Annotated in this window: 46 protein-coding genes and 1 riboswitch; of the genes, 28 read left to right on the plus strand and 18 right to left on the minus strand. The window is 54.7% G+C overall.

Annotated features, from left to right (window positions below; genetic code table 11):
• Window positions 1-6 precede the first annotated feature (6 nt).
• Together E0L15_RS05520 and E0L15_RS05525 are read right to left on the minus strand one after the other, a co-directional pair.
• On the minus strand, window positions 7-966 hold the full coding sequence (locus E0L15_RS05520) for an Ig-like domain-containing protein (RefSeq protein WP_168124839.1): 960 nt from the start codon (window positions 964-966) through the stop codon (window positions 7-9).
• 66 nt (window positions 967-1,032) lie between these two features.
• Window positions 1,033-2,202 (minus strand): FtsW/RodA/SpoVE family cell cycle protein, encoded by a 1,170-nt coding sequence (locus tag E0L15_RS05525; protein WP_168124840.1) that lies wholly within the window; start codon window positions 2,200-2,202, stop codon window positions 1,033-1,035.
• 115 nt (window positions 2,203-2,317) lie between these two features.
• Between E0L15_RS05525 and tsaE the strand changes: the two genes are divergently transcribed.
• From tsaE to upp, 3 genes are read left to right on the plus strand one after another with little or no spacing between them, the layout of a single operon-like run.
• Window positions 2,318-2,743, plus strand: a complete 426-nt coding sequence (gene tsaE, locus E0L15_RS05530) for a tRNA (adenosine(37)-N6)-threonylcarbamoyltransferase complex ATPase subunit type 1 TsaE (RefSeq protein WP_168124841.1) — start codon at window positions 2,318-2,320, stop codon at window positions 2,741-2,743.
• On the plus strand, window positions 2,740-3,450 hold the full coding sequence (gene tsaB / locus E0L15_RS05535) for a tRNA (adenosine(37)-N6)-threonylcarbamoyltransferase complex dimerization subunit type 1 TsaB (RefSeq protein WP_168124842.1): 711 nt from the start codon (window positions 2,740-2,742) through the stop codon (window positions 3,448-3,450). Before tsaE ends, tsaB begins: the two co-directional genes overlap by 4 nt.
• 28 nt (window positions 3,451-3,478) lie before the next feature.
• Window positions 3,479-4,108, plus strand: a complete 630-nt coding sequence (upp, locus tag E0L15_RS05540; RefSeq protein WP_087228874.1) for a uracil phosphoribosyltransferase — start codon at window positions 3,479-3,481, stop codon at window positions 4,106-4,108.
• Window positions 4,109-4,158: 50 nt separating this feature from the next.
• Here upp and nrdR read toward each other — a convergent pair whose 3' ends face one another.
• Entirely contained in the window at window positions 4,159-4,614 is a 456-nt protein-coding gene (gene nrdR, locus E0L15_RS05545; protein ID WP_087228871.1) for a transcriptional regulator NrdR, read from the minus strand.
• 148 nt (window positions 4,615-4,762) lie between these two features.
• Between nrdR and E0L15_RS05550 the strand changes: the two genes are divergently transcribed.
• On the plus strand, window positions 4,763-4,909 hold the full coding sequence (locus tag E0L15_RS05550; protein ID WP_158096579.1) for a hypothetical protein: 147 nt from the start codon (window positions 4,763-4,765) through the stop codon (window positions 4,907-4,909).
• Between the two features lie 99 nt (window positions 4,910-5,008).
• Here E0L15_RS05550 and E0L15_RS05555 read toward each other — a convergent pair whose 3' ends face one another.
• Both E0L15_RS05555 and E0L15_RS05560 read right to left on the minus strand, forming a co-directional pair.
• Complete coding sequence (locus E0L15_RS05555) at window positions 5,009-5,392, minus strand: DUF4363 family protein (RefSeq protein ID WP_168124843.1); 384 nt, start codon at window positions 5,390-5,392, stop codon at window positions 5,009-5,011.
• Complete coding sequence (locus tag E0L15_RS05560; RefSeq protein WP_168124844.1) at window positions 5,389-6,069, minus strand: DUF421 domain-containing protein; 681 nt, start codon at window positions 6,067-6,069, stop codon at window positions 5,389-5,391. Before E0L15_RS05560 ends, E0L15_RS05555 begins: the two co-directional genes overlap by 4 nt.
• Before the next feature lie 179 nt (window positions 6,070-6,248).
• Here E0L15_RS05560 and E0L15_RS05565 point away from each other — a divergent pair, with 179 nt between their 5' ends.
• The 3 genes from E0L15_RS05565 to guaA are packed head-to-tail and all read left to right on the plus strand — an operon-like array spanning window position 6,249 to window position 12,102.
• A complete protein-coding gene (locus tag E0L15_RS05565; RefSeq protein ID WP_087228862.1) occupies window positions 6,249-7,334 on the plus strand; it encodes a carbamoyl phosphate synthase small subunit in 1,086 nt (361 codons plus the stop codon).
• Complete coding sequence (gene carB / locus E0L15_RS05570; RefSeq protein ID WP_087228859.1) at window positions 7,334-10,543, plus strand: carbamoyl-phosphate synthase large subunit; 3,210 nt, start codon at window positions 7,334-7,336, stop codon at window positions 10,541-10,543. Before E0L15_RS05565 ends, carB begins: the two co-directional genes overlap by 1 nt.
• A gap of 17 nt (window positions 10,544-10,560) precedes the next feature.
• Window positions 10,561-12,102: a glutamine-hydrolyzing GMP synthase gene (gene guaA / locus E0L15_RS05575; protein ID WP_168124845.1), complete on the plus strand. Its 1,542-nt coding sequence runs from the start codon at window positions 10,561-10,563 to the stop codon at window positions 12,100-12,102.
• A gap of 160 nt (window positions 12,103-12,262) precedes the next feature.
• On the opposite strand, the gene E0L15_RS05580 is transcribed toward guaA, so the two are convergent.
• Window positions 12,263-12,823: a helix-turn-helix transcriptional regulator gene (locus E0L15_RS05580; RefSeq protein ID WP_168124846.1), complete on the minus strand. Its 561-nt coding sequence runs from the start codon at window positions 12,821-12,823 to the stop codon at window positions 12,263-12,265.
• A 156-nt stretch (window positions 12,824-12,979) separates the two neighbouring features.
• Between E0L15_RS05580 and E0L15_RS05585 the strand changes: the two genes are divergently transcribed.
• From E0L15_RS05585 to E0L15_RS12640, 12 genes are all read left to right on the plus strand, one after another.
• Window positions 12,980-13,168 (plus strand): Rrf2 family transcriptional regulator, encoded by a 189-nt coding sequence (locus E0L15_RS05585; RefSeq protein WP_168124847.1) that lies wholly within the window; start codon window positions 12,980-12,982, stop codon window positions 13,166-13,168.
• Between the two features lie 11 nt (window positions 13,169-13,179).
• Window positions 13,180-14,256 (plus strand): site-specific integrase, encoded by a 1,077-nt coding sequence (locus E0L15_RS05590; protein ID WP_168124848.1) that lies wholly within the window; start codon window positions 13,180-13,182, stop codon window positions 14,254-14,256.
• Window positions 14,256-14,591: a hypothetical protein gene (locus E0L15_RS05595; RefSeq protein WP_168124849.1), complete on the plus strand. Its 336-nt coding sequence runs from the start codon at window positions 14,256-14,258 to the stop codon at window positions 14,589-14,591. The genes E0L15_RS05590 and E0L15_RS05595 overlap by 1 nt, the downstream gene beginning before the upstream one ends.
• Window positions 14,582-15,724 (plus strand): AAA family ATPase, encoded by a 1,143-nt coding sequence (locus E0L15_RS05600; RefSeq protein WP_168124850.1) that lies wholly within the window; start codon window positions 14,582-14,584, stop codon window positions 15,722-15,724. The genes E0L15_RS05595 and E0L15_RS05600 overlap by 10 nt, the downstream gene beginning before the upstream one ends.
• A gap of 388 nt (window positions 15,725-16,112) precedes the next feature.
• A complete protein-coding gene (locus tag E0L15_RS05605; RefSeq protein WP_168124851.1) occupies window positions 16,113-17,348 on the plus strand; it encodes a plasmid recombination protein in 1,236 nt (411 codons plus the stop codon).
• A 213-nt stretch (window positions 17,349-17,561) separates the two neighbouring features.
• Window positions 17,562-19,544, plus strand: coding sequence for a class I SAM-dependent DNA methyltransferase (locus E0L15_RS05610; RefSeq protein WP_168124852.1), 1,983 nt, complete (start codon window positions 17,562-17,564; stop codon window positions 19,542-19,544).
• A complete protein-coding gene (locus E0L15_RS05615; RefSeq protein ID WP_168124853.1) occupies window positions 19,541-20,806 on the plus strand; it encodes a restriction endonuclease subunit S in 1,266 nt (421 codons plus the stop codon). Before E0L15_RS05610 ends, E0L15_RS05615 begins: the two co-directional genes overlap by 4 nt.
• A 2-nt stretch (window positions 20,807-20,808) precedes the next feature.
• A complete protein-coding gene (locus E0L15_RS05620; protein ID WP_206020577.1) occupies window positions 20,809-21,396 on the plus strand; it encodes a hypothetical protein in 588 nt (195 codons plus the stop codon).
• A 2-nt stretch (window positions 21,397-21,398) separates the two neighbouring features.
• The gene (locus E0L15_RS05625; RefSeq protein ID WP_168124854.1) at window positions 21,399-24,392 is read left to right on the plus strand and encodes a type I restriction endonuclease; all 2,994 of its coding nucleotides are present in this window, start codon (window positions 21,399-21,401) and stop codon (window positions 24,390-24,392) included.
• A 293-nt stretch (window positions 24,393-24,685) separates the two neighbouring features.
• Window positions 24,686-25,459, plus strand: a complete 774-nt coding sequence (locus tag E0L15_RS05630; RefSeq protein ID WP_168124855.1) for a nucleotidyltransferase domain-containing protein — start codon at window positions 24,686-24,688, stop codon at window positions 25,457-25,459.
• A gap of 5 nt (window positions 25,460-25,464) precedes the next feature.
• Window positions 25,465-26,241, plus strand: a complete 777-nt coding sequence (locus E0L15_RS05635; protein WP_168124856.1) for a hypothetical protein — start codon at window positions 25,465-25,467, stop codon at window positions 26,239-26,241.
• A gap of 470 nt (window positions 26,242-26,711) precedes the next feature.
• On the plus strand, window positions 26,712-27,122 hold the full coding sequence (locus tag E0L15_RS12640; RefSeq protein ID WP_347565975.1) for a PDDEXK nuclease domain-containing protein: 411 nt from the start codon (window positions 26,712-26,714) through the stop codon (window positions 27,120-27,122).
• 395 nt (window positions 27,123-27,517) lie between these two features.
• Here the strand turns inward: E0L15_RS12640 and E0L15_RS05645 are convergent, their stop codons facing one another.
• Window positions 27,518-28,135 (minus strand): hypothetical protein, encoded by a 618-nt coding sequence (locus E0L15_RS05645; RefSeq protein WP_168124857.1) that lies wholly within the window; start codon window positions 28,133-28,135, stop codon window positions 27,518-27,520.
• A 328-nt stretch (window positions 28,136-28,463) separates the two neighbouring features.
• Between E0L15_RS05645 and E0L15_RS05650 the strand changes: the two genes are divergently transcribed.
• The gene (locus E0L15_RS05650) at window positions 28,464-28,787 is read left to right on the plus strand and encodes a PadR family transcriptional regulator (protein WP_168124858.1); all 324 of its coding nucleotides are present in this window, start codon (window positions 28,464-28,466) and stop codon (window positions 28,785-28,787) included.
• Window positions 28,784-30,133: a DUF2812 domain-containing protein gene (locus E0L15_RS05655; protein WP_168124859.1), complete on the plus strand. Its 1,350-nt coding sequence runs from the start codon at window positions 28,784-28,786 to the stop codon at window positions 30,131-30,133. The genes E0L15_RS05650 and E0L15_RS05655 overlap by 4 nt, the downstream gene beginning before the upstream one ends.
• A gap of 38 nt (window positions 30,134-30,171) precedes the next feature.
• Here E0L15_RS05655 and thiD read toward each other — a convergent pair whose 3' ends face one another.
• Genes thiD through thiM form a run of 4 tightly spaced genes read right to left on the minus strand, consistent with a single transcriptional unit; the run spans window position 30,172 to window position 33,069 of the window.
• Window positions 30,172-30,966: a bifunctional hydroxymethylpyrimidine kinase/phosphomethylpyrimidine kinase gene (gene thiD, locus E0L15_RS05660; protein ID WP_168124860.1), complete on the minus strand. Its 795-nt coding sequence runs from the start codon at window positions 30,964-30,966 to the stop codon at window positions 30,172-30,174.
• A gap of 1 nt (window position 30,967) precedes the next feature.
• The gene (locus tag E0L15_RS05665; protein ID WP_168124861.1) at window positions 30,968-31,606 is read right to left on the minus strand and encodes an HAD family phosphatase; all 639 of its coding nucleotides are present in this window, start codon (window positions 31,604-31,606) and stop codon (window positions 30,968-30,970) included.
• On the minus strand, window positions 31,599-32,258 hold the full coding sequence (gene thiE / locus E0L15_RS05670) for a thiamine phosphate synthase (RefSeq protein ID WP_168124862.1): 660 nt from the start codon (window positions 32,256-32,258) through the stop codon (window positions 31,599-31,601). Before thiE ends, E0L15_RS05665 begins: the two co-directional genes overlap by 8 nt.
• The gene (thiM, locus tag E0L15_RS05675; protein ID WP_168124863.1) at window positions 32,239-33,069 is read right to left on the minus strand and encodes a hydroxyethylthiazole kinase; all 831 of its coding nucleotides are present in this window, start codon (window positions 33,067-33,069) and stop codon (window positions 32,239-32,241) included. Before thiM ends, thiE begins: the two co-directional genes overlap by 20 nt.
• A 56-nt stretch (window positions 33,070-33,125) precedes the next feature.
• Window positions 33,126-33,231: riboswitch (TPP riboswitch) on the minus strand.
• 188 nt (window positions 33,232-33,419) lie between these two features.
• Between thiM and E0L15_RS05680 the strand changes: the two genes are divergently transcribed.
• The 3 genes from E0L15_RS05680 (at window position 33,420) to E0L15_RS05690 (ending at window position 34,660) form a co-directional block, all read left to right on the plus strand.
• Window positions 33,420-34,037: a TetR/AcrR family transcriptional regulator gene (locus E0L15_RS05680; protein ID WP_168124864.1), complete on the plus strand. Its 618-nt coding sequence runs from the start codon at window positions 33,420-33,422 to the stop codon at window positions 34,035-34,037.
• The gene (locus E0L15_RS12545) at window positions 34,024-34,155 is read left to right on the plus strand and encodes a hypothetical protein (protein WP_275532683.1); all 132 of its coding nucleotides are present in this window, start codon (window positions 34,024-34,026) and stop codon (window positions 34,153-34,155) included. The genes E0L15_RS05680 and E0L15_RS12545 overlap by 14 nt, the downstream gene beginning before the upstream one ends.
• Window positions 34,156-34,342: 187 nt before the next feature.
• Complete coding sequence (locus tag E0L15_RS05690; RefSeq protein ID WP_168124865.1) at window positions 34,343-34,660, plus strand: hypothetical protein; 318 nt, start codon at window positions 34,343-34,345, stop codon at window positions 34,658-34,660.
• A 67-nt stretch (window positions 34,661-34,727) separates the two neighbouring features.
• Here the strand turns inward: E0L15_RS05690 and E0L15_RS05695 are convergent, their stop codons facing one another.
• From E0L15_RS05695 to E0L15_RS05725, 7 genes are all read right to left on the minus strand, one after another.
• Complete coding sequence (locus tag E0L15_RS05695; RefSeq protein WP_168124866.1) at window positions 34,728-36,383, minus strand: galactoside ABC transporter permease; 1,656 nt, start codon at window positions 36,381-36,383, stop codon at window positions 34,728-34,730.
• A gap of 15 nt (window positions 36,384-36,398) precedes the next feature.
• A complete protein-coding gene (locus E0L15_RS05700) occupies window positions 36,399-37,904 on the minus strand; it encodes a sugar ABC transporter ATP-binding protein (protein ID WP_168124867.1) in 1,506 nt (501 codons plus the stop codon).
• Window positions 37,905-38,085: 181 nt separating this feature from the next.
• On the minus strand, window positions 38,086-39,342 hold the full coding sequence (locus E0L15_RS05705; protein ID WP_168124868.1) for a substrate-binding domain-containing protein: 1,257 nt from the start codon (window positions 39,340-39,342) through the stop codon (window positions 38,086-38,088).
• Window positions 39,343-39,516: 174 nt separating this feature from the next.
• Window positions 39,517-40,503 (minus strand): substrate-binding domain-containing protein, encoded by a 987-nt coding sequence (locus E0L15_RS05710; RefSeq protein ID WP_168124869.1) that lies wholly within the window; start codon window positions 40,501-40,503, stop codon window positions 39,517-39,519.
• Complete coding sequence (locus E0L15_RS05715; protein ID WP_347565973.1) at window positions 40,490-42,208, minus strand: sensor histidine kinase; 1,719 nt, start codon at window positions 42,206-42,208, stop codon at window positions 40,490-40,492. The genes E0L15_RS05710 and E0L15_RS05715 overlap by 14 nt, the downstream gene beginning before the upstream one ends.
• Entirely contained in the window at window positions 42,205-43,488 is a 1,284-nt protein-coding gene (locus E0L15_RS05720; RefSeq protein ID WP_087228811.1) for a response regulator, read from the minus strand. Before E0L15_RS05720 ends, E0L15_RS05715 begins: the two co-directional genes overlap by 4 nt.
• Window positions 43,489-43,639: 151 nt before the next feature.
• Window positions 43,640-44,182, minus strand: coding sequence for a spore surface glycoprotein BclB (locus E0L15_RS05725; RefSeq protein ID WP_168124870.1), 543 nt, complete (start codon window positions 44,180-44,182; stop codon window positions 43,640-43,642).
• A gap of 299 nt (window positions 44,183-44,481) precedes the next feature.
• Between E0L15_RS05725 and udp the strand changes: the two genes are divergently transcribed.
• The 4 genes from udp (at window position 44,482) to E0L15_RS05745 (ending at window position 47,266) form a co-directional block, all read left to right on the plus strand.
• The gene (gene udp / locus E0L15_RS05730; protein WP_168124871.1) at window positions 44,482-45,237 is read left to right on the plus strand and encodes a uridine phosphorylase; all 756 of its coding nucleotides are present in this window, start codon (window positions 44,482-44,484) and stop codon (window positions 45,235-45,237) included.
• Window positions 45,238-45,408: 171 nt separating this feature from the next.
• The gene (locus E0L15_RS05735; protein ID WP_347565974.1) at window positions 45,409-46,173 is read left to right on the plus strand and encodes a M15 family metallopeptidase; all 765 of its coding nucleotides are present in this window, start codon (window positions 45,409-45,411) and stop codon (window positions 46,171-46,173) included.
• Between the two features lie 182 nt (window positions 46,174-46,355).
• Complete coding sequence (locus E0L15_RS05740; RefSeq protein ID WP_243155400.1) at window positions 46,356-46,790, plus strand: helix-turn-helix transcriptional regulator; 435 nt, start codon at window positions 46,356-46,358, stop codon at window positions 46,788-46,790.
• 101 nt (window positions 46,791-46,891) lie between these two features.
• Window positions 46,892-47,266, plus strand: coding sequence for a PH domain-containing protein (locus E0L15_RS05745; protein ID WP_087372849.1), 375 nt, complete (start codon window positions 46,892-46,894; stop codon window positions 47,264-47,266).
• The last annotated feature ends 58 nt before the right edge of the window (window positions 47,267-47,324 follow it).

Consider the following 47,324-nt stretch of genomic DNA (forward strand, 5'->3'; position numbering starts at 1 on the left):
TTCTACTTATTGAAACCAGCTGGTCTCCCGGCTGTCCGCCACATCCAGGGCGGCGGAGAGCATCTGGGCGGCTTCCCCCCGGGTGAGGGTGTCGGAGAGCGTGGCCCCAGGGGCCACCACGTCCAGCGCCTCCAGATTGGCCACCGACTGGCTGGCCCAGGCGGGAATCTCTTGGCTCACCGAGGTGGTGTGGATGGGGATGTCGGTGGTGCACAGAAGCTCTTCCAGCATCACCGCTGCCTCCAGCTGGGTAATGGAGTCCGAGGGGGAGAACACCACTTGGCCGTCCTCATTTTGTTCTCCCAGCCCAGCCCCCTGCATCACAGCTGCGGAGACATATCCTTTGGCCCAGGCGGAGATGTCTCCGTCGTCATAAAATCCGGTGGTGGAAACCCCGTCCAGGGGCTGGGTCTGGGTCACGTCCATGGCCAGCACCAGAAATTCCTCCCGGGTGAGGGGCTGATCGGGGTCAAAGTAGGCCACCCCTGCCATTTGACGGCCCACGTAGATGCCTTCCTCAGCCAGGCGCAGGGCGGCATAGTGGTAGGGACTGCCGTCCAGATCGGCATAGGTCACTCCACAGGTGGGCACGGTGATGGAGATTTCCACGGTGGCGGGCTCGGAGACGTTGCCCATGCTGTCAATGGCCACGTAGGAGAACACGTCGGAGCCTTTCTTGTTCTCGTAGGGGGTGTACCAGAAGGTGGAGGTGTCCTTCTCATCCAGAGTCACCTGGCCCCGGGCGGGGCTGTCCACCACCTGGTAGGTGATGAGATCTCCCTCGGGGTCCACGGCGGAGAAGGTGCTGGTGATGGCAATGTCCTGATAGGTGGTCAGGGTAAGGTTTTTCGCCACCGGCGGGGTGTTCTCCCCGCTGGTGCTGACGGTGGTGACCACGGCGGCGGACACCGGCATGGTCAGGGCCCCCGCCAGCAGCAGGCAGAATAGGGGAAGACGGTATTTCACAAGAGGGTGCCTCCTTGCTCTGAGTTGATACCTCTAGCATGGCACATGGTGGTGAAAAATATACGATCAAGTTCGGTCTTTGAGCCAGCTGGGCAGGGGCCTCATTTTAATGCCCGACACCATGCCCATGGCCACAAAGAGGGTGAGGGTGGAGGAGCCGCCGTAGCTGAAGAAGGGGAGGGTCAGGCCAATGACCGGGGCCACATACAGGCACATGCCCACGTTGAGAATGGTCTGAATCATGAGCATGGCGGCGATGCCCATGGCGATATAGGCGGACATGCGGCTCTTGGCCTGCCGGGACACCCACACACAGCGCAGGATGATGGCGAAGAGGAGCAGCAGCACCACGCAGCACCCCAACAGCCCCAACTCTTCTCCACACACCGAGAAGATGAAGTCGGTGTGGCGGGCAGGCAGGTTCTGAGATAGAGCGGACTGGGTCTGTTTGCCGTGGAGGTAGCCCATGCCGGTGATCTGCCCGGAACCAATGGCCAGCAGGGAGCGGCTCTGCTGCCATCCGCGGCCCAGGGGGTCCAGGGAGTGGTCAAAGACCACCCGGAAGCGCATGATGCGGTAGTCCGTCCAGAACTTGGTGTGGGGAAGCACGAAATTCCATAGCAGGATGACACCGCCCACCAGGGGAATGCCGACCCCTAGGAACCACCGCTTCTGGACGCCGCCCACCCAGGCCATGATGACAAAGATGAACAGATACACCAGCACCATGCCGTAGTCGCCGGAGAGGGCGGCCAGCATTCCGGCAAAGAGCATGGTCAGCCCGGCGTACTTCAACAGGGAGGTGAATCGGCTCACCCCAAAGGAGCGCTGGTGGTTGATGAGCCAGGCCAGCACGCAGATGTAGGCCAGCTTGGCCATCTCGCCGGGCTGGAAGCCGGTGGACAGGCCGGGGAGAAAGACCCAGCTACGGTTTCCGGTGCCGTCGTCCCGGCCGAAGGGGAGCAGCAGCAGGATGATGGCCAGGCCCAACACCAGAAATACCTTCCACCACTTTTCCAGCAAAAATTCCAGGTCTACAAAGGTGATGACAATGTAGATCACAATGCCCAGGCAGAGAAAGATGGCCTGCTTGAGGGGATAGCTGTGGAGGGCGGGGTCATACCGGGTGGCGCTGTACACCAGAGCGATGCCGAAGAGGTTGGCACACACGCACAGGGTCAGGAGCAGCACGTCCCCTTTTTTAAAGAAATCACGAAGGTTATCCATGAAGACCATGGGAGTTCTCCTCTCATAATATGGGAAAGATCACAATGATAAAGATTAGTATAGCACATATGGCTGGGGTGTGCTATACTGTCTTGAAAGAGTTTACAAGTTGAGGTGAACGGCTATGCAGTATATCACCCACAGCCCGGACGAGACCAGGGCGTTGGGCCGTACATTGGCACAGGCGCTCCAGGGGGGCGCCGTGGTGGCATTTACCGGGGACCTGGGGGCGGGGAAGACCGCCTTTGTCTCTGGAATGGCAGAGGGATTGGGAATTGAAGAGCGGGTGACCAGCCCCACCTTTACCATCGTCAATGAATATGAAGGGGGCCGTCTGCCCCTGTTCCACTTTGACATGTACCGCTTGGGCAGCGCCGACGAGCTGTTCCACATCGGCTGGGAGGACTACCTGGCCCGGAATGGTGTGTGTGCCGTGGAGTGGAGCGAGAATGTGGACGAGGCCCTGGACGGGGACACCATTCGGGTGGATATCTCCCGGGGCGAGGACGACAACACCCGCATCATCACCATAGAGGGGGTAGCGCTATGAAAATTTTGGCCTTGGAGACCTCGGCAGTCACCGCCTCTGTGGCTATCACCGAGGACGAGAAGCTGCTGGGGCAGTCCTTCCAGAACAGCGGCCTGACCCACTCGGTGACCCTCATGCCCATGGTGACCCAGCTGCTGGACAACGTGGGGCTCACCCTCCACGACATTGACGTGGTAGCGGTAGCCGCCGGACCTGGCTCCTTCACCGGGGTGCGCATCGGCGTGGCCGCGGCCAAGGGCCTGGCTTGGCCCGACGGGAAGCCCTGCGCTCCCTGTTCTACCCTGGAGTCCATGGCATGGCAGTGCGCCCACATGGAGGGGGAAATCTGCGCGGTGATGGACGCCCGGCGCAATCAGGTGTACGCCGCCCGGTTCTTAGCCCAGAACGGGACTCTCACCCGGCTGAGCGAAGATGCCGCCATTGGCCTGGATCAGCTGGCGGAGGAACTTGAAAAATCCTCCAATGCGAAATTTCTCGTTGGAGATGGCGCATCCTTGTGTTATAATTTCCTCAAAGAGCGGGGAATATCCGCCACTATGATGCCGCCCCACCTGGTCTATCAGACCGCTTGGGGTGTGGCCCGGGCAGGGCTGGAGCTGGCCCGTCGGGACCAGCTGGTGAGTGGGGCTGCCATGGCGCCCCAGTACCACCGCCTGAGCCAGGCCGAACGGGAGCGTTTGGCCCAGGGCAAATCTTTGACCAAATGACCGATATAAGAAAAGGGGTTTGACGATTATGGAAAAAGTACACGTTTTGGACCATCCGCTCCTGCAGCACAAGCTGTCCATCCTGCGGGACAAGAACACCGGCGTGAAGGACTTTCGCAGCATCGTCTCTGAGATTGCAGGGCTGATGTGCTACGAGGCCACCCGGGATCTGCCTTTGGAGGATGTGACCATTGAGACTCCCGTGGCCACCGGCACCTTCAAGATGCTGGCCGGTAAGAAGCTGGCCGTGGTGCCCATTCTCCGGGCTGGCCTGGGCATGGTGGACGGTATTTTGAACCTGATTCCCTCCGCCAAGGTGGGCCACATCGGCCTGTACCGGGACCCTGAGACTCTGGCTCCCGTGGAGTACTACTGCAAGATGCCCAGCGACATTGCCGAGCGTGATGTCATCGTGCTGGACCCCATGCTGGCCACCGGCGGCTCCGCTGCCGCTGCCATCACCTTCCTCAAGGGCTACGGCTGCAAGCACATCAAGCTGATGAACGTGCTGGCCGCTCCCGAGGGCATTGCCTGCATCCAGAAGGAGCACCCCGACGTGGACATCTATGTGGCTGGGCTGGATGAGAAGCTCAACGACCACGGCTATATCGTGCCCGGTCTGGGCGACGCCGGCGACCGCATCTTCGGCACCAAGTAAAGGATAAAAAATAATCCCGGATTTTCCACTCGAAAATCCGGGATTATTTTTTATCTCTCTTTCAGCAGCTTGTCCAGCTCTTCCATAAAGGTGTTGATGTCTTTGAACTGGCGGTACACCGAGGCAAAGCGCACATAGGACACCTCGTCCACGTTCCGCAGCTTCTCCATCACCAGCTCGCCGATCTGGGTGGAGGGGATCTCCCGCATCAACTCATTTTGCAGGGTCTGCTCGATCTCGTCGGCGATGCGCTCCAGGGTGTCGGTGGGCACCGAGCGCTTCTCGCAGGCCTTGAGCATGCTGCCCATGAGCTTGGTCTTGTCGAAGGACTGGCGGCGACCATCCCGTTTGATGACCACCAGGGGGAGGCTCTCCATGGTCTCGTAGGTGGTGAAGCGCTTGTGACAGGCCAGGCATTCCCGGCGGCGGCGAATGCTGCTGCCCTCGTCGGCGGGGCGAGAGTCTACCACCTTGCTCTCAGGGTGGGCACAAAAGGGGCATTTCACGGGCGGATCATCCTTTCCTTGTGTGATGATAAGATTGTGGAAATTATAACATAAAAGTGGGCGGGTGTGTACCAGTTGTAAAAAATTTTTTTCGCCCTGCATAAAGAAAATTCCGGGGTGGCATACTGCTGACAGTGAGGTGATAAACATGGATAAACGTGATAGCCGCATGACCAATAAGATGGGCTCTGAAAACTGCAAGCGCCAGAGCACCGAGAACCGCAAGAAGCAGTCCCCTGAGAATCGCAAGCAGTCCGGCATGGAGAGCAAGAACCCCATGGGCAAGGGCTACTAAGAGCGGAGCCTGAAGGAGAGAGCGTGTGTATGAGACCAAGAGGTTTTGTACACACGCTTTCCCTTTCTAGAAAGAGGAGCCCGCCCTCTCAGGGCAGGCTCACAGGATGTTTTTCAAAGAGGGCAGCTCCGCCTCCACCAGCAACTCCAGCTGATAGAGAATGCGGGCGTTGGCCGCGGCATATTCCCCCGGCTGTTCCCGCTGCTCCAAAATGGCCAACGCCTCCTGGAAGGCGGTACTCACCCCGTCGATGTCGTCGTGGTGTAGGGTGGTGTGGAGGTAGAACATCTGGTCCTCCCAGGTCTCCCAGGCCGTTTGGGTGAGGTCGTAGGCGGTCTCCCAATCCCCCTGCTGTACCGCCTCACCGGCCTGTTCCAGCTGGGCAGAGAGGGACTGGGTCTCATGGGAGAGGTACCACACGTGGAGGGAGCACCCGGCCACTAAGGCGGCCAGAAGGACCACCGAACATAACAGTCGCTTCATTGTCTGCCCTCCTTGGGGACACAATAGGTGTGGCCCAGATCGTCCACCGTCATGAGAAACACCTGTTTGTGGGAGGTGAGACCGTGGGAGGCAAGCTGCTGCTGGAGCCACTGGTCCCCGTACCCTCGCCCCCTCAGGTCTTGGGAGAGCAGTCGCCCGTCGCTGATGACCACCAGGGGCAGACCGGGCTCTTCCGGGTCTTTCCCCACCTGCCGGGCGGTGGCGGGCTGGAGGGCGGCGTAGGGGAGGACGGACAGTTGGCCGTTGGTCTCCAGCACGGCGGTGTGGATTTCCTCCAGGTAGGGGTGGCCCAGAATGCGCAGTTCCTCCAGAAGCTCGTCCAGGGTCAGGCGGTTGGCCCGCAGGGCCTGCTCCACTACCTTCCCCTGGCGCACCACCACGCTGGGACGGCCCCCCAGGAGGGTGCGGAACCGAATGGACTTGGTGGAGAGAATGGAGAGGATGGAGGCAATGGCCAGCAGCACCGCAATTGGAATGACCCCAGTGAGCAGGGGAATGCCGTTGTCCTGCATGGGGACGCTGGCCAGGTCGGCAATGATGAGGGCCAGGGTCAGCTCGCTGGGTTCCAGCTCCCCCAACTGCCGCTTGCCCAGCAGACGAATACCCGCCACCAGGAGAATGTAGAGCACCAACGTGCGAATGAGTACCACAAACATGGGAACACCTCCGGCAAAATATGGTTTATTGAACATTTTGCCCTTGAATCTAGGGGAATATCCCTGGCGTTTGTCCATAATTCCGATTTTAAAAATGACATGAAAAAGCCTGCGAGAATTTCTTGTATTTTGGATGGTTTTGCGATAAAATGAACCGAGTATAAATAAAGGTGGGATATATGTTGAAGGCAACTTTGATTCTGGCCAATGGTGCTATGTTCCAAGGTCGATCCATCGGAGCCACCGCAGATCGGGTGTGCGAGATGGTATTTAACACCTCCATGACCGGGTATCAGGAAATTTTGACCGACCCCTCCTATGCGGGGCAGGGCGTGGTCATGTCCTATCCCCTCATCGGCAACTATGGAGTGAACCATTGGGATAACGAGTCCTCCCGTCCTTGGGTGGAGGCATTTGTGGTTCGTCATCTGTCCCCCCGGGGCAGCAACTTCCGCTGCGAGGGCGAACTGAACGACTTTTTGAAAGACAACAACATCACAGGAATTGAAGGGGTAGACACCCGTGCCCTGACCAAGATCCTCCGCAATCAGGGAAGCATGAACGGCATGATCACCTGTGCGGAGCATTTTAATGTGGCGGAGATTTTGGACAAGCTCCGCGCCTACAAGGTGGAGGGCACCGTGGAGCGGGTCACCCGCAAGGAGCCCGAGGTGTTCCCCGCTGTGGGTGAGCAGAAGTACCGGGTGGCCATGATGGACTACGGCGTCAAGCAGAACATGATTGACTGCCTGTGCCGCCGTGGCTGCGAGGTCACCGCATTCCCCGCCTCTACCCCCGCTGAGACGGTGCTGGAGGGCGGCTTTGACGGCGTGATGCTCTCCAACGGCCCCGGCGACCCCGCCGAGAACGTGGAGTGCATTGCCCAGCTCAAGAAGCTCTATGACAGCGACATCCCCATGTTCGGCGTGTGCCTGGGTCACCAGATGCTGGCTCTGGCCACCGGCGCCCGCACCGGGCGGCTGGACTACGGCCACCGTGGCGGCAACCACCCCGTGCGGGATATTGCCGAGGGCCGGGTGTTCATCACCAGCCAGAACCACGGCTACATGGTGCTGGCCGACTCCGTCCACCCCGAGGTGGCCGAGATCAGCCACATCAACGTCAACGACAACACGGTGGAGGGCCTGCGCTACAAGCGCCCCAACTGCTTTACCACCCAGTTCCACCCCGAGGCCAACGCCGGTCCCCGGGATACTGAGTATCTGTTCGACCGTTTCATCGCATCCATGGGAGGTGACAAGTAATGCCTAAGAATCCCGAAATCAAGAAGGTGCTGGTGCTGGGCTCCGGCCCCATCGTCATCGGCCAGGCCGCTGAGTTCGACTACGCCGGCACCCAGGCCTGCCGTGCTCTGAAAGAGGAGGGCCTGGAGGTTGTACTGGTCAACTCCAACCCCGCCACCATCATGACCGACAAGGACATTGCCGATCATGTGTATATCGAGCCCCTGAACATCCCCACCGTCACCCAGGTCATTGAGAAGGAGCGTCCTGACTCCATTCTGCCCACTCTGGGAGGCCAGACCGGCCTGAACCTGGCCATGGCCCTCCACGAGAATGGCACCCTGGCCAAGTACGGCGTGAAGCTGCTGGGCACTTCCCCTGAGTCCATCCGCAAGGCCGAGGACCGCCAGGGCTTCAAGGACTGCATGGAGGAGATTGGCCAGCCCTGCGTCACCTCCGAGGTGGTGGAGAGCGTGGAGGACGCCGTGTCCTTCGCCAACACCATCGGCTACCCTGTCATCGTCCGTCCCGCCTACACCCTGGGCGGCACCGGCGGCGGCATTGCCTACGATGAGCCCTCCCTGCGGGAGATCGCCGACCGCGGCATTAACCTCAGCCGCGTCAACCAGGTTCTGATTGAGCGCTGCATTGCCGGTTGGAAGGAAGTGGAGTTCGAGGTGCTCCGTGACTCCGCTGGCAACGTCATCACCGTGTGTTCCATGGAGAACATCGACCCCGTGGGCGTGCACACCGGCGACTCCATCGTGGTGGCTCCCACCCAGACCCTGGCCAACGAGGAGTTCCAGATGCTGCGTACCGCCGCTCTGGACATCATCTCCGCTCTGGAGATCGAGGGCGGCTGTAACTGCCAGTTCGCTCTGAACCCCGACAGCTTCGAGTACGCCGTCATCGAGGTCAACCCCCGTGTGTCCCGTTCCTCCGCTCTGGCCTCCAAGGCCACTGGCTATCCCATCGCCAAGGTGGCTGCCAAGGTGGCTCTGGGCTATACCCTGGACGAGATTCCCAACGCCGTCACCGGCAAGACCACGGCCTGCTTTGAGCCCACCCTGGACTACTGCGTGCTGAAGATTCCCCGCCTGCCCTTTGATAAGTTCACCACCGCCAGCCGTACTCTGGGCACCCAGATGAAGGCCACCGGCGAGGTGATGGCCATTGCCAACTCCTTCGAGGGCGCCCTCATGAAGGCCATTCGCTCCCTGGAGCTCAACGTGCGGGCTTTGAAGCTGGACAAGCTGGACGACCTGTACACCGACGAGGTGGAGGACCTGCTGGCCCAGGTCACCGACGAGCGTCTGTTCGTGGTGGCTGAGGCTCTGCGCCGTGGCGTGTCTCCCCACAAGATCAACCAGATCACCAAGATGGACATGTGGTTCCTGGACGGTTTCAAGCGCATCATCGACATGGAAGAGCGCCTGAAGGCCTGCCGTGGCGTGCCCGATGTGGACACTCTGAAGGAGGCCAAGGAGATGTGCTTTGCCGATAGCTATATCGGCAACCTCTGCGGCATGGAGCAGAAGGACGTCAAGGCCCTGCGGGAGAAGTACGGCATCGTGCCCTCCTTCAAGATGGTGGACACCTGCGCCGCCGAGTTCGACGCAGAGACCCCTTACTACTACTGCACCTACGACGGAGAGAACGAGGCCGACGGCGGCGAGCACGACCGCAAGAAGGTGCTGGTGCTGGGCTCCGGCCCCATCCGCATCGGCCAGGGCATCGAGTTCGACTACTGCTCCGTCCACTCCGTGTGGTCTCTGAAGCGACTGGGCTATGAGACCATCATCGTCAACAATAACCCCGAGACCGTCTCCACCGACTTCGACGTGGCCGACAAGCTGTACTTCGAGCCTCTGACTGCTGAGGACGTGCAGAACATCGTGGAGCAGGAGAAGCCCGACGGCGCTGTGGTGCAGTTCGGTGGCCAGACCGCCATCAAGCTGGCCAAGGCCCTCACCGACATGGGTGTGCCCATTCTGGGCACCTCCTCCGACGGCGTGGATGCCGCCGAGGACCGTGAGCGCTTCGACGAGATCCTCAACCAGTGCCGCATTCCCCGCGCCAAGGGCCGCACCGTGTTTACCACTGAGGAGGCCCTCCAGGCCGCCAATGAGATCGGCTATCCCGTGCTGGTGCGCCCCTCCTACGTGCTGGGCGGCCAGGGCATGGAGATCGCCTATAACGACCGCAACATCACCGACTTTATGCGCATCATCAACCGCACTGTCCAGGAGCACCCCATCCTCATCGACAAGTATCTCATGGGCCGTGAGGTTGAGGTGGACGGCGTGTTTGACGGCGAGGATATCCTCATCCCCGGCATCATGGAGCACATCGAGCGGGCTGGCGTTCACTCCGGCGACTCCATCTCTGTCTATCCCACCATTCACGTGGAGGACAAGCACAAGGAGACCATCCTGCGCTATACCCGTGATCTGGCCAAGGCTCTGGGTGTCATCGGCCTGATCAATATCCAGTTCATCATCTACAACGACGATGTGTACGTCATCGAGGTCAACCCCCGTTCCTCCCGTACCATCCCCTATATCTCCAAGGTCACTGGCGTGCCCATCATTGACCTGGCCACCAAGGTGATGGTGGGCCAGAAGCTGAAGGACCTGGGCTACGGCACCGGCATCTACAAGGAGGCCGACTACTACGCCGTGAAGATGCCCGTGTTCTCCTTCGAGAAGCTCACCGACGTGGACACTGGCCTTGGCCCTGAGATGAAGTCCACCGGCGAGGTGCTGGGCATTGCCGAGTCCTTCCCCCAGGCCCTCTTGAAGGCCTTCAAGGGCGCCAACATGCGGGTACCCAAAAAGGGTGGCCGTATCATCATCACCGTCAAGGACGAGGACAAGCAGGAGATCGTGGGCATTGCCCGGGGCTTTGCGGATATGGGCATTGAGATTCTGGCCACTGCCGGCACCTGTGAGGTGCTCCATGAGGCTGGCGTGCCCTGCACCCAGGTGGCCCGTGTCTCCGAGGCCCACCCCAACATCAGCGACATGATCGCCTCCGGCACCATCGACCTGGTCATCAACACCCCCACCAAGGGCCGCCGCCACGACACCGATGGATTCAAGATCCGCCGTGCCACCGTGGAGCACTCTGTGGGCTGTGTCACCGCCATTGATACTGCCCGTGCCATGCTCACCGTCCGTGAGCAGAGCCGCAGCGCAGACCTGCGTCCCATTGACGTGACTACCATCTAAGGGAGGAAACTATCAGAATGGCACATCAAACGGTCATCGTTCTGGACTTCGGCGGTCAGTACAACCAGCTCATTGCCCGCCGTGTGCGTGAGTGCAACGTGTACTGCGAAGTCAAACCCTATACCACCCCCTTGGCCGAGCTCAAGGCCATGAACCCCATCGGCATCATCTTTACCGGCGGCCCCAACTCGGTGTACGAGGAGGGGTCCCCCAAGGTGGACCCTGAGATTTTCACCTGGGGTGTGCCTGTGCTGGGCATCTGCTACGGCTGCCAGCTTATGGCCCACACCCTGGGCGGCCAGGTCACCCCCGCCCAGGACGACACCGCCCGGGAGTACGGCAAGACCGAGACCTGGTACAACACCAACAGCCCCATCTTCAAGGGCCTGCCCCAGCAGGGCATCTCCTGGATGAGCCACGGCGACTATATGGCCCAGGTGCCCCAGGGCTTTGAACTGGTGGCCCACAGCGCCAACTGCCCCAACGTGGCCATCGCCAACGAGGAGAAGGGCTTCTACGGCGTGCAGTACCACCCTGAGGTCAACCACACCGAAAACGGTGTGAAAATGATCCGCAACTTCCTCTATGAGGTCTGTCACGCCGCTGGCGACTGGACCATGGAGGACTACAAGAACACCGCCATTGCCGCCATCCGCGAGAAGGTGGGCGACGGCAAGGTGCTGCTGGCCCTGTCCGGCGGCGTGGACTCCTCTGTGTGTGCCGCTCTGCTGGCCGAGGCTGTGGGCAGCCAGCTCACCTGTGTGTTCGTGGACCACGGCCTCATGCGCAAGAATGAGGGCGACGAGGTGGAGGCTGCCTTCTCCAAGTGGGCCATGAACTTCGTCCGGGTGGACGCTGAGTCCCGCTTCCTGGCCAAGCTGGCTGGTGTGGAAGAGCCCGAGCACAAGCGTAAGATCATCGGCGAGGAGTTTATCCGCGTCTTTGAGGAAGAGGCCAAGAAGATTGGCGCTGTGGACTTCCTGGCTCAGGGCACCATTTACCCCGATGTCATCGAGTCCGGTGCTGGCGATGCCGCCGTCATCAAGAGCCACCACAACGTGGGCGGCCTGCCTGACTATGTGGACTTCAAGGAGATTCTGGAGCCCCTGCGTCTGCTGTTCAAGGACGAGGTGCGTCAGCTGGGCCGTGAGCTCCAGCTGCCCGAGTACCTGGTCAGCCGCCAGCCCTTCCCCGGTCCCGGCCTGGCCATCCGTGTCATCGGCGACCTGACCAAGGAGAAGCTGGACACCCTGCGGGATGCCGATGCCATCTACCGGGAGGAGATCGCCGCTGCTGGCGAGGACAAGAACATCAACCAGTATTTTGCTGTGTTGACCAACACCCGTTCCGTGGGCGTCATGGGCGATGGCCGCACCTACGACTACACCCTGGCCCTGCGTGCCGTCACCACCAGCGACTTCATGACCGCTGACTGGGCCCGCATCCCCTACGACCTGCTGGACAAGATCAGCGTCCGTATCGTCAACGAGGTACCCGGTATCAACCGTATCTGCTACGACATCACTTCTAAGCCTCCTGCCACCATCGAGTGGGAATAATTCCAAAAACGGCGGAAACCCTTGCAAATGCTTGAGTTTTGACCGTGCACAATGCTCTCTGATACTGATTTGATACTGCGAGTGTCAAACGGAGAATAAAGTGAGCTATTTCAAAGGAAAACCCGCCCTGCTGAATTCAACGTTCAGCAGGGCGGGTTTTTTAATCCCTATTTTTTCGCCACGGAATATAATACTCGCGTCCTTTACCATCGTCACAGGTGTCGGGCCAGTTGATTTTCCACTCGAAGTACTCGTCATAAGTGATTTCTCCTCTATCCAGTTCTTGCTGGCGAAGGAGCCATTCGCGCATAAAAGTATCCACTGTATAATAGTTGAAGTAGAGACCTACGGGAGGCGTTGCTGGCCAATCGTCGGTGTCGTTATAGCGAACAGCAGTGTCAGAAGAGGCATTTACCTTGCCAGGGTTACGCACGAGCTGAAACAAACGAATAACTCCGCGCTTTGATTCTTCCATCCAAAAGAACGTTTGCATAATATCCTCTGCACATCCAGATACATGGGAATAGAAATTTATGGGGTTCACATTCAATGCTTGTGCGATTCTATCCAACAGATCTCTTCTAGGAAGACGAGAATCAGATTCATATTGAGCAATTCGAATATTGGCATTCTGCTCCCCAAGACCAGCTAAGATGCCAAGTTCCTTTTGAGTCAATCCGCGAAATTTGCGAATTCTTTTAATTTTCTCACCGCATGTCATAGTCTACACCGCCTTACCCAAATAGTATAACGTAAAAGCTACACTAAAACAACACGAAAAAGAATTTACAAAATAGACATGATTAACTTATAAAAGTTAACTATAATATGGGCATAGCAAAAATGAAATATTCGAAAAACACAAGGAGGTATAGAAATGAGCAAAGAATTATTCGTAAAAGCAGAGGAAATGGCGGAAGCACTGGGAATTTCAAAGCCCTATGCTTACAAATTGATGAGGGAGATGAATGCGGAGTTGAAGCAAAAAGGATTCCTCACTATTCCCGGACGGGTAAGCCGGCGGTACTTTGAGGAAAAGTTCTATGGCTTGAGTGAGAACGGATAAGGAGGAATAGGATGCCAGCGTATAAAAATCAGACAAAGGGGACCTGGTATGTATCGTTTTATTACCAGAACTGGAAAGGGGAGAGAACTCGAAAGTTAAAACGTGGGTTCCGGACTAGGAAAGAGGCGCTGGACTGGGAGAGAACCTTTCAATTGCAGACTACGGCAAACCTGAAAATGACTTTTGAGGATTTCATTGCCGTGTACACAGTGGATATGAAGCAGCGAATGAAGCTGAATACCTGGGTTACAAAGGAGAGCGTCATCCAAACCAAGCTGATTCCCTACTTTGGAAAACGCAAGATGTGCGAGATCCAGGCCAAAGATGTCATGGCATGGCAAAACGAAATGATGAAACACGAGAATCGTGAAGGGCAGAAGTATTCACCCGTTTATCTGAAGACCCTTCACAATCAGCTCAGTGCCATTTTCAACCATGCGGTTCGCTATTATAACCTGAAGGAGAATCCAGCGGCCAAGGTAGGGAATATGGGGAAGTCTAAGGGGCGGGAAATGCTGTTTTGGACTAAAGAGGAGTATCAAAAATTCGCTGAAGTCATGATGGACAAGCCTATGTCATTCTATGCATTTGAACTTCTGTACTGGTGTGGAATTCGGGAAGGGGAACTGTTGGCCCTTACCCCCAAAGACTTTGACTTTCAACGTCAGACAGTTTCCATCAGCAAATCCTATCAGAGAATCCGAGGGAAGGATGTGATTACCGACCCCAAGACACCCAAAAGCAACCGAGTCATTCAAATGCCGGAGTTTCTCTGTGAGGAGATCCAGGACTATATCAAAAGTCTGTATGGAGTGAAGGAGACGGACCGAATGTTTACCGTGACAAAATCCTATCTGTATCGGGAGATGGACCGAGGGTCAGTCCGGGCGAACATCAAACGAATTCGCGTTCACGATTTGCGACACTCCCATGTGTCCCTCCTCATTGAAATGGGATTTTCTGCTTTGGCCATCGCAGACCGGGTGGGACACGAAAGCATTGATATCACCTATCGGTATGCCCATCTGTTCCCATCCAGGCAAAAGGAGATTGCAAATAAACTCAATGAAGAGAGAGGTGGTTTTTGATGTCAGCAAAAAACAAAGATAACAAGAACCGATGGAGAAACAAGGTCGTGGCCTTCCGAATGTCGCCGGAGGAAGATCAGCAGTTGGAGACCTTTGTGGCGCTGTCCGGCCTGACCAAGCAGGATTATATCATTCGGCGGCTTTTGGAAAAGGACGTGGTGGTGCAGGGAAATCCCAGGGTATTCAAAGCGCTGCGCAATCGGTTTGACCTGGTGTTGCAGGAGCTTCAACGTATTGAAGCAGGTACCAAGGTGGATGATGAACTGTTGGATGTCATCCGCATGATGAACCAGATCATGTCTGGCATGAGAGAGGATGGTCTGGGATGCCTGTAATAGAAAAAACGACCGCCCCTAACTCATCTGTTGGCGCAGATGAGGGGCAGTCGTCCAAAGTGAACACAGATATTATATCAGATTTCTATGGGGAAAACAACGGATTGGACGCAGAATTGCAGGCGTATTTTCGAGAGCAGCAACAGCGAAACGACCCGGCCTATCTGCCCACCGTGACCCTCAATGAATTGATGGAGCAGGTGTACCAGGGACGAGGCTCCATTATAGAAAACTTGCTCTACACCGGGGCCTATCTCCTGGCCGGTGCCCCCAAGATCGGCAAATCCTTTTTGGTGGCACAGTTGGCGTATCACGTCAGCGTGGGCCGCCCCATCTGGGAGTACCAGGTGAAGCAGGGGGCAGTCCTGTATTTGGCCCTGGAGGACGACATGAGGCGGCTTCAGCAGCGGATGTCCCGGATGTTCGATGTGGACGGAACGGACAACCTGTATTGTGCCACCCAGTCCAAACAAATTGGTCAGGGCTTAGAGGAGCAGTTGAACAAGTTTCTCCGAGAACACCGAAATACCAAGCTGGTGATCGTGGACACCTTGCAGAAGGTGCGGGAAGTGTCCGGGGATGCCTACAGCTATGCCAAGGACTATGAGATCATCAGCAAGCTGAAGCAGATAGCGGACTTAAATCAGGTATGCGTCCTGATTGTACACCACACCCGCAAGCAGCCGGCGGGGGACAGCTTCGAGACAATTTCCGGAACTACCGGACTGCTGGGGTGTGCAGACGGGGCCTTGCTGATGCAGAAGGAGCAGCGCACGGATGCCAAGGCTACGGTGGAAGTAGTGGGGCGGGATCAGCCGGATCAGCGGCTGTATCTCAGGCGGGATCAGGAGCGGCTGCTGTGGACGTTGGAGCGAGTGGAGAACGAGCTGTGGAGACGGCCACCGGACCCGCTGCTGGAACAGGTGGCAAGCTTGGTGCAGCAGCATGAAGGGGTATGGGAGGGAAGTGCTACCCAGCTGTGCCAACTGCTGGGCATAGACCTCCTACCCAATGCTCTGGCTAGGCAGTTGAACGTAAAAGCGGGGGAATTGGCCAGCGAATATCAAGTCCAGTACACATCCAAGCGCACCAGCGCAGGCAGCAAAATCTTTCTCAAGAAACAGCCAGAGTGACGATGAGTGACGATAGTGACGATGAAAATGGGAGTGGGGGCGGTGTGAAAAATATCGTCATCATCGTCACTATCGTCACACACCCCCGTTTTCGCGCCCCTCGTCTTGTGGGGAATGGGACGCCATTCCCCACAATCGCCGGGGACAATCCGGGGGCATTGTCTCCGGCGGTGTTCCACGGAAAAGGCGTGGAACACACCGTGGTTGCAGGGGAGACGGTACTCTGCAACCACGGCAGGCTCCCGCAGGAGCCGCATACCCCCTCGGAGAGCCCACGACATCTTTGCAGCCGAATGGCTGAAAGTGTCATAGTGGGTTACACACTTTGAAAAAGGTGTGTAACCTCCGTGCCCTTCAGCCCGCACCATGGAAAAGGAAGTGAACGCATATGGGGAAAGAGAACTTCTCGGTTGCCCGTGTGGAAACCCGCACAAGGTCAACGGTGGGTAAGTTCGAACGACATATAGAACGGAAAAATGAGAGCTATGAAAATATGAATGTGGATCTCTCTCGGACTCATTGGAATGTCAGCTATCAGGGCTGTGGGGAGCAGACCTATAACGAGCGGCTGGATGAGTTGGTTGCAGCCGGGACTGTGTCTCTCAAGGGCTTGAAGCCAGATGCAAAGGTCTTTGATGAGATGGTTCTGGATGTAAATACCGAGTACTTTGAACAGCGTGGTGGATATGAATATGCCTGCCGTTTTTATGAAGCTGCCTTTCATTTTGCTCAAAGAGTATATGGCGAGGGAAATATTATCTCCGCCGTCATGCACGCCGATGAGCTGAATGTGGCCATGACAGAAAAGTATGGCAGGCCAATTTATCATTATCACCTGCATGTAATGGCACTGCCGGTGGTAGACAAAGAGGTGCGCTGGACCAAGCGGTGCAAGAACCCTGCCCTTGTGGGAACGGTCAAAGAGGTCATCCACCAGGTCAGCCACTCAAAGAAGTGGAAGTCTGTGAAGGCCGTTGACGAGGACGGGAAGCCTATTCTCAACAGCAAGGGCAAGCCCACCTACCACGCCTCTTACAGCGTGCTTCAGGACCAGTTTTTTGCGTATATGAAAGAAGCTGGCTTTGAAGGCTTTGAGCGTGGAGAACGTGGCAGCACGGCGGAACATTTGGCGTCGCTGGGATATAAAATTCAGCAGGATGAGAAGCGGTTATCGGTCCTGGAAAAGAAAATTGCCAGCGAGCAGGGGAGGTATCAGCAAACACACCGGGCGTTTATGACGTTTGGGGAGATTGAGCAATCCGGGAAAAAGACCTTTACAGGTAAGTATAGCGTGTCGGCGGAGGACTATGAAAAGTTGACGACTCTGGCCAAACAGAGCTATTCCGCAGTTTCAGAGTCAAAGAGGCTGAGAGAGGAGAATCAGTCCTTAACCCGGCGCATCTGGTCGTTGCAATCTGAGGTGGCACAGCTTCAAAAAGCCTTGGCAGAGCTGACCGAAAGGTGCAGACCCTATCTGGAAGCGGTCAAGGCGGCGCCCAAAGCGGTGAAGGAGTTTATGGACGGGATACTGGAGAAGTTCAAAAAGCAGGAGAAGAGCATTGTATATGAGCCGATTGCTCCTTCTGATAAGAGACGTCACAAAAGCAGAGACAGAGAGAGATAACAGAGACGGCGGCAGGGAGTGACATCCATGCCGCCGTTATGCGTGACGCAGGTGTGAAACAAAAAGTTCCTCTGGGGAAAATAGATTTACAATATAAATGTAGAATAGCGGTCGCTGTCATTGTGTGGTATAATCGAACAAAACGTGTTGTTATGAGTGAGAAAAGATAAAACGATACTATTTTCTGCTCCAAACATAGGGAGGACACAAAGTATGAGCCTGAGTGCCAATGTAAGTGAAAAAGCAGCCCTGATCTGGGCCATTGCAGATAAATTGACCGGGGTATACAAGCCCCACGAATACGGAGAGGTGATTCTGCCCCTCACCGTGATTCGGCGGTTCGACTGCATCCTGGCAGACACCAAGGATGCTGTGCTGGAAAAATACGAATCCGTGAAGAATCTCCCCATGCGGGACGTGCTTTTGCGCAACGCCTCCGGCAAGGCGTTTTACAACATCAGCAAATTTACCTTTGAACGTCTGTTGGACGACCCGGACAACATCGAGGCCAACTTCCGGGACTACCTGAACGGATTCTCGGATAATGTCCAGGACATCCTGCAAAAGTTCAAGTTTGATGGCCAGATCACCACTATGGCCAACAAGGGAATCCTGTACATCGTTATTAAGGAGTTCACCACCCCCAAGGCCAACTTGCACCCTGATGTGATCTCCAATCTGGAGATGGGCTATATCTTTGAGGAGATTATCCGCCGGTTCTCTGAGTCCCACAATGAGGACGCTGGGCAGCACTATACCCCCAGAGAAGTGATCCAGCTGATGGTGAATATCCTGTTCTATGATGACAACGATATGTTGTCTGGCAACAACGTGGCCAAGACCATCTATGACCCTGCCTGTGGCACAGGTGGTATGCTGTCGGTGGCGGAGGAATACTTACACCAGCTCAACGCCTCCACGGAGCTCATGGCCTTTGGGCAGGAGCTGAATGACCAGACCTTCGCCATCTGCAAGGCGGATATGCTCATCAAAGGTAACAACGCCGACTTCATCAAGGACGGCAACACGCTGTCCGATGACCAGTTCGAGGGACAGACCTTCGACTATATCCTTTCCAATCCCCCCTTCGGACGGGAGTGGAAGAATGAGAAAGCGGCGGTGGAGACGGAGGCCAAGCGGGGCTATGCTGGGCGGTTTGGCCCCGGCCTGCCTGCGGCCAGTGATGGGCAGATGCTGTTTCTGCTCACCGCCATCTCCAAAATGAAGGAGCCCAAGGACGGCGGCAGCCGCATTGCCATCATCCACAACGGTTCGCCCCTCTTTACCGGCGACGCTGGCAGCGGCCCCTCTGAGATTCGCAAGTACATTCTGGAGCATGACCTGCTGGAGGCCATCATCGCCCTGCCCAACGATATTTTCTATAACACCGGCATTGCCACCTATATCTGGGTGCTGTCCAACAAGAAAGCCGGGACCCGCCGGGAGGGCAAGGTGCAGCTTATCAACGCCAACGGCCTGTATGAGAAGCGCCGTAAGGCCCTGGGCAACAAGCGCAACGACATCCCGGAGAGTGCCATTCAGGAGATCACCCGGCTGTACGGCGACTTTGCGGAGAGCGAGATCAGCAAGATTTTTGATAACGCTGACTTTGGCTTTACCAAGATCACCGTGGAGCGGCCTCTGCGCTACAATTTCTCTACCGCTGAAAATCGCTTGAAACGCCTCTCAGAGCCGGATTGGCTGGACGATCTGAGAGGTGAGGGGGAATACAATCCCCCATATCGCAAATGGCAGCAGGCCCTTCGTGCCGTAGATCAAGACAGGGTGTTTACCAATCAAGCGGATTTTCATGTGGAAGTGATGAAGGCTCTGGAAGGGGTAGGTATGACCACGGACAAGTCCACCTGTGGTATGGTTGAGCTGTTGTTGGCGGAGGAGAACGACACATCGGACATCGTACTCAAGCGGGGAAAGCCGGTTCCCAGCACGGCAAAGAGAGACACAGAGAATGTGCCGCTGAAAGAGGACATTCAGACCTACTTTGAACGGGAAGTGCTTCCCTTTGCCTCCGATGCCTGGATTGACGAGAAGAAGTCCAAGGTGGGATACGAGATCCCATTCACTCGGTATTTCTATAAATATGAAGCCCCCAAGCCCTCGGCGGAGATCATGCAGGAGATTCTGGCCATTGAAGCGGAGTTGGATGGTGCTCTGGCGGAGGTGTTTGGAGCATGAGGGAGATGAAAGACAGCGGGATTGAGTGGATTGGAGAGATACCAAAAAACAAGCGTCTAATCAGAAACAAGTATTTACTGGAATATACTAAAGGAAAATTACCCACAGATACCAATTTTGAGGGTGAAGGATTTCCGTATATAGGCGCAACTGATTTGGAGTCTAATGAACCTTATAAAACATATACCACCGATAAAACATTACCGGATTCTGGTGATAGTGATTTGTTGGTATTGTGGGATGGAGCGAGAGCAGGACTATGTGGTACGCATAAGATCGGTAAGGTTTCTTCAACAATAGCGCGCATTAGAGAAGTTGATAGTACAATATACCGACCTTTTTTATATTGGTACTATAAAGGATTTGAAGATTATGTGTACCAACGTGTGAACGGAACGACAATTCCGCATATGAACCGAAAATATATTGAAGAAATCCAAATGATTGATTGGACTGTTCAGGAACAGCGCTGCATTTCCGACTACCTAGACCGTAAGTGCAGCCAAATTGATTCCATCATTGCCCGGCAGCAGGAAGTGATCGAGAAGCTGAAAGCCTATAAGCTGTCTGTTATCACCGAAGCCGTCACAAAAGGTCTGAATCCAGATGTGCACATGAAGGACAGCGGGATTGAGTGGATTGGGAAGATACCGGAGCATTGGACTATTCATAAATTTTGTTGGGACTATTGCGCCATGCTTGGAAAGATGCTGGATGCAAAACGCATTACCGGAGAGGGCCTTCATCCATATATTAAAAATGCCGATGTTCAGTGGGACAGTATTAACTTTGAAAATCTCGATGAGATGGACTTTTCTGATGAAGAAAAGGAGCGATATACCATTTCCCCAGGAGATTTAATGGTATGTGAAGGCGGGGAAATTGGAAAGTGTGCGATTGTTCCAGATGATATTCCAGAAGGTATTTATTATCAGAAGGCATTGCATAGAGTCAGAAAACGGCATCCAGATAGCGGGAATATTTATTTTCTGAGCAAAGTAATTTACTGTATGGCTAAAAATAATTGCCTGAATACATCGCCTGAGAAAGCTACCATTGCACATCTGCCTGGAGATGCATTAAGCCAATTAAGAATTCCTACGCCACCTATATCAGAACAAGGCCAAATTGCTGAATATCTAAGTGGAAAGTGCATGGAAATAGATAGATTGTCTGCTCGCAAACAAGAAACCATTGATAAACTAATTAGATACAAAAAATCCCTCATTTATGAGGTTGTGACCGGAAAGAAAGAGGTGTAAAAATGGTTGATCGTTTACTCATTGATTTAGATAAGTCACTGGATAACGATTGCTATTTTGCGGCCTTATCATTGGCACTTACGCTGCCAGATATATGTGGGAGAGCTGAATATCCAAATTTAGCTACTAAATCTAAGAAACGATACATTCAGTGGTACGATGAGTATATTGGCCAGTACGAAAAACCACCAAAAGAAAATGAAGATGATGAAGATATGCCCTATTTAAGTGGGGAGGTAATTTACCAACTTCGTTGTTCTTTGCTGCATCAAGGTACCCCGGATATTGAAAAAGAAAATATCAAAGCCGCAGAAAATAAAATTGACCATTTTTCTTTAATTTTGGAAAAGAAAAAGGATTTTAATGTTTATTGTGATGCTGCAAGAGTGTATTGGAATAATACGTCCACCAATAAATCCCGAAGCTATCGAATAAATGTTAGGCGATTTTGCCTGATTGTCAGTTGTGTCGTTAAAAACTACTATGAAAGCAATAAAGAAAAATTTGATTTCATTAACTGTAATGTTATCGATTGGGATGAAGTAACAGCAAGAATACACCATCTTATGCATCCTTATGAGGAGGTATAACCATGCCCGACTTTGACATAAAAGAAAAACGCTTTGAGCAGGATATTGAGGAATACCTCACGACCCACGGCGGCTATCAGAAGGGCAACCCCGCCGCCTTCAACCGGGAAAAGGCACTGGACACCGGTACCTTCCTTTCCTTCATCCGTGCTAGCCAGCCCAAGCAGTGGGAGCGGTTTGAGAAGATCTACGGAGCAGACAGCGAGCGGCAGCTCATCGACCGGTTTTGCCGGGAAGTGAAGCTGGTGGGGCTGCTGAAAGTGCTGCGCCAGGGCTTCACTGACCGTGGCATCAAGTTCCGGGCCGTGTTCTGGAAGCCGGAGACCTCCATCAACGAGACAAGCCAGGCCCAGTATGCCGCCAACATCCTCCACTGCACCCGGCAGCTCCACTATTCCCTGAGCAACGAGAACAGCATTGATATCGTCCTGTTCCTCAACGGCATTCCTGTGGTATCCATGGAGTTGAAGTGTCAGTTCACCGGGCAGGACACCTCCAACGCCATCAACCAATACAAGTTTGACCGTGCCGGGAAAGATGCCATTTTCCAATTCAAAAACCGGGTGCTGGTTCACTTCGCTGTGGACCTGACCAATGTGTATATGACCACCCGGTTGGAGGGGGCCAACACCTATTTCTTGCCCTTCAACCAGGGTAGCAATGGAGCTGGAAAAGTGGGAGGCAAGGGAAACCCCGTCAACCCGGACTGCTACGACACCGCCTACCTGTGGGAGAATGTGCTGTGCAAGGATCGCTTGCTGGAGATCCTACATAAATACCTGCATTTACAGGTGATCCGGGATGAAAAGACTGGGGAAGTGAAGTCCGAGCGGATGATCTTTCCCCGGTACCATCAGCTGGATGTGGTGACGAAACTGCTGCAGGATGTGAAGGCCCACGGCTCTGGCAAAAACTATCTCATTCAGCACAGTGCAGGCTCCGGCAAGTCCAACTCCATTGCCTGGTTGGCCCATCGCCTCAGCGGTTTGCACGACTGCCACGATGAGAAGATTTTTCAGTCTGTCATCATCGTTACCGACCGCCGGGTGCTGGACAGCCAACTGCAAAACACGGTCTATCAGTTCGACCATGTGGCGGGAGTGGTGCAGAAGATCGACAAGAACGCCCAGCAGCTCCGGGAGGCCATCGAGGCCGGGACGGGTATCATCATCACCACCCTCCAGAAGTTCCCGGTCATCTACAAAGAGGTACGTTCCGGCAATAAGCGGTTTGCGGTTATTGTGGACGAGGCACACTCTTCCCAGACCGGTGACGCCGCCCGCAAGCTGAAGCGGGCGTTGGCAGATACCGAGAAGGTACTGGAGGAGTACGCCCAGCAGGAGTACGAGGAAGAAGCCAAGCGCAAAGACGATGAGGACAAGCTGTTGGATGAGCTGGCAGCCCAGGGTGTTCATGAAAATCTGTCCTTCTTTGCCTTTACGGCCACCCCTAAAGATAAGACGCTTCAAATGTTCGGCCAGCGGGACGAATATGGAAAGTATCATCCCTTCCATGTGTATTCCATGCGGCAGGCCATTGAGGAAGGTTTTATTCTGGATGTGCTGCAAAACTACATGACCTACAATATGTACTACAAGATTGCCAAAGCCATTCCCGATGATCCAGAGCTGGACACCACCGCCGGTGTGCGTGCCATCCGGCAGTTCGAGACGCTGCATCCCCATAACATCTCTCAGAAAACTGCCATCATGCTGGAGCAGTTCCGCAGCGCCACCCGGCACAAGATCGGCGGGAAGGCCAAGGCTATGATCGTGACACCTTCTCGGCTCCATGCAGTGCGCTATCTGCTGGAGTTTAAGCGTCAGATCCAGGAGAAGGGGTATAACGACCTGGATGTGCTGGTGGCCTTCTCCGGTGAGGTGGACGACAACGGAGTGCCCTATACGGAGGAAAAGCTGAATAAGACCAAATCTGGCGAGACCATCAAGGAGAAGGCGCTGCCAGAGGCGTTCCATACCGATGAATTCGGTATGCTCATTGTGGCAGAGAAGTACCAGACTGGCTTCGACGAGCCTCTGCTGCACACCATGTTTGTGGATAAGAAGCTGAGCGGCGTGAAGGCGGTCCAGACCCTGTCCCGCCTGAACCGCACTATGAGAGGGAAGAAGGACACCTTTGTGTTGGACTTCGTCAACTCTGCCGAGGATATCCGCAAAGCCTTTGAGCCGTACTATGAGGAGACGGTTTTGGAGGAGGAGACCGATCCCAACGTGGTGTATGACCTGAAAAATACCCTGGACGAATTCCGGGTCTATCAGCAGATGGAGATCGACCACTTTGCCGAGATCTTCTATGCAGCCAAGGAACAGGGCATGGGAGACATGGGGCGGCTCCAGGGCGCCATCCGTCCGGCGCTGGATCGCTTCGAGGCCCTGGAGGAGGAGAAGCAGGACTTGTTCAAGTCCACACTGGCCCGATTCAATCGTATCTATGCCTTTATCACCCAGGTGTGCCGCCTGTTTGATAAGGACATTCACAAGTTCAGCGTGTATGCCAAGTTCCTCTATACCATGCTGCCCAAGGGTGGACGGGACAAGGTCTATGTGGATGATAAGGTGCTGCTGGAGTACTACCGCTTGGAGAAGAACTTCGAGGGAGAAATCCAACTAGAGAGCACCCCGGAGGGCTTCCGGCCCATCACCGGCGAGGCTGGACGCAGAGAGAAGAAGCGTGACCCCCTGACGGTCATCATTGATAAGATCAACGAGAAGTTCGGCACCAACTTTACCGAGATGGACAAGGTCCTGCTCCAAATGGAGAACGACTATGCCGCCCAGGACAAGTGGCACAGCTATGCCCAGAACAACGACCGCAAGACTTTCATGCTACTCTTTGAGAAGGACTTTCCCAACATGGCCGCTGCCCGGTATGAGCAGAATGAGGACTTCTTCGTGAAGATGTTCTCTGAGCCGGATATGATGCGGCAGGTCATGGAGACGGTGGGGACAGTGGTGTATGAGAGGTTGAGAGCATGAAGGAAAGGTTAATTAAAATTGAGAATATACAAGACTCGCTGCCCTGATGCGGGGGAGTCCACACGCCCTAGAATTGTATTATTGATGTGCTGTTGAAACTGCAATCATATATGCATGATGGAAACAGTTACAAAAATAACTAAGTAGAATTTGAAAACGAAGAATCACAGGTAATAGATAGGCATAAGAGAAAAAACAGGAATTCTGGAAGCCTGCGCAGTGATTTAACGAAGTAAATGCGATGATAGGTGGAAGAATCAGTAAATTATATAAATAGATTGGAGGAAAGTATTGTGTCCGTCAACAGTTATTTGAGAAGTTTAGCAAGTAGTCTCGTACTCAGCGAGATAGAGAAAAACAATATTTCTACTTCGGTGGAAACTATTAAAACAAGGCTTGAAAAGCATTTTTCTACAGATGTGGTGGAGAAAAAAGTCTTTGGCTCGTATGTGCGAGACACCATTTTGCCCCGCAAGGCCGATGAGAAGTCTGATGTAGATATCATGGTGGTATTTTCCAACCCGAATGGCTACAAGCCTCAGACGTTTCTCAATCGACTAAAAGTTTTTGTGGAGAGATATTACAAAAGTTCTGAGATTTATCAGTCGAGCCCGACTATCGTATTGGAGCTTCATCATATTAAATTTGAACTGACACCGGCCTATGTAGAGTATGGTATGTACCATATCCCAGATGGACCCAGCAATTGGATGTATACGGACCCTAATGGTTTTTATAATACTTTGACTCAATGCAACGTGAATAATTCGTATAAAATCAAACCAGTGGTGCGGCTTCTGAAACATTGGAACATCCAAAAAAATTATCGTGATATGGCATCATTTTCGATGGAAAAGAAGATTGCAGAGGATATGCTATTTGCGTATATTAGCTGTACGACATATACGGATTATTTAAAGAAGGCGCTGAATGTTATCAAGTACAGTACCGATTACACGAGAGTTAATGCTGCTATATCGCACATAGATGCTGCACTGGCTTATGAGATGCAAGGACTACCGTGTACAGCACTAACAGAGATCAAAAAAGTATTCCCGGAGGTATAAAGCATTTGAGCAAACGAGATGATGTTAGTAGGCTATATATGCCATCACAAAAGTTGGGGGAGTTCTGTGCAGTTACCTTTTGGCTCAACTGTGTTCTATCCATTGTTAATATGTTTGCACATGGAATTCTTTTTAATATTGTGTCGGTTGTGCAGATTGCTTTAGCGCTGGGATTTGTTTCTGCATCAGTAATTGATAATGGTGTGTTTTGGTACAATGCGGAAAATGAGCGGCGTAAAAGCAACCTCCAGACGGCATTTGAGATTAGACTATCTGAGCTAGAGACAGATGGGTACTACAATAATACTGTATCTCCTTCGATGATAAAATATTCTACCAACACTTTTGAAAGTAATTACTTTTCTAAGTTTATTGCATCAAAAATGCTAAAATATAGCGCGATTCAGTCGATTCTCGCAGTAATTATTCTTATTTCAGTTGGATGGCTAATTGCTGATGGTAGTATTCTTCTTATTATATCCCAAACGATTTTTTCCGCATATATAGTCGAGGGTACAGTTTATCTTGTCATATATGTTAATCGATTGAACATTCTATATGATAAGACGTATACGCTACTTGTTACGACTGGTATTCATACATCTAAGCAGATACCAATATTGCTCTCTTATTGTATAGAGTACGAGTGTATAAAGGCACACTATAAAATCAGGCTGGATAGCAAGATTTTCAAAAAATACAATTATGAGCTCTCGAAAAAATGGGATGGGATTTATGACAAAATCGTTATTGACTTGCCTCTGAATGACACAGCGATGTGATTGTACATGGGGAAAAGAGTATGATATAGCCAACTCTGATATTCGTGTTGGAGAAAAGCGATGAAGTGAACACCAATGGTATCCTCTACCACAAGGTTCGTGAGTAGATTTACAAGAGGATTTTTTGGCACATTTATAAGAGTTTGACTATACGCTAAACACTAAATCTCACAAACACTTGGAAAGTTGAAATACTACGGAAATCTTTTATCGTCAGGAGTTGCTTTTGAATTGGCAATGTGGTATATCAAAAATGCCAGACACTGTCTGGAATATTGAGCTGGTCCCACTATTGTGAGCTGCCCTCTGAAGGAGATGTGAACAAGGAGCAGGTGTTGGCTCTAGCTATGAAGGGCAATGAGATTGCCAAGCCGGAGGACATTATCCGGGACCCCCATGTGTTTGAATTTCTGGGACTGCCGAGGACAAGCCTATGATGGAGAGTGACCTGGAGTGTGCCCTGGTAGCAGATTGAGAAGTTCTTGTTGGAGCTGGGGAGAGGCTTCATGTTTGTGGGCACCCAACAGCGAGTGACGCTGAACAACACCCACTGCTATGTGGACATGGTGTTCTACAATAAGATTCTTCGGGCTTATGTGCTCATCGAGCTGAAGACCACCAAACTGACCCCGGAAGCGGCGGGGCAGATCAATATGTACTTGAACTACCACGCTGCCGAGGTCAACGATCCAGACGACAACCCGCCCATTGGCATCATCCTTTGTACAGACAAAGATAGTATCGCGGCGGAATACGCTCTGGGCGGGCTGGAGAACAACATCTTTGCCTCCCGTTATGTCCTGTACATGCCCAACAAAGAGCAACTGGTGGCCCAGGTAGAGGCTGGCTTGGATAAGTGGCATGGAAAGGAAAAATCCTGAAATAAAACGTGATACTTGCGTTTGAAAAGAGAATTTGGTACAATACAGATACTCCAAAGACAAGTGTTGCGGCAATTAGGATCTTCCGTGTGACGGAAAAACATGGCCTGCAAGATTGCTGCAACTGCTGGTATCGCTGATACGATTTTGATACTAGGGTACCCGCTAACCAGGAATACGGTGAAAAATATTAAACAATAAAAGTTAATGCTTGCCGAGGATAACATGGCATATAGGTTGTCATATGTTCGAATTTGGCGAGTGGGAATAAATTGAGGCCTGAAAACCCAGTAATGGTGATTTCTGAAAGCTGAAAAATATTATAACGATACAGCCCTGTACTGACGAAATAAGGTCAGTACGGGGCTGTGTCGTTACGGTAGCTATAGTATCGTCTAGAGTTCCCAAGTAAAAGAAACTAAGTGATAAGTTTGTAGTACATCTCTTTTAGGTGCATCATAAGGGAGATTGTCAAAATCGCCGATATAATAATTTATATTGTGCAGAGAGGGATATTTTATCAATGAATCTGATAAAAAGTTCGGAATAAATGTGCCAGCTACAAATGAATCATATATTTGCTTTTTTGTTCGAGTCTCCGTCCAGACATCTGCCAAAATCACGCCTAAAATTTGATAGCTTAGGATATCTGGAATTCTCAACTTAAAATCATGCAAATAACTGCTTTTGGCACGTTGGATTCGGTCGATATCAGTAGCGATACCTGAAATTTTTTTACTGGGTTTTGAAAATCGTTTTGATTCGATTAAGAGAAGGCGTTTGTTTACTGGGTCAATTATTATTGCGTCATAATGTAGATTGTTATGTTCTCCAAACTGAAATTCGAACCATGTAATCGCAGAAGAATTTACTTGTTCATATGCATGCGCAAAGTTGACTGATAAATTTCTTTCCGTAAAACCTGTGCTGTTTTTTGATGGATAAAGCAGAGAAAATATGCGCTGATAGTTATATCGATAATTTCCAAAAACATCTGACAAATTCTTTGACATAAAACCTCTAACCTCTCCCAAAATATATATCTAAAATGCATTGGCTATAGGATATTCTAAAAAGCTTCGATAAGAAAATGACTACTTTTTTACAATGGGATTTTTGCTTGGTCTCTAACATAATAGAGTGTAGGGGCAGAAGAAGTTGTTCTGCATGGCCGGAGGACGCCTGGTTTTCCTCCTGTATACCAGAACGGACTTCTTTGTTGCCCATTGTACCATGGAAATTCCCCAAATTCCACCATTCTAAAATGTAGTTGACTTTCTCGATATTCGAGTTATAATGAAGGTGAAAGAACTCGATATTCGAGAAACAGGAGGTGGGACGATGGCCAGAGAGAAATTCAAGACGCTCACCGAGCAGATGTTTTATCTCCTGCTCTGTCTGCACCAGGAGCGCCGCGGCATGGAGATTTTGGAGCGGGTGCAGGAGATGACAGGGGGGAGGGTGCGCATCGGTTCTGGCACCCTCTACGACCTCCTGGAGCTGTTTGTGGAAGAGGGGATGATTCGTCAGACCCGTGTGGAAGGGCGGCGGCGCAGCTATCTCATCACCCACAAGGGGAAGGAGATGCTGGAGCGGGAGTGCCAACGCCTCCGCAGCCAGTTGGACGACTATGACCGTGTGCGCAGAGAGGAGGAAGAACCATGAGACAGACCAAGCGGAGAATGGAGCTATTGTCCTTTTACGACCATACCGGCATTGAACGGCACCTCACCCGGATGGCCCGGAAGGGCTGGAAGGTGGAGAAGATGAACAACTACTTCTGGACCTACCGGAGAATTGAGCCCCAGGAACTGCAAGTGGCGGTGACCTATTTCCCCAAGGCCTCGGACTTTGACCCATTCCCCTCCGGGGAGCAGCAGACCCTCATTGACTACTGTGAGGAGACGGGGTGGGAGCTGGCCTGTACCTGGTTCCAGATGCAGGTGTTTTACAGTGACCGGGAAAAACCTACCCCCATCCACACGGAACCGGAGTTGGAGGTGCGTATTATCCACCAGGCCTGCAAGGCCAACTATCTCCGCGTGCTCTGGTTTTTGCTGGTGCTGGGGCTGATCGGCAGCGTATTGTATACCTCTACACTGATCAGTGACACCCTGTGTATGCTGGCCAGCCCTGACGGGCTTCTCATTGGGATGTGCGGCTTGATCCTGTTCCTGATCGGCGGGGTGGAGCTGGTCGCATACTACACTTGGCGGCACCGGGCCAAGCGGGCGGCCAAACAGGGGCTGTTTTTGGACACACCCTCCACGAAAAAGTTCCAGATCGCCATGATGGTGCTGTTGGTGGCAGCCCTGGCTTGGTGGGGCGTGAATTTGGTCTTGGCTGGAAATCCAGTTATGGCCTGGGTTGTCCTATTTGCAACGGTGGGATACGTGTTGCTGATTGCTATGACCCTGGGGGTGAAACGTCTTCTCAAAGAGGTGGGGGTTTCCACCGGAGTCAATCGTGGGTTGACGCTGCTGGCCTGCGCTGTGTTTGCCTTTGTGATTATGGGCGGTGCGGTGAAGTTTGGCGTGTACCTGGCTACAGGGGCGGAGGATCCCGAAGAGCTTCCCTTTTATGTGGAGACACCCCTGTACATGACCGATTTGGTGGGTGAGCAAGAGGTATTCTTCTCCAATGCCACCAGCTCAGACCAGTCTCTGCTGCTCCAGCGTCTAAAGGTGGAGCAGTTTCCCTGGGGGCGGGAAGACGAGACTCCGCAGATGACCTATGAGCGGTACACGGTGTCTGTGCCTGCCCTGTACTCCTTCTGTGTGGGGCAGATGAAGCGGCAGATGCTGATAAAAGCCTACTGGGATGGGGAGATGGTACCCATGGATGCCACACCCTGGGGGGCAGAGGAGGCCTACCGCCTGGTGGCCAAGGACGGCACCCAGCGCAACACGTTCCTGCTGTGCCGGGGGAATATCCTGGTGTCGGTGGAGTTGAGCTGGGAGCCCACAGCGGAGCAGATGGCTTTGGTGGGAGAGAGGCTCCTAAATAGCTAGAACTGTTTGACGGGAGGCCCGTGGGGGCCTCCCGTTTTTTAGATCATATCGCTTTTTAAGTCGTAGCCGTGATGAAGGGGACCGGAGCCATGGCCCAGGTCCAACATGGCGGACAGAGCCCCGGATATGTAGGCCTTAGCCCGCTGGATAGACTCCTCCAGGGAGAAGCCCTTAGCCAGATTGGAGGCAATGGCGCTGGACAGGGTGCAGCCGGTGCCGTGGGTGTTGGGGTTGTGGATTCTGGACCCGTGGAACCAGGTGCACGCGCCGTCCACACACAGCAGGTCGCTGGCGTCGTGGACGTGGTGTCCACCCTTGCACAACACGGCGCAGCCAAAGGTGTCCGCCATCTCCCGGGCGGCCTGCTCCATGTCCGCCTGGGTGGTGATGGTCCGTCCGGTGAGAGCCTCGCTCTCCGGGATGTTGGGGGTGATGACGGTGGCCAGAGGGAAGAGAAGCTCTTTCATGGCCCCCACAGCGCTGTCTCGGGACAAGGTGCTGCCACTGGTGGCCACCATCACCGGGTCCACCACCACCCGCTGGGCGTGGTAGTGCTCCAAACGCTCCGCAATGACCTCCACCAGAGCCGGGGAGGGGACCATGCCGATTTTTACCGCATCTGGGGGAATGTCCTGGAAGACAGAATCGATTTGCTGGCGCAAAAATTCTGGTGAGACCTCCAAAATGGCGGACACTCCGGTGGTGTTTTGCGCGGTCATGGCGGTGATGGCGGTCATGGCATACACGCCGTTAGCCATCATGGTTTTGATATCCGCCTGGATGCCGGCCCCTCCGCTGGAGTCGCTGCCGGCTATGGAAAGTGCGGTTTTCATGTCACGCCTCCTCAAAACTGGGAATGGTCTCATCCGACAGGCTTTGCAGCTCTTCCCAGTGCGCGCTGGCATCCTGGTCGTACACGCCTACAATATAGAACCCGGCCTTCTTGGCGGTGGCGGCGGCATAGACAGCGTCCTCATAGACGGCGGTCTCGGCCGGGGTACATCCCATGCGCTGGGCGGCCTGGAGGTAGATGTCAGGTTGGGTTTTGCCCACTCCCACCGTCTCACAGGACAGGAGGAACTGGAAGTAGTGCCGTACCCCCAGTCGGGACAGGCACAGCTCCACCAGGGGCTCGGCGGTGGCGGAGGCCACACACATGGTGGTGCCCGCCTGGTGCAGCCCTTCCAGATAGGCGGCAACCCCTTCTTTCAGAGGAATGTCATTGCGGTAGTGCTGGTCCATCATATGCTCCATTTCCGCCACCATGTGGCTGGAGGTGATGTCCAGCCCAAAGGTCCGCCGGAACAGATCGGCGGACTCCTCCATGGTCATGGGCTTGATGGCCTCTAAGATGTGGTTGGGGACCTGCTCCACCCCACGGCTGTGGAGGTACTCCTCCGCCAGCTGGCTCCAGTAGGACATGGAGTCCACCAGAGTACCGTCCAGGTCAAAAATAGCAAACTTTTTATCCATGGGCCACCATCTTTCGGGACAGCTCCAGCAGCCGAGCAGTGGCCGCTTTGGGGTTGGAGGCGGCGAAGATGGCAGACACCACTGCCACACCGTCCACACCGCTGCCGGAGAGCTCCAATAGATTGGAGGCGTTGATGCCGCCAATGCCCACCACAGGGATGGACACGGAGGCGCAAATGTCCTTGAGCTGCTCCATGGACAGGCTGGTGGCATCCTGCTTGGTGCTGGTGTTGAACACAGCCCCTACGCCAATGTAGTCCGCCCCGGCCTGTTGGGCGGCCACCGCCTCCTGAACAGTCCCGGCGGAGATACCCAGAATTTTGTCCGGGCCAATCATGGCCCGAATATCCCGGCCCTGGATATCGGATTGGCCCACGTGGACCCCGTCGGCGTCGATGTCCAGGGCGATTTCCACGCTGTCATTGACTACGAAGGGGACACGGTACCGGGCACACAGCGCTTTGAGGGCCTGGGCCTCCTGCTCAAAGGCAGAGGCATCCAGGTCCTTCTCTCGAATCTGCAAGAAGGTGGCGCCGCCCTCCAGAACTTCCTGACACACGTTCACCAGAGTCTGACCGGGCTTGAGCCACATGCGGTCGGTGACAGCGTAGAGCAGCATAGAGCTGCGAATTTCATCGTTTGTAAACTTCATAGCGCATCTTCTCCTGTAGTTGTTCCTCGGTCAAGTTAAAAATCCCGTCAATGAGATCGGTGCGGAAGGTGGCGTTGCCCGTGCCCTTTTTTAGCCGCTGTTCCTCCGCCAGTTCTCCGGCCACGCCCATGGCGGCCATGGCGGACACGGTGGCGGCAAAGGTGTCCTGGGGCAGAGCGCCGCAGAAGGCCCCGATGAGGGAGGTGAGCATGCAGCCGCTGCCTGTGATACGGGCCATGGTGGCGCAGCCGTTGCGCAGCGCCACCGTCTCATTCCCATCAGAGACAATGTCCAGCACTCCGGAGATGGCGATCACGGTGTGGAGCTGTGCGGCCAGAGTAGCGGCCATCTCCACGGCCTCACCCAAATTCTCCTCTGTGATGGCGTCCATGGCGCTCACATCCACACCGCTGCCCACGGCGTGCTGGCCGGCCAAAAAGCGAATCTCCGAGGCGTTGCCTCGGATGGCGGCAAACTGCACCTGGTCCAACAGGCGCTTGGACTCATCCCGGCGCAGCTGGGTACCTCCGGCGGCCACCGGGTCCAGCACCACGGGCTTTCCCAGCTCGTTGGCCTTACGCCCGGCCAAAATCATGGAGTCCACAAAGTCCATGGCCCCCATGTTGCACACCAGGGCGTGGGCGCCGCAGACGGCCTCCTCCACCTCCCGGATGTCCTGAGCCATGGAGGGGGACGCGCCAGAGGCCAGAATGATGTTGGCGCAGTCGTTGACGGTGACAAAGTTGGTGATGCACTGGACCAGGGGAGCGACGGCGTGCACCTGACCCAGCGGTTGTGTGAAGCGATTCATGTGTTCTACTTCCCTTCCAAAGAAAAATGGGAGACGACCTGGCAGGCTGTCTCCCAACGAATCTTTCACAAGCTTCCTACGTCGGCATTACCCGCATCAGGTTCACGGGTCGATGGTCACACCATCCTCTCAGCCTGTGTACAAGCTCCCCAAAGGGTATTATAGGGCTTCTCTGGTCCAAAGGCAAGGGGAGAAGAGAAAATGCTGTAAATTTTTCTTGTGAAATACCTGGGCAAGAAGAGACAATACTGGTGAAAACGGAGTAATTATTTGTAACGGCGTAGTTTTGATTGACAACTAATGCTATTAGTTTCGTAATAGCTAACAGCATTAGTTTTGGAGGAATGAGTATGAGCGCAAAGGGATTGACCAGAGAGGTCATTGTGTCCGAGGCGGTGGCCTGCATGGAACACACGGGACAACCCACCGTGTCGCTCCATGAGTTGGCCCGCAGGCTGGGGGTAAAGACCCCGTCGCTGTATAACCACATACAAAATACCCGACAGCTCCAGCGAGAGGTGTTCCGCTATGCCATTGACAAATTTGTGGCCCATCAGGAGGCAGCGGTGGCAGGGAAGGAGAGGGACCAGGCGGTGCGGGCGTTTGCCCAGGCCTACCACGCCTTTGCGGTGGAGAATAAGGGGCTGTATCGGCTGATGATGTCCATCCCCTCCCAGGAGGATGACCAGGCCAAGGAACTGGCTCTGCCGCTTCTGAAAACGGCGGTGGAGGTGCTCGCGGGCTATGGTCTGCCCCAGGAGCGGGTGGCCCACTGGCAGCGGGTGTTCCGTGCCATCCTCCACGGGTTCATTGCCCAGGAGGACTTGGGATATTTTTATTACTACGATACCACCGATGTGGGGGAGAGCCGGGACATTGCCATTCAGTGTTTCCTGGACGGACTCCACGCTGAGGTGGATGCAGGAGAGAAGAACAGAGCAGGAGAGAGAAACCATGACGAAAAATAACGAACTATTTACCACCATGCCGGTGGGGAAGGCGGTGGCCAAGCTGGCCATTCCCACTGTGGTCAGCCAAATTATTGTGATTCTGTACAGCTTGGCGGATACCTTTTTCATCGGGTAGATTGGCGATCCCAACCAGATCGCCGCTCTGTCCATTACCTTTCCCATCTACATCCTGTTGACGGCCGTGGCCAACCTCTTTGGCATCGGTGCCAATAGCGTGATCGCCAGAAGCCTGGGGCAGAACGATGAGTCCACTGTCAAGAAAGCTTCGGCCTTTGCCTTTTGGGCCAGCCTGGGTCTTCCATATGGACGTGGCAGGCGCTGCCGTGGCCACCATGCTGTCCAATGCCATTTCCATGGTGTATTTCTTTGTGGTGCTCTACCGCATCCGCAAGGAGACGGTGCTTACCATTGACGAGAAGCGAGCCGAGCGCATTGTCACAGTGTACGGCCAGCGAGAGGAATCCCCTATCCAGCGCCTCCACGAGCTGTACACCGGCACCCAGTGGGGCCAGGCAGACAACTATGACCTGTGCCTGGACAGCGGAAGACTGGGCATTGAGCCCTGTGTGGATATGATTGCAGCCCTGTATCAGCAGCGATGCAAGGCTACAGCGACATAATTGGGCATCAAAAAAACCCCATCGCACTGATGTGCGATGGGGATTTTTGTGTAGTAGGAGGGAAGAATTACTTCTTCTGCACGTACTTCAAGCAGTCCAGAGTGACGGCCACCAGGATGATGATGCCGGAGAACACGAACTGCAGGTTGGTGTCGATACCCAGGGTGGTCAGGGAGTAAGTCAGAGCGGTGAAGATACACACACCGACCACAACGCCGGAGATCTTACCGATACCACCGGTGAAGGACACACCGCCCACAACGGCAGCGGCGATGGCGTCCATCTCCCAGCCTTGGCCGTAAGCAGCGGAACCGGAGCCCACCATGCGGATACACTCCAGCCAGGAGCCGAAGCCGTAGAGGATACCGGCCAGGATAAAGGCGCCCACAGTGATGGCGAATACGGAGATACCGGACACGGAAGCGGCCTCAGGGTTGCCGCCCACGGCGTACAGGTTCTTACCAAAGGTGGTCTTGTTCCAGATGAACCACACGATGACCACAGCGGCCACAGCCCACAGGATGATGGTGGGGAACTTGCCGATCTTGGGGATGATCATGCTGGGGATGGTGGTCTCAATGGCGCCGAAGGACACGCCCTTGGTGCCGTAGGTCACCAGACCGAAGATGACCAGCATGTTGGCCATGGTGGCGATGAAGGGGTGCATCTTGAACTTGGCGGTGAAGAAGCCAGCGATGGTGGTGAAGATGGTGCACAGCACGATGCAGACCACCAAGGCCATAATCACACGAGCAGGAACAGGCATGCTAGTGAAATCAAACACATGGCCAAACACGGAGCCAGTGTTGACACCCTGGTGCATGATGATGGTGGCAGCGGTCATGCCCATGCCCATCATACGGCCGATGGACAGGTCGGTACCGGCCAGCATGATCAGGCCAGCCACGCCCAGAGCCAGGAACATACGGGGAGAGGCCATCTGGAGGATGTTCAACACGTTGTTCACGGTCAGCAGTTGCACGCCCTTGATAGCGGGGGTGATGAAGCACAGGGCGATGAAGATGACCAGAATGGCTATATACAGGCCGTTCTTCAACAGGAAGTTCCGGGTGTTGAAGGTGTAGCGGTAGTTCTCCACCTTCTGGGCCAGGGTCTCACCCACGGTGAACTTGGACATGCGCAGCAGGTCAATGAGGTGGAACTTATGCTCATAGGCGGCGTGGCGGCGATCCTTGACCTCCTGAAGGTCCTTATTCAGGGCCATCTTGGCGTCAAAGAGGCGGTTTCTGTGGACGTACTTCTCGTCCTTGATCTCGTGGGCATCGGTGAGCTTGGACAGGGTCTTCTGGTGCTCCTGGTTCAACTCAGCCACGGTGGCACGATACTTCTCCTGGGCGAAGGACTTCTCATCCTTGCAGCTGGCGGCCACGTACTGGAAGTAGTCCTGGTTGAAGTGGGCCTTCAGATAGGTTTCGGCGTCGGCAATCAGCTTGGACACCTCGGCCTTGTTCTTGGCCTCCACAGCCTTGGCCTTCTCCAACTCTTTGCGCCAACCCTCGGCGATGGATTCCTTTTCCTGTTTGGTGTAGATGCGGTCCCGCTTCAGGCTGTCCAGGTTGCTCTGAATTTCCAGCACCTTATCAGTGCCGTCTGCCCGGAGGGCGTCGATTTTCGCTTGAATGCTGCCGACGTACTCGTCGATGGACTGGCGGAGCTTATCCTCCTGCTCAGCCGTCAAAATATTTGTTTTCACAGGTGCCATATACAACTTCTCCCATTAAAGGTATTTTGCGCTCAATCTCAAGAGCTCTTCCTGATCGGTCTCCTTGGTGTTGACAATGCCGGACAGACGTCCGTTGGACATAACGCCGATGCGGTTGGTGATACCCAAAATCTCCGGCATCTCGGAGGAGACCACGATGACGGTTTTGCCCTGCTTGGCCATGTTGATAATCAACTCATAGATCTCATACTTGGCGCCCACGTCGATGCCGCGGGTGGGCTCGTCCATCATGAAAATCTGGGGTTCCCGCTCCAGCCAGCGGCCGAAGATAACCTTCTGCTGGTTACCACCGGATAGGCTGGTGATCATATCCTCGGGGCCCATGCACTTGGTGTGCATCGTGCGAATCTCCTTGTTGGTGGCCTTCACCATCTTGGGGTCGGACAGGGCCACGCCACTCTTGTACTGATTCAAGTTGGCGATGGTGGTGTTAAAGGTCAAGTCGCACTTGAGGAATAGACCGTTGGCCTTGCGCTCCTCGGTGATGAGGGCGAAGCCATGGTCGATGGCCTCTTTGGCGGTGCTGAAGTTCATCAACTTGTTGCGGAAGTACACACGGCCAGAGGCACGGGTACGGATGCCGAAGATGGTCTCCATCAACTCGGTACGGCCAGCGCCCACCAGACCGTACAGACCGAAGATCTCGCCCTCTTTCACATCGAAGGTGATGTCCTGAAGATGAGGGGCAAACTTGGTGGACAGGTGCTGCACCGACAAAATGGTGTCTCCAGGGGTGTTGTCCACGGGGGGGAAGCGGCTTTCCAGGGAGCGGCCCACCATGGCGCTGATGAGTTCGCCCATGTTGGTCTCCTTGGAGGGCTTGGTCATGACCAAGTTACCGTCTCGCAGCACCGAAATCTCATCACAGATCTCAAAAATCTCATCCATCTTGTGGGAGATGTAAATCAGGGAGATGCCCTGATCCCGGAGCATTCGCATCATCTCAAAGAGCTTGTCCACCTCTTTGACGGTGAGGGAGGAGGTGGGCTCGTCCAGCACGATGACCTTGGCGTTGTAGGAGATGGCCTTGGCGATCTCACACATCTGCCGCTGGGACACCGACATGTTGCGCATGGGCTGGGTCAGGTTTACCGTCATGCCCAGTTTGCGGAACAATTCGGCGGCCTTTTTCTTCATGACACCCTCATCCACGACGCCAGCCTTGGTGGGGTATCGGCCCAGGAACAGGTTGTCCATGACGTTGCGCTCCAGGCACTGGTTCAGTTCCTGGTGCACCATGGCAATTCCGTTTTCCAAGGCGTCCTTGGGGCCGGAGAAGTTGATCTCCTTGCCGTCAAAGTAAATTCTGCCCTCGTCTTTTTGGTATGTACCGAACAGGCACTTCATCATGGTGGATTTACCGGCGCCGTTCTCGCCCATCAGGCCCATGACGGAGCCGCGCTTCAAATCCAGATTGATGTGATCCAGCACCCGGTTACGACCGAAGGACTTGCACATACCGCGAATCGACAGGACAATATCGTTCTTTGCTTCTGCCATTCTCGTTACTCCTGTTTCAAATTGACAGGTTACCCTGCCGAGATTATCACGTACAAACTATTAGGGAGAATTCCTTCTGCCGTACAGTGAGAATCGCTTCTCCTGAACGGAGAATTCCTTCTCCCTAATAGCGTATGTTACAACTGATTAGCGAACTGGAATTTTACCACGTAGCTACAGATTACTGAGACAGCTTGGTGGTGTAAGTGACAGCGTTGTCGGTCTTCACCATGTTGATGGCGAAGGCATCGTAGGCGCTGGGGTTGGTCAGACGGTCGGACACACTACCCTCAGACTGACCATCGCCCTGAACGTACTCAACATTCAGGTTCAGCAAATTATCATACTTCTCCAGCAGGGGCTGATAGGTACCGCCCAGGAAGGTGTCGTTGGAGTTGTAGACACTCAGCCACACCTTCTTCTCGGGGCTGGTCTCCTTGTCCAGCTGCTTGGAAACAGGCTCCCAAATCACGGTGGAGTCCAAGAAGTCCTCATAGTTGTCCTTGGTTACGGCTACGTTCAGAGCGTAGTAGGAACGAGTGGCCTCATCATACTTGTACACGTCCTCGCTCAGCACGTTACCAGCGGCATCCTCAGTGCCGATACCGGTGTCCATATCCACGTTGTCCAGAGCGTTGCGGATCACGCGGAGGGTCAGGTAGGCCTGCACGTCGGCGTGCTGGCTGATGGTGCCGCCGTAACCATTGGCGATGGCCTTAACGGCGTCGGAGTTGGCGTCATAACCAAAGGTGGGAACCTTCTCCTTGTTGGACCAAGCGTTGAACATGGACATGCCCATGCCGTCGTTGTTGGAGGCCACGATGTCGATCTGGTCACCGAAGGAAGAAGCCCAAGTGGTGATGGCGTTACCAGCGGTGGGGGCATCCCAAGTGGAACCGGCGTTACTCTTCATCTCCTGGGAAGCCAGCTCACGGACGATGTAGGTCTTGCCGTCGATCTCCAGCTTGCCGTCCTGAACGAACTCGGACTTGCCGTCGGTGTTGGTGCCAACGGGATTGCTGACGATGGTGCCGTCATCCTTGGTCACAGCAGTGCCCAGAGCGGAGCGGACGCCGCGGGTACGGGCGATGGAGTCGTTGTGGCCGATATCGCCCACGGCCAGCACGTAGCCGATGATGCCGTCGTTGTTCTTGTCGATGTCAGCGATGTTGGCCTTGATGTAGTCCAGAATCATCTGGCCCTGAAGCTCGGCGCCCTGGTTGGCATCGAAGCCCACATAGTAGGTGTCCTCGTTGAAGTTCAGAGCCTCGGTATTCAACTCGCCGGTGGTGGAGTTGGAGGGCTGACGGTTATACCAGACAACGGGCTTATCCTTGTTAGCGACGGTATCGCTGCCGCCCTCGCCGCCGCCACCACAGGCAGCCAGACTGAAAGCCATAGCAGCAGCCAGAGACAAAGCAAGCACTTTCTTCTTCATAACGATTCTCCTTTTCATATTCAGGTGATTGACGGAGCATACGCGAGCTCCATCTCTTGTCCTCTATGTTACCGAAATTGCCTGGCGAAAACAAGGTGAAAAATCACCGAAAGAAGGGCAAAAAATTATTCCAACTAAACAACATGCGAAAAAAACAAATGCTCAAATTGTGCATTATGACGGGTCTTTGCGCTGTTCAAAGGCAAAAAGCGCTTTTTGGCTGTCGATGGAGAATAAATTATTCCGATCGACAATCTGCGTAGAGGTGTCCACAGTGGGGTCCACTTGTTTACCCTGTCCTGTGAGAAGCTTGTATGCGCTCTCCACGCCCAGGTATCCCATGGCGTAGGGATTTTGCACGATGAGGGCATCGACCGTGCCGTTTTGCAGGCCGTCCACGGTACTGACGTTGGAGTCAAAACCCACCAAAAAGATGTCATCGGCGGCATCCCGATTCTCGATGGCCTTGGCGGCACCCACGCTGGTGGGCTCGTTGAAGGCCAGCAGGACGTTGATCTCCGGGTGTTGGGTGAGAAGGGCGGTGGTATCGGTCTGGGCAATGTGGGACTCTGCCAGGGTGTTGATGACACTGACCACTTGGGCCCGACCGCTGCGGGTGAACGTCTCCACGGCGCCCCGCTCACGTTCCTGGCCGTTGGCAGAGCTGATATCATAGTTGATAATGCCCACGTGCAGCTCTCCCTCCATCCGGGCGAGAGCGGCTTGAGCCGCCATCTGTCCGGCGGCATAGTTGTCCGTGCCAATGTAGGTGCTCACGGCCTGAGAGTCCACGTTGCTGTCAATGGCTACGATTTTGACCCCTTTTTGGGCGGCGGCATCAATGGCGTCTGCGTTGTTGTCATAGTGGATGGCGGAGAAGACCAGGGCCTCAGTGCCTGCCTGAACGGCTTTATCCACCATCTGATTTTGAGTCTCGTAGTCCTCCTCGGCATCAGGGCCTACGATGTTGAGGTCCAGGTTGTACTCAGTGGCCGCTGCCTCAGCTCCTGCAAAGACCGACAGCCAAAACTCCGTCTGAGTGGATTTGGCGATGAGGGTGACGGTGTGTGGGGCGGAGATGCTGGAGGTCGAAGTGCAGCTGCACAGCAGCAGGGACAAGGCTGCTGTGAGTGCGGCCAGGGCGCGATTATTTCCCTTCATAATTTCCCTCCCAAAGCTTCGGCATGCGAATTTCCACACAGGTGCCCACATCCAGCTTGCTGGTAATGGTGAGGCCGTATTCCTTGCCAAAGTAGATTTGCAGACGGTCGTTGACGTTGCGGATCCCGATGCCGGTGCGCTCCTTGGGGCCGTGCTCCAGGATGGCCACGATCTGCTCCTGGCTCATACCCACTCCATTGTCCTCTACCCGGAAGACAATATCCTCCCCATCTTGCTGGACGTATACGTCAATGCGCCCTTCGTCCACCAGCAGATCCAATCCGTGGTTGATGGCGTTTTCGATGATGGGCTGAAGGGTGATTTTGTTGCATAGATAGTGCAGACACTCAGGGTCCACGTGGAAGTGGTAGGTAAACTGGTTTTTATACCGGTATTTCTGGATTTGCAGGTAGCTCTCCGCGTGCTCAATTTCCCTGGAAATGGGGATGAGCTCGTGGCCCTTGCTGATGCTGATGCGGAACAGACGGGCCAGGGCATGGACCATTTTCACCGCATCGGCGTTGCGGCCCTGTTCGCACATCCAGGCGATGGAGTCCAGGGTGTTGTAGAGAAAGTGGGGGTTAATCTGGGCTTGCAGAGCCTTGAGCTCGGTTTTCCGCAGATTGACCTCCTCCTCCCGCACGGTGTTCATCAGCTGTTGAATGCGCATGACCATATGACCGAAGGAGCAGGACAGTTCCTGTACTTCCCGGGTACCGCCCACGGGGTAGTAGTCGAAGTGGTCGGCATCGGACTCGAAGTCCTCCATGGCGGACTCCAGGGACCGGAGGGGACGGGAGAGCAGGCGGGAGAGCAGCCAGCTGGTGAACAGGGCGGCCAGAAGCACCATGGCAGCGATGAGCAGGGACAGGCGCACCATCTCGCTGACATTGCGGTTGACCAGCTCGTCCACGTAGCTGACACCCACTACCCGCCAATCGCTGCCCTCCACACTGGTGAGGGAATAGATGACGGTGTCATTGGCCCAAGCGCCGTCCTCCATTTGAGAGAGCTTGGCCGTGTCCTCGGATTTCAAGCCGGAGTAGAGCAGCTGCTGCTGGGGGTGATAGACCATGTTGCCGTCCCCGTCCATCAAAAAGCAGTAGCCCCGCTGTCCAATGCTTACATTATTAATATAGCTGGAGATGCTGGAAAAGCTCAGATCCAGGGAGACCCAGGCGGCAGAGCCATCCTGGGGCAGGCGGGAAGTCATGGTGACCACCCAGGGGTAGTATCCCTCAAAAATACTCTCCACGTGGGGAGCGGACATGTAGGGGCCCTGGGAGGCCTGGGCTTTTTCCAGATCAAAGGAGAGGTTTTGGAGGATGTTGTCCTTGGGTTCGTGGTCGGGGGACCAGCACTGGAGCAGCTGGCCGTCGTGGGAATAGCTGGTCACCGCCACCACGTCGGGGCGGAACTCCAGAAAGGCGGACAGCAGCTCATCCCGGCTCTCGTCGGTCTCCGACATGGACTGCTCCACCAGTTCCATGGCCTGACGCATATCGGACAGATAGTTGGACACGGTGGTGGACACCTGAGACACGGCCTGCACACTGGTGGTGCGGGCGTTTTGTACCATGGCCTCCTGGTAGCGGTTTAAAAACAAAGCCAGAAAGCAGCACAGGGTGATGGCCACCACGCCCACCACCATGGCTACCAGGATGGTGGTGATGCGCAGGCCGGTCTGGACGTTGTTCTTGCTCAAGCCTGGCCACCCGCCTTTTCCGCCTCCAGCCTGCGGCGCAGGGCGTTGGGGGACTCGCCGCAATACTTCTTAAAGCAGTAGCTGAAGTAGTGCTGATCGGTGTAGCCGCAGCGTTGGGAGATGTCCTGGATTTTCAAATTGGAGTTGATGAGCAGTTCCCGGGCCGCTTCCATGCGCTTGCGGATGAGAATGTTGATAAAGGTCTCTCCGGCATATTTCTTGATGCAGGAGCTTAAGTGGTTGGGGCTGACGTCCAGCATGGCGCTCAGGGACACCAGGGAGAGGTTGACGTCCATATAGTGCTGGTCCAGAGCCTCCAGGGCCCGCTGACACAGGTTGTTTCCGCCTTTGATGGAGGGGGCCAAGTCGCTGATAAACTGCACGCAGCTCTCCGACGGGTCCCCTTGGCGCAGGGCCTCCATAGCCTCCTTGTAGGCACCGTGCAGGGCAGTGAGGGAGCGCACCATGCGGCTGACCCCGATGCGGCAGCGTCGGCCCAAAATGCGGGAGGCCATCTGGGGAATCTCGTCGGCTAGAATGTGCAGATACTCCTCAAAGTCCGAGGGGTTGCCCAGCAGGACCGAGATGACCTTGCCAGCGGAGAAAAAGCTCAGGCCCCGCAGGTATTTGGCGGCCAGAGTGTCCACCGACGCCACAAAGGCGGGGGTGGTGCAGTTGTTTCCCTCGTCGTCCAGCAGGGAGGACACCATCACCGTGTAGCAGGGCTTGTCCAGGTTGTCCCGCAACAGGCCGCACTGGCGGCCGTATTCCAGGGCCTGCTCCTCGTTGCCTGGCTCGGAGTAGGCATCCAGCACCAGGGGCATGAGCATGGCGGCCTGGAGATCGTGCTCTACATTACGGGAGGAGGCCTGGCGGAACATGGCGAACTGGGCATCGATCTTCTGGCGGATGATGCGCAGCTCAGCCCCCAGGCCCTCCAACGTCAGGGGCTTGAGCATGTAGCTGATGATGTTGTACTGAATGGCCTGCTTGGCATATTCAAAATCATCGTAGCCGCTGAGAAAGGCGATGTTGGTGGCAGGGCGTACCTCTCGCACATGGCGGGCCAGCTCAATGCCCGAGATAAAAGGCATGCGGATATCGGTGAGCAGCAGATCCGGCTCATATTGCTCCACCAGCTGGAGGGCATCCAGTCCGTTGCTGGCGCTGCCCAATAGATTGAATCCGTACTCCTGCCATGGAATCATGGAGCATACGGCTTCCCGGAGTTCGTCCTCGTCATCGGCGACAATGACCGTGTACAGTGTCTTAGTGGCCATGGGGGTATCGATCCTTTCTCTATGTCTCAGAAGGGTGGAAGCACACACAGGGTGGTACCCAACGGAATGGACAATCAATAATAGCAGATTTCTTCTTAGTATAGCAGATTTGCAGGACAGAGACAAATATTTCTTGGAGGGAACTGTAAAATCAGCTGTTTCCCAGTCGGGTGACGGTCATAGATACGGCATCGGCCAGATAGTTGCCGCCAAAGGGGGCTACCTGGAGGGTGGTGGGCACGTCAGTGACCGAGATGGGGACGGTGAAAGACACCTCCGAGGACTGGGTGGCATTTTGAAAGGTGAAGGGCACCGAGGCCCCGGATTGCACCGAGCCGTTGACCTCCAAGGAGGTATTGATGTTTACGGGAAAGGTGTTGTTGGCGGTGGGGGTGATGACGCCGTGAAACTCCACCGAGTACACCCCGGGCTGGTTGATGGTGAAGGTGTCGCTGCCCGAGGTGTGGCTGATGTCGGTGCCCAGGCTCAGAGCGTTGCGGTCAAAGGTGATGGGGGTGCCGGAGGAACCGGGCTGGGACGGGGTGGAGTAGGAGGACACCAGACTGACGGGCTGGGAGGTACCGGGCAGGCCCTGGGGAATGGTGAAGTTGAGCACGGCATTTTGAGCGGTGCCGGAATTGGTCACCTCCGCCGGGGTGCCCGGGGCCCCAGTGGTGACCGTTCCAATGGTCACCGTGGCGGCGGCTCCAGGAGGCCCAGGTGGGCAGACACAGGGCTGGGGCATATAGAGCGAGCAGAGGGGAAAACAGACGTTGCGGCTTGCACGGCAGACCGGACAGTGACAGGAACAGTGTCGGCGCATGGAACTCCTCCTTACTTTGGTAGGCTGCCCCATGCTATGCTCCATTTACAGAAATGGTTTCAGCAAACCGCGAAATTTCCGTTGACGAACGGTGGGGGAGGAGTACAATAGAATTATATAAGGTATGGGGCGGCGAGATTGCCCTGGATTTACCGGAGAGGAGTGAAGGCATGCAGTACCACATTCAATTGGATGCGCCCATGCTGGAAGGGGCGGAATATGCCATCCTGGCAGGAGATCCCGGCCGCATTGAGGCCATCGCTCAGCACCTGGAGCGGCCCAAACGCCTGGGCCAGAACCGGGAATACACCAGCTTCCTGGGCTATGTGCAAGACCGGCCAGTGCTGGTAATGTCCCACGGCATCGGCGGACCGTCCACCGCCATTGCGGTGGAGGAGCTGGCCCAGCTGGGCATCAAGACCATGATTCGCGTGGGTACCAGCGGCGGCATGCAGCAGCAGGTGCGGGCTGGGGATGCGGTGATTGTCCAGGCCGCCATTCGCCAGGACGGCACCAGCCGGGAATACTTGCCCATTGAGTACCCGGCAGTGGCAGACTTTGATGTGACGGCCGCCCTGAAACAGGCGGCTCTCCGCTTAGGCCAGCGCCACCATGTGGGAGTGGTGCAGTGCAAGGACAGTTTCTATGGCCAGCACTCCCCCCAGCGCATGCCAGTGAGCTATGAGCTGCTCTCCAAGTGGGATGCCTGGATTCAGGGAGGCGCTCTGGCCAGCGAGATGGAGACGGCAGCCCTGTTCACCGTGGCTTCGGTGCTGCGGGTGCGGGCGGGGGCCGTCATGCTGTGCATCTGGAACCAGGAGCGGGACAAGGCGGGCCTGCCCCACGAGGAGTGCCACGACACCCAGGGGGTTATCCAACTGGCCGTTCAGGCGGTGGCGGAACTTATGGCTCAGGATGGGCAGTGAGAGGGAAAATATGCCCTGTAAACATATGGTAATTATTGACATGCGGCCTTTTGTGGTGTATGATAGCGTGTACCGGACAGGGAGGACTCTCTGTTTTGGTGAAAGGGATATAACTTAACAGCCCTTGGTACAGCCCGATAATTGGCTGGATACACAACAGGAGGACAATCGGTGAAACATTCAATACGCAAAGGAATTCTGCTCAGTGCCTTGTTGGGAGCCTTTCTCTTGACCAGCGGGTGCACGGCAGGAATGGCCCAGCAGCCCCAGGAACATCCCATCGCAGAACAGCAGAAAACGGAGGTGGAGGCCACCCCGGAACCCACCCGTACCCCGGAGGTAGGGGGCAAGGGGATTGCTGCGGTGGAGGAGCCGGAGGGACCGCTGGCCCCCAGTGGAAAGAGCTACAAGTACTATGAGACGGTGGAGCCTACCTACGTGGATGGTGTGCTGCTGGTCAATAAAGAGTATGCCCTGCCCCGGGATTATGGAAACGGGGAGGACGCCACAGCCTATCAGGCCTTGCTCAAGCTTCAGCGGGCGGCTCGGTGGGCCGGGTATTCCATGGACTTGATGAGCGGATACCGTTCCTTTGAGACCCAGGAGGAGCTGTACAACGACTATGTGGCGGTGGACGGCGTGGAGAAAGCGGACACCTACTCCGCTTGGCCGGGCCACTCGGAGCATCAGACCGGACTGGCCTTTGATGTGGGTTGGGTGGACCTGCAATTTGCGGACACCCCAGCGGGCCGCTGGCTGGCTAACCACGCCCATGAGTATGGATTTATTATCCGTTACCCGGAGGGGAAGGAAGACATCACTGGGTATCAGTACGAGCCCTGGCACATCCGATACTTGGGGGTGGAGTTGGCCACCAAGGTGCACCAGAGTGGACTGTGCTTGGAGGAGTACCTGGGCGTGGCACAAACTGCATAAAAACGAAAAAGCATAAGGTGAAAATCGGTCGTTGTTGTTTGCTGAGGCATACAAGGACGATCGATTTTTTAAACGGCTGTTAGGTAAAAGCATTTTGACAAGAGTTTTACCCTCTTGTCAAAGCCTTTTGATGGAAAAAACATCGGCCGATTTGTTAAACTGAAGATCAGAGGAGGATGGATATGCAGATTGGAGACAAGCTGAGAAAGGCCCGAGAAGAACATCAACTCACCCAGTCACAAGTGTCAGAACAATTGATGGTGTCCAGACAGACCATTTCAAACTGGGAGACAGGGAAGTCGCTGCCAGACATTTTGAGCGTTCTTCGGATCAGTGAGGTGTATCAAATTAGCCTGGACGAGTTGTTGAAAGGAGACAAGGCGATGTTGGAAAACATGGAAAAGGAAGCGGAGCAGAGAAAGGCTGAAAAAACGGTCCTCACCGTGGCGTGGATCTCCATTTTAGTGGGAATCCTCGTCCTGATACTGGGCCATGCCTTGGAAGGTTATCCAGTGGTGGATTTTCTCAGCGGAGCCACACCATGGGGTTTGTTGGGGGTGACGTTTTTGCTTTGGATCTTGTCTCTGAACAGGCAAAGCAAACAGAACAAGGAATGACCAGCGATTTGAGAGTTTGACTATGGTACGGGCTTTTGCGTGATGGACAAAGGAACAAAGCTGTGTTACTATGTGCATACTCAGATAAAGGGGGCAAAAGCATGATTGACTTTGAAAACGCCGACTTTCTCAAGCTGAAAGAAGTGGAAAATGACACCTACGCCCAGCGACTCACGCCCATGTTTGCACCGGGGGAGGAGATGGTGGCCTCCTTCCGTACCGTGCGGGATGGCGTGGTATTCACCAACCGGCGGGTGATCACCATCAATATGCAGGGGCTGACGGGGAAGCGGACCGACTATACCTCCCTGCCCTATAAGCGGATTCAGGCCTTTTCCGTGGAGACCTCCGGGGTGTTTGACCTGGACAGTGAGCTGGAGCTGTGGTTCAGCAGCCTGGGCCGGGTCCGGTTTGAGTTCACAGCTGGAGCGGATGTGGCCCGGATCTGTTCTGTGATCTCCCAGTACGCTCTGTAACCTTCCAGAGACAAAAAGAGACTCCATGTTCCGTAATGGAACCTGGAGTCTCTTTTTC

Origin of the sequence: Pseudoflavonifractor sp. SW1122, from assembly GCF_012027765.1 — a bacterium.
Taxonomy (GTDB): Bacteria; Bacillota; Clostridia; order Oscillospirales; family Oscillospiraceae; genus Enterenecus; species Enterenecus faecium.

Bases quoted from the DNA above. Each gene is read 5' to 3' on its own strand.
- E0L15_RS05525 (WP_168124840.1), bottom strand. From the start codon at position 2,202: ATGGTCTTCATGGATAACCTTCGTGATTTCTTTAAAAAAGGGGACGTG.
- tsaE (WP_168124841.1), top strand. From the start codon at position 2,318: ATGCAGTATATCACCCACAGCCCGGACGAGACCAGGGCGTTGGGCCGT.
- tsaB (WP_168124842.1), top strand. From the start codon at position 2,740: ATGAAAATTTTGGCCTTGGAGACCTCGGCAGTCACCGCCTCTGTGGCT.
- upp (WP_087228874.1), top strand. From the start codon at position 3,479: ATGGAAAAAGTACACGTTTTGGACCATCCGCTCCTGCAGCACAAGCTG.
- E0L15_RS05550 (WP_158096579.1), top strand. From the start codon at position 4,763: ATGGATAAACGTGATAGCCGCATGACCAATAAGATGGGCTCTGAAAAC.
- E0L15_RS05555 (WP_168124843.1), bottom strand. From the start codon at position 5,392: ATGAAGCGACTGTTATGTTCGGTGGTCCTTCTGGCCGCCTTAGTGGCC.
- E0L15_RS05560 (WP_168124844.1), bottom strand. From the start codon at position 6,069: ATGTTTGTGGTACTCATTCGCACGTTGGTGCTCTACATTCTCCTGGTG.
- E0L15_RS05565 (WP_087228862.1), top strand. From the start codon at position 6,249: ATGTTGAAGGCAACTTTGATTCTGGCCAATGGTGCTATGTTCCAAGGT.
- carB (WP_087228859.1), top strand. From the start codon at position 7,334: ATGCCTAAGAATCCCGAAATCAAGAAGGTGCTGGTGCTGGGCTCCGGC.
- guaA (WP_168124845.1), top strand. From the start codon at position 10,561: ATGGCACATCAAACGGTCATCGTTCTGGACTTCGGCGGTCAGTACAAC.
- E0L15_RS05580 (WP_168124846.1), bottom strand. From the start codon at position 12,823: ATGACATGCGGTGAGAAAATTAAAAGAATTCGCAAATTTCGCGGATTG.
- E0L15_RS05585 (WP_168124847.1), top strand. From the start codon at position 12,980: ATGAGCAAAGAATTATTCGTAAAAGCAGAGGAAATGGCGGAAGCACTG.
- E0L15_RS05590 (WP_168124848.1), top strand. From the start codon at position 13,180: ATGCCAGCGTATAAAAATCAGACAAAGGGGACCTGGTATGTATCGTTT.
- E0L15_RS05595 (WP_168124849.1), top strand. From the start codon at position 14,256: ATGTCAGCAAAAAACAAAGATAACAAGAACCGATGGAGAAACAAGGTC.
- E0L15_RS05600 (WP_168124850.1), top strand. From the start codon at position 14,582: ATGCCTGTAATAGAAAAAACGACCGCCCCTAACTCATCTGTTGGCGCA.
- E0L15_RS05605 (WP_168124851.1), top strand. From the start codon at position 16,113: ATGGGGAAAGAGAACTTCTCGGTTGCCCGTGTGGAAACCCGCACAAGG.
- E0L15_RS05610 (WP_168124852.1), top strand. From the start codon at position 17,562: ATGAGCCTGAGTGCCAATGTAAGTGAAAAAGCAGCCCTGATCTGGGCC.
- E0L15_RS05615 (WP_168124853.1), top strand. From the start codon at position 19,541: ATGAGGGAGATGAAAGACAGCGGGATTGAGTGGATTGGAGAGATACCA.
- E0L15_RS05620 (WP_206020577.1), top strand. From the start codon at position 20,809: ATGGTTGATCGTTTACTCATTGATTTAGATAAGTCACTGGATAACGAT.
- E0L15_RS05625 (WP_168124854.1), top strand. From the start codon at position 21,399: ATGCCCGACTTTGACATAAAAGAAAAACGCTTTGAGCAGGATATTGAG.
- E0L15_RS05645 (WP_168124857.1), bottom strand. From the start codon at position 28,135: ATGTCAAAGAATTTGTCAGATGTTTTTGGAAATTATCGATATAACTAT.
- E0L15_RS05650 (WP_168124858.1), top strand. From the start codon at position 28,464: ATGGCCAGAGAGAAATTCAAGACGCTCACCGAGCAGATGTTTTATCTC.
- E0L15_RS05655 (WP_168124859.1), top strand. From the start codon at position 28,784: ATGAGACAGACCAAGCGGAGAATGGAGCTATTGTCCTTTTACGACCAT.
- thiD (WP_168124860.1), bottom strand. From the start codon at position 30,966: ATGAAAACCGCACTTTCCATAGCCGGCAGCGACTCCAGCGGAGGGGCC.
- E0L15_RS05665 (WP_168124861.1), bottom strand. From the start codon at position 31,606: ATGGATAAAAAGTTTGCTATTTTTGACCTGGACGGTACTCTGGTGGAC.
- thiE (WP_168124862.1), bottom strand. From the start codon at position 32,258: ATGAAGTTTACAAACGATGAAATTCGCAGCTCTATGCTGCTCTACGCT.
- thiM (WP_168124863.1), bottom strand. From the start codon at position 33,069: ATGAATCGCTTCACACAACCGCTGGGTCAGGTGCACGCCGTCGCTCCC.
- E0L15_RS05680 (WP_168124864.1), top strand. From the start codon at position 33,420: ATGAGCGCAAAGGGATTGACCAGAGAGGTCATTGTGTCCGAGGCGGTG.
- E0L15_RS12545 (WP_275532683.1), top strand. From the start codon at position 34,024: ATGACGAAAAATAACGAACTATTTACCACCATGCCGGTGGGGAAGGCG.
- E0L15_RS05690 (WP_168124865.1), top strand. From the start codon at position 34,343: ATGGACGTGGCAGGCGCTGCCGTGGCCACCATGCTGTCCAATGCCATT.
- E0L15_RS05695 (WP_168124866.1), bottom strand. From the start codon at position 36,383: ATGGCACCTGTGAAAACAAATATTTTGACGGCTGAGCAGGAGGATAAG.
- E0L15_RS05700 (WP_168124867.1), bottom strand. From the start codon at position 37,904: ATGGCAGAAGCAAAGAACGATATTGTCCTGTCGATTCGCGGTATGTGC.
- E0L15_RS05705 (WP_168124868.1), bottom strand. From the start codon at position 39,342: ATGAAGAAGAAAGTGCTTGCTTTGTCTCTGGCTGCTGCTATGGCTTTC.
- E0L15_RS05710 (WP_168124869.1), bottom strand. From the start codon at position 40,503: ATGAAGGGAAATAATCGCGCCCTGGCCGCACTCACAGCAGCCTTGTCC.
- E0L15_RS05720 (WP_087228811.1), bottom strand. From the start codon at position 43,488: ATGGCCACTAAGACACTGTACACGGTCATTGTCGCCGATGACGAGGAC.
- udp (WP_168124871.1), top strand. From the start codon at position 44,482: ATGCAGTACCACATTCAATTGGATGCGCCCATGCTGGAAGGGGCGGAA.
- E0L15_RS05740 (WP_243155400.1), top strand. From the start codon at position 46,356: ATGCAGATTGGAGACAAGCTGAGAAAGGCCCGAGAAGAACATCAACTC.
- E0L15_RS05745 (WP_087372849.1), top strand. From the start codon at position 46,892: ATGATTGACTTTGAAAACGCCGACTTTCTCAAGCTGAAAGAAGTGGAA.